The 54,573-nt window shown below is 72.4% G+C and carries 61 protein-coding genes, 2 pseudogenes and 1 riboswitch (2 of these 64 running past the window's edge); of the genes and pseudogenes, 40 read left to right on the top strand and 23 right to left on the bottom strand.

Translation table 11 applies throughout. The features are described 5' to 3' along the window. From ACFYOS_RS21240 to ACFYOS_RS21190, 11 genes are all read left to right on the top strand, one after another. Positions 1–647: the 3' portion of a DUF881 domain-containing protein gene (locus ACFYOS_RS21240; protein WP_387144137.1), read on the top strand. The gene continues 292 nt to the left of window position 1, outside the view; only the last 647 of its 939 coding nucleotides appear in the window; the start codon falls outside the window, past its left edge; the stop codon is at positions 645–647. Then, on the top strand, positions 644–976 hold the full coding sequence (locus ACFYOS_RS21235; protein ID WP_007071104.1) for a small basic family protein: 333 nt from the start codon (positions 644–646) through the stop codon (positions 974–976). Before ACFYOS_RS21240 ends, ACFYOS_RS21235 begins: the two co-directional genes overlap by 4 nt. Positions 977–986: 10 nt before the next feature. Next, positions 987–1,916, top strand: coding sequence for a DUF881 domain-containing protein (locus ACFYOS_RS21230; protein WP_387144134.1), 930 nt, complete (start codon positions 987–989; stop codon positions 1,914–1,916). 58 nt (positions 1,917–1,974) lie between these two features. Continuing rightward, a complete protein-coding gene (gcvH, locus tag ACFYOS_RS21225; RefSeq protein ID WP_387144131.1) occupies positions 1,975–2,355 on the top strand; it encodes a glycine cleavage system protein GcvH in 381 nt (126 codons plus the stop codon). Positions 2,356–2,571: 216 nt separating this feature from the next. Further along, entirely contained in the window at positions 2,572–3,024 is a 453-nt protein-coding gene (locus ACFYOS_RS21220; protein WP_007071101.1) for an FHA domain-containing protein, read from the top strand. Positions 3,025–3,074: 50 nt separating this feature from the next. Then, positions 3,075–3,776 (top strand): MerR family transcriptional regulator, encoded by a 702-nt coding sequence (locus ACFYOS_RS21215; protein WP_387144128.1) that lies wholly within the window; start codon positions 3,075–3,077, stop codon positions 3,774–3,776. A gap of 214 nt (positions 3,777–3,990) precedes the next feature. Further along, the gene (locus tag ACFYOS_RS21210) at positions 3,991–4,455 is read left to right on the top strand and encodes a bifunctional nuclease family protein (RefSeq protein WP_387144125.1); all 465 of its coding nucleotides are present in this window, start codon (positions 3,991–3,993) and stop codon (positions 4,453–4,455) included. 210 nt (positions 4,456–4,665) lie between these two features. Next, entirely contained in the window at positions 4,666–5,244 is a 579-nt protein-coding gene (locus ACFYOS_RS21205; RefSeq protein WP_387144123.1) for a MerR family transcriptional regulator, read from the top strand. A 483-nt stretch (positions 5,245–5,727) separates the two neighbouring features. After that, positions 5,728–6,117, top strand: a complete 390-nt coding sequence (locus tag ACFYOS_RS21200; RefSeq protein WP_387144120.1) for a group 1 truncated hemoglobin — start codon at positions 5,728–5,730, stop codon at positions 6,115–6,117. Between the two features lie 2 nt (positions 6,118–6,119). Then, positions 6,120–7,286: a globin domain-containing protein gene (locus ACFYOS_RS21195; protein ID WP_387144116.1), complete on the top strand. Its 1,167-nt coding sequence runs from the start codon at positions 6,120–6,122 to the stop codon at positions 7,284–7,286. Further along, positions 7,283–7,966 carry a DivIVA domain-containing protein gene (locus ACFYOS_RS21190; RefSeq protein WP_387144113.1) on the top strand — a complete coding sequence of 228 codons (684 nt, stop codon included), beginning with the start codon at positions 7,283–7,285 and terminating at the stop codon, positions 7,964–7,966. Before ACFYOS_RS21195 ends, ACFYOS_RS21190 begins: the two co-directional genes overlap by 4 nt. Positions 7,967–8,011: 45 nt before the next feature. Here ACFYOS_RS21190 and ACFYOS_RS21185 read toward each other — a convergent pair whose 3' ends face one another. Then, complete coding sequence (locus tag ACFYOS_RS21185) at positions 8,012–8,674, bottom strand: NAD(P)H-binding protein (protein ID WP_387144110.1); 663 nt, start codon at positions 8,672–8,674, stop codon at positions 8,012–8,014. 171 nt (positions 8,675–8,845) lie between these two features. Between ACFYOS_RS21185 and ACFYOS_RS21180 the strand changes: the two genes are divergently transcribed. Both ACFYOS_RS21180 and gcvP read left to right on the top strand, forming a co-directional pair. Next, positions 8,846–9,706, top strand: coding sequence for an NAD-dependent protein deacetylase (locus tag ACFYOS_RS21180; protein WP_387144205.1), 861 nt, complete (start codon positions 8,846–8,848; stop codon positions 9,704–9,706). A gap of 65 nt (positions 9,707–9,771) precedes the next feature. Beyond that, positions 9,772–9,871: riboswitch (glycine riboswitch) on the top strand. 73 nt (positions 9,872–9,944) lie between these two features. Then, positions 9,945–12,767: an aminomethyl-transferring glycine dehydrogenase gene (gene gcvP, locus ACFYOS_RS21175; protein ID WP_387144107.1), complete on the top strand. Its 2,823-nt coding sequence runs from the start codon at positions 9,945–9,947 to the stop codon at positions 12,765–12,767. Positions 12,768–12,887: 120 nt separating this feature from the next. Here gcvP and ACFYOS_RS21170 read toward each other — a convergent pair whose 3' ends face one another. Beyond that, entirely contained in the window at positions 12,888–13,088 is a 201-nt protein-coding gene (locus tag ACFYOS_RS21170) for a DUF5999 family protein (RefSeq protein ID WP_387144104.1), read from the bottom strand. A gap of 123 nt (positions 13,089–13,211) precedes the next feature. Here ACFYOS_RS21170 and ACFYOS_RS21165 point away from each other — a divergent pair, with 123 nt between their 5' ends. Beyond that, entirely contained in the window at positions 13,212–14,414 is a 1,203-nt protein-coding gene (locus ACFYOS_RS21165) for a chorismate-binding protein (protein WP_387144101.1), read from the top strand. A gap of 22 nt (positions 14,415–14,436) precedes the next feature. On the opposite strand, the gene pip is transcribed toward ACFYOS_RS21165, so the two are convergent. Then, positions 14,437–15,384 carry a prolyl aminopeptidase gene (pip, locus tag ACFYOS_RS21160; protein ID WP_387144098.1) on the bottom strand — a complete coding sequence of 316 codons (948 nt, stop codon included), beginning with the start codon at positions 15,382–15,384 and terminating at the stop codon, positions 14,437–14,439. A 51-nt stretch (positions 15,385–15,435) separates the two neighbouring features. Here pip and ACFYOS_RS21155 point away from each other — a divergent pair, with 51 nt between their 5' ends. Genes ACFYOS_RS21155 through def form a run of 3 tightly spaced genes read left to right on the top strand, consistent with a single transcriptional unit; the run spans position 15,436 to position 17,277 of the window. Further along, entirely contained in the window at positions 15,436–15,942 is a 507-nt protein-coding gene (locus ACFYOS_RS21155) for a MarR family winged helix-turn-helix transcriptional regulator (protein WP_387144095.1), read from the top strand. Between the two features lie 10 nt (positions 15,943–15,952). Further along, entirely contained in the window at positions 15,953–16,717 is a 765-nt protein-coding gene (locus ACFYOS_RS21150) for a TetR/AcrR family transcriptional regulator (RefSeq protein ID WP_387144092.1), read from the top strand. 50 nt (positions 16,718–16,767) lie between these two features. Further along, complete coding sequence (def, locus tag ACFYOS_RS21145; protein WP_387144089.1) at positions 16,768–17,277, top strand: peptide deformylase; 510 nt, start codon at positions 16,768–16,770, stop codon at positions 17,275–17,277. A gap of 81 nt (positions 17,278–17,358) precedes the next feature. On the opposite strand, the gene ACFYOS_RS21140 is transcribed toward def, so the two are convergent. Continuing rightward, positions 17,359–18,132 (bottom strand): GNAT family N-acetyltransferase, encoded by a 774-nt coding sequence (locus ACFYOS_RS21140; RefSeq protein ID WP_387144086.1) that lies wholly within the window; start codon positions 18,130–18,132, stop codon positions 17,359–17,361. A 24-nt stretch (positions 18,133–18,156) separates the two neighbouring features. Continuing rightward, on the bottom strand, positions 18,157–18,519 hold the full coding sequence (locus ACFYOS_RS21135; protein WP_387144083.1) for a winged helix-turn-helix transcriptional regulator: 363 nt from the start codon (positions 18,517–18,519) through the stop codon (positions 18,157–18,159). A gap of 93 nt (positions 18,520–18,612) precedes the next feature. On the opposite strand from ACFYOS_RS21135, the gene ACFYOS_RS21130 reads away from it, so the two are divergent. Further along, positions 18,613–19,212, top strand: a complete 600-nt coding sequence (locus tag ACFYOS_RS21130) for a malonic semialdehyde reductase (protein WP_387144080.1) — start codon at positions 18,613–18,615, stop codon at positions 19,210–19,212. A gap of 7 nt (positions 19,213–19,219) precedes the next feature. On the opposite strand, the gene ACFYOS_RS21125 is transcribed toward ACFYOS_RS21130, so the two are convergent. Continuing rightward, the gene (locus tag ACFYOS_RS21125; RefSeq protein WP_387144076.1) at positions 19,220–19,993 is read right to left on the bottom strand and encodes a sulfite exporter TauE/SafE family protein; all 774 of its coding nucleotides are present in this window, start codon (positions 19,991–19,993) and stop codon (positions 19,220–19,222) included. Positions 19,994–20,169: 176 nt separating this feature from the next. Between ACFYOS_RS21125 and ACFYOS_RS21120 the strand changes: the two genes are divergently transcribed. From ACFYOS_RS21120 to ACFYOS_RS21110, 3 genes are all read left to right on the top strand, one after another. Continuing rightward, positions 20,170–20,958, top strand: coding sequence for an endonuclease/exonuclease/phosphatase family protein (locus tag ACFYOS_RS21120; protein WP_387144073.1), 789 nt, complete (start codon positions 20,170–20,172; stop codon positions 20,956–20,958). An 89-nt stretch (positions 20,959–21,047) separates the two neighbouring features. Then, complete coding sequence (locus tag ACFYOS_RS21115) at positions 21,048–22,022, top strand: hypothetical protein (RefSeq protein ID WP_387144070.1); 975 nt, start codon at positions 21,048–21,050, stop codon at positions 22,020–22,022. Between the two features lie 3 nt (positions 22,023–22,025). Further along, positions 22,026–23,060, top strand: coding sequence for an alpha/beta hydrolase (locus ACFYOS_RS21110; protein ID WP_387144066.1), 1,035 nt, complete (start codon positions 22,026–22,028; stop codon positions 23,058–23,060). Between the two features lie 3 nt (positions 23,061–23,063). On the opposite strand, the gene ACFYOS_RS21105 is transcribed toward ACFYOS_RS21110, so the two are convergent. The 4 genes from ACFYOS_RS21105 to ACFYOS_RS21090 all read right to left on the bottom strand — a co-directional run bounded on the left by ACFYOS_RS21105 (position 23,064) and on the right by ACFYOS_RS21090 (position 26,873). Further along, positions 23,064–23,942 (bottom strand): bifunctional 5,10-methylenetetrahydrofolate dehydrogenase/5,10-methenyltetrahydrofolate cyclohydrolase, encoded by an 879-nt coding sequence (locus ACFYOS_RS21105; protein WP_387144063.1) that lies wholly within the window; start codon positions 23,940–23,942, stop codon positions 23,064–23,066. 94 nt (positions 23,943–24,036) lie between these two features. Beyond that, a complete protein-coding gene (locus tag ACFYOS_RS21100; protein WP_387144060.1) occupies positions 24,037–25,062 on the bottom strand; it encodes a hypothetical protein in 1,026 nt (341 codons plus the stop codon). Between the two features lie 72 nt (positions 25,063–25,134). Continuing rightward, entirely contained in the window at positions 25,135–25,701 is a 567-nt protein-coding gene (locus ACFYOS_RS21095) for a hypothetical protein (protein ID WP_387144057.1), read from the bottom strand. A 68-nt stretch (positions 25,702–25,769) separates the two neighbouring features. Further along, a complete protein-coding gene (locus tag ACFYOS_RS21090; protein ID WP_387144054.1) occupies positions 25,770–26,873 on the bottom strand; it encodes a sigma-70 family RNA polymerase sigma factor in 1,104 nt (367 codons plus the stop codon). 73 nt (positions 26,874–26,946) lie between these two features. On the opposite strand from ACFYOS_RS21090, the gene ACFYOS_RS21085 reads away from it, so the two are divergent. Continuing rightward, the gene (locus ACFYOS_RS21085) at positions 26,947–27,372 is read left to right on the top strand and encodes an SRPBCC family protein (RefSeq protein WP_387144051.1); all 426 of its coding nucleotides are present in this window, start codon (positions 26,947–26,949) and stop codon (positions 27,370–27,372) included. Between the two features lie 21 nt (positions 27,373–27,393). Here ACFYOS_RS21085 and ACFYOS_RS21080 read toward each other — a convergent pair whose 3' ends face one another. Beyond that, positions 27,394–28,407 (bottom strand): tyrosine-type recombinase/integrase, encoded by a 1,014-nt coding sequence (locus ACFYOS_RS21080; protein WP_387144048.1) that lies wholly within the window; start codon positions 28,405–28,407, stop codon positions 27,394–27,396. A 1,033-nt stretch (positions 28,408–29,440) separates the two neighbouring features. Next, positions 29,441–29,809: a hypothetical protein gene (locus ACFYOS_RS21075; RefSeq protein ID WP_387144045.1), complete on the bottom strand. Its 369-nt coding sequence runs from the start codon at positions 29,807–29,809 to the stop codon at positions 29,441–29,443. A gap of 744 nt (positions 29,810–30,553) precedes the next feature. Between ACFYOS_RS21075 and ACFYOS_RS21070 the strand changes: the two genes are divergently transcribed. After that, positions 30,554–31,381 carry a hypothetical protein gene (locus ACFYOS_RS21070; RefSeq protein WP_387144042.1) on the top strand — a complete coding sequence of 276 codons (828 nt, stop codon included), beginning with the start codon at positions 30,554–30,556 and terminating at the stop codon, positions 31,379–31,381. A 747-nt stretch (positions 31,382–32,128) separates the two neighbouring features. Here ACFYOS_RS21070 and ACFYOS_RS21065 read toward each other — a convergent pair. The 3 genes from ACFYOS_RS21065 to ACFYOS_RS21055 form a co-directional block, all read right to left on the bottom strand. Beyond that, positions 32,129–32,626, bottom strand: coding sequence for a hypothetical protein (locus ACFYOS_RS21065; protein WP_387144039.1), 498 nt, complete (start codon positions 32,624–32,626; stop codon positions 32,129–32,131). Positions 32,627–32,734: 108 nt separating this feature from the next. After that, positions 32,735–33,586: a pyridoxal kinase PdxY gene (pdxY, locus tag ACFYOS_RS21060; protein WP_387144036.1), complete on the bottom strand. Its 852-nt coding sequence runs from the start codon at positions 33,584–33,586 to the stop codon at positions 32,735–32,737. Positions 33,587–33,641: 55 nt separating this feature from the next. After that, positions 33,642–34,214, bottom strand: coding sequence for a GNAT family N-acetyltransferase (locus tag ACFYOS_RS21055; RefSeq protein WP_387144033.1), 573 nt, complete (start codon positions 34,212–34,214; stop codon positions 33,642–33,644). A 359-nt stretch (positions 34,215–34,573) separates the two neighbouring features. On the opposite strand from ACFYOS_RS21055, the gene ACFYOS_RS21050 reads away from it, so the two are divergent. From ACFYOS_RS21050 to ACFYOS_RS21025, 6 genes and pseudogenes are all read left to right on the top strand, one after another. Further along, complete coding sequence (locus ACFYOS_RS21050; protein WP_387144030.1) at positions 34,574–36,247, top strand: recombinase family protein; 1,674 nt, start codon at positions 34,574–34,576, stop codon at positions 36,245–36,247. A gap of 307 nt (positions 36,248–36,554) precedes the next feature. Further along, positions 36,555–36,719 carry a hypothetical protein gene (locus tag ACFYOS_RS21045; protein ID WP_387144027.1) on the top strand — a complete coding sequence of 55 codons (165 nt, stop codon included), beginning with the start codon at positions 36,555–36,557 and terminating at the stop codon, positions 36,717–36,719. Between the two features lie 32 nt (positions 36,720–36,751). Next, a complete protein-coding gene (locus ACFYOS_RS21040) occupies positions 36,752–37,051 on the top strand; it encodes a hypothetical protein (RefSeq protein WP_387144024.1) in 300 nt (99 codons plus the stop codon). Between the two features lie 13 nt (positions 37,052–37,064). Then, the gene (locus ACFYOS_RS21035; RefSeq protein WP_387144021.1) at positions 37,065–37,418 is read left to right on the top strand and encodes a hypothetical protein; all 354 of its coding nucleotides are present in this window, start codon (positions 37,065–37,067) and stop codon (positions 37,416–37,418) included. Further along, a pseudogene (locus tag ACFYOS_RS21030) lies at positions 37,415–38,248 on the top strand (MFS transporter); the annotation flags it as partial. The gene ACFYOS_RS21035 and the pseudogene ACFYOS_RS21030, both read left to right, overlap by 4 nt. Next, positions 38,245–38,367 carry a hypothetical protein gene (locus ACFYOS_RS21025; protein WP_387144018.1) on the top strand — a complete coding sequence of 41 codons (123 nt, stop codon included), beginning with the start codon at positions 38,245–38,247 and terminating at the stop codon, positions 38,365–38,367. The pseudogene ACFYOS_RS21030 and the gene ACFYOS_RS21025, both read left to right, overlap by 4 nt. 48 nt (positions 38,368–38,415) lie before the next feature. On the opposite strand, the gene ACFYOS_RS21020 is transcribed toward ACFYOS_RS21025, so the two are convergent. Beyond that, positions 38,416–39,144 (bottom strand): SDR family oxidoreductase, encoded by a 729-nt coding sequence (locus tag ACFYOS_RS21020; RefSeq protein WP_387144015.1) that lies wholly within the window; start codon positions 39,142–39,144, stop codon positions 38,416–38,418. Positions 39,145–39,331: 187 nt separating this feature from the next. Here ACFYOS_RS21020 and ACFYOS_RS21015 point away from each other — a divergent pair, with 187 nt between their 5' ends. The 3 genes from ACFYOS_RS21015 to ACFYOS_RS21005 all read left to right on the top strand — a co-directional run bounded on the left by ACFYOS_RS21015 (position 39,332) and on the right by ACFYOS_RS21005 (position 41,623). After that, on the top strand, positions 39,332–39,790 hold the full coding sequence (locus ACFYOS_RS21015) for a peroxiredoxin (protein WP_387144011.1): 459 nt from the start codon (positions 39,332–39,334) through the stop codon (positions 39,788–39,790). Positions 39,791–39,857: 67 nt separating this feature from the next. Continuing rightward, entirely contained in the window at positions 39,858–40,541 is a 684-nt protein-coding gene (locus ACFYOS_RS21010; RefSeq protein WP_387144008.1) for a hypothetical protein, read from the top strand. Between the two features lie 191 nt (positions 40,542–40,732). Next, entirely contained in the window at positions 40,733–41,623 is an 891-nt protein-coding gene (locus ACFYOS_RS21005) for a GNAT family N-acetyltransferase (RefSeq protein WP_387144005.1), read from the top strand. A gap of 75 nt (positions 41,624–41,698) precedes the next feature. Here the strand turns inward: ACFYOS_RS21005 and cydB are convergent, their stop codons facing one another. Together cydB and ACFYOS_RS20995 are read right to left on the bottom strand one after the other, a co-directional pair. Next, positions 41,699–42,697: a cytochrome d ubiquinol oxidase subunit II gene (gene cydB / locus ACFYOS_RS21000; RefSeq protein ID WP_387144003.1), complete on the bottom strand. Its 999-nt coding sequence runs from the start codon at positions 42,695–42,697 to the stop codon at positions 41,699–41,701. Positions 42,698–42,712: 15 nt separating this feature from the next. Beyond that, a complete protein-coding gene (locus tag ACFYOS_RS20995; RefSeq protein WP_387143999.1) occupies positions 42,713–44,125 on the bottom strand; it encodes a cytochrome ubiquinol oxidase subunit I in 1,413 nt (470 codons plus the stop codon). Positions 44,126–44,302: 177 nt separating this feature from the next. Between ACFYOS_RS20995 and ACFYOS_RS20990 the strand changes: the two genes are divergently transcribed. After that, entirely contained in the window at positions 44,303–45,079 is a 777-nt protein-coding gene (locus tag ACFYOS_RS20990; RefSeq protein WP_387143997.1) for a lysophospholipid acyltransferase family protein, read from the top strand. 142 nt (positions 45,080–45,221) lie between these two features. Continuing rightward, entirely contained in the window at positions 45,222–46,064 is an 843-nt protein-coding gene (locus tag ACFYOS_RS20985) for an SDR family NAD(P)-dependent oxidoreductase (RefSeq protein ID WP_387143994.1), read from the top strand. Between the two features lie 35 nt (positions 46,065–46,099). On the opposite strand, the gene ACFYOS_RS20980 is transcribed toward ACFYOS_RS20985, so the two are convergent. Both ACFYOS_RS20980 and ACFYOS_RS20975 read right to left on the bottom strand, forming a co-directional pair. After that, positions 46,100–46,462 (bottom strand): DUF4180 domain-containing protein, encoded by a 363-nt coding sequence (locus ACFYOS_RS20980; RefSeq protein WP_387143991.1) that lies wholly within the window; start codon positions 46,460–46,462, stop codon positions 46,100–46,102. Next, the gene (locus ACFYOS_RS20975) at positions 46,455–46,904 is read right to left on the bottom strand and encodes a helix-turn-helix domain-containing protein (protein ID WP_387143988.1); all 450 of its coding nucleotides are present in this window, start codon (positions 46,902–46,904) and stop codon (positions 46,455–46,457) included. The genes ACFYOS_RS20980 and ACFYOS_RS20975 overlap by 8 nt, the downstream gene beginning before the upstream one ends. Positions 46,905–47,003: 99 nt before the next feature. On the opposite strand from ACFYOS_RS20975, the pseudogene ACFYOS_RS20970 reads away from it, so the two are divergent. The 3 genes and pseudogenes from ACFYOS_RS20970 to ACFYOS_RS20960 all read left to right on the top strand — a co-directional run bounded on the left by ACFYOS_RS20970 (position 47,004) and on the right by ACFYOS_RS20960 (position 49,986). Continuing rightward, positions 47,004–47,770: pseudogene (locus tag ACFYOS_RS20970) on the top strand (glycerophosphodiester phosphodiesterase). Between the two features lie 15 nt (positions 47,771–47,785). After that, positions 47,786–49,183, top strand: coding sequence for an MFS transporter (locus ACFYOS_RS20965; protein ID WP_387143985.1), 1,398 nt, complete (start codon positions 47,786–47,788; stop codon positions 49,181–49,183). Positions 49,184–49,269: 86 nt separating this feature from the next. Then, positions 49,270–49,986 carry a thymidine kinase gene (locus ACFYOS_RS20960; protein ID WP_387143982.1) on the top strand — a complete coding sequence of 239 codons (717 nt, stop codon included), beginning with the start codon at positions 49,270–49,272 and terminating at the stop codon, positions 49,984–49,986. A gap of 101 nt (positions 49,987–50,087) precedes the next feature. Here the strand turns inward: ACFYOS_RS20960 and ACFYOS_RS20955 are convergent, their stop codons facing one another. Continuing rightward, the gene (locus tag ACFYOS_RS20955) at positions 50,088–50,546 is read right to left on the bottom strand and encodes a hypothetical protein (RefSeq protein WP_387143980.1); all 459 of its coding nucleotides are present in this window, start codon (positions 50,544–50,546) and stop codon (positions 50,088–50,090) included. A 144-nt stretch (positions 50,547–50,690) separates the two neighbouring features. Here ACFYOS_RS20955 and ACFYOS_RS20950 point away from each other — a divergent pair, with 144 nt between their 5' ends. Further along, a complete protein-coding gene (locus ACFYOS_RS20950; RefSeq protein WP_387143977.1) occupies positions 50,691–51,062 on the top strand; it encodes a VOC family protein in 372 nt (123 codons plus the stop codon). 201 nt (positions 51,063–51,263) lie between these two features. Here ACFYOS_RS20950 and ACFYOS_RS20945 read toward each other — a convergent pair whose 3' ends face one another. Then, on the bottom strand, positions 51,264–51,992 hold the full coding sequence (locus tag ACFYOS_RS20945) for a response regulator (RefSeq protein ID WP_387143975.1): 729 nt from the start codon (positions 51,990–51,992) through the stop codon (positions 51,264–51,266). Beyond that, the gene (locus ACFYOS_RS20940; RefSeq protein ID WP_387144203.1) at positions 51,989–52,810 is read right to left on the bottom strand and encodes a sensor histidine kinase; all 822 of its coding nucleotides are present in this window, start codon (positions 52,808–52,810) and stop codon (positions 51,989–51,991) included. Before ACFYOS_RS20940 ends, ACFYOS_RS20945 begins: the two co-directional genes overlap by 4 nt. A 153-nt stretch (positions 52,811–52,963) precedes the next feature. Between ACFYOS_RS20940 and ACFYOS_RS20935 the strand changes: the two genes are divergently transcribed. Continuing rightward, positions 52,964–53,656, top strand: coding sequence for an ABC transporter ATP-binding protein (locus ACFYOS_RS20935; RefSeq protein ID WP_387143972.1), 693 nt, complete (start codon positions 52,964–52,966; stop codon positions 53,654–53,656). Then, positions 53,653–54,573 carry the beginning of an FtsX-like permease family protein gene (locus tag ACFYOS_RS20930; protein ID WP_387143969.1) on the top strand. Its footprint extends 1,449 nt past the window's final position, so the window shows 921 of its 2,370 coding nt (coding positions 1–921); it begins with the start codon at positions 53,653–53,655; the stop codon falls past the right edge of the window. Before ACFYOS_RS20935 ends, ACFYOS_RS20930 begins: the two co-directional genes overlap by 4 nt.

Genomic DNA, 54,573 nt, shown 5'->3' with positions numbered 1-54,573 from the left:
CCGAGGCGGACCGGCTGACCGCCCGGGCGGACCAGTTGCGCGAGGAGGTGAGCCGGCAGCGTGACGCGGCGCTGGGCGGCTCGCAGGCGGCCCGGCTGCGGAACCTGGAGGCGGGCACCGGCCTGGGGCGGGTGCGCGGCGACGGTGTGGTGGTGCGGTTGGCCGACGCGGCGCAGGACAAGGACGCGGTGACGGGCGCGGACGCCGGCCCGTCCCGGGTGTTGTACTCCGACCTGCAGAAGGTGGCGAACGCGCTGTGGGCGGCGGGTGCGGAGGCGGTTGCGATCAACGGGCAGCGGTTGACGGCGACGTCGACGATCCGTTCGGCGGGCGAGGCGATCCTGGTGGACTACCGGCCGGTGACGAGCCCGTACGAGGTGACGGCGATCGGTCCGGGGTCGATGCGGGACCGGTTCGACGGCAGTCGGGCGGCGAGCCTGATGCGTGAGGTGGCGCGGACGACCGGGTTGTCGTTCGGGGTGAAGGACGCCGAGGGCGTCACGCTGCCGGCCGCGCCGCAGCCACGGCTACGCTACGCCGAGCCCTCGGTGAGTCCGAGCCCGTCGGGTTCGGGTGTCGCCGGTTCGACCAGTCCCGGGCCGTCCGGCTCGCGGACGTCTCCCAGCCCCTCCGGAGGTGGCCGATGATCGCGGTGCTGGCGTTGCTCGCCGGTGTGGTGCTAGGGGTGTATCTGGACCCCACCGTGCCCGCGGCGTTGCAGCCGTACCTGCCGATCGCCGTGGTGGCGGCGCTCGACGCGGTGTTCGGCGGCGTGCGGGCGAAGCTGGACCGGATCTTCGACGACAAGCAGTTCGTGGTGTCGTTCATCTCGAACGTGCTGGTGGCGGGTCTGATCGTGTACCTGGGTGACCAGTTGGGGGTGGGCGGTCAGCTGTCCACCGGTGTGGTGGTCGTGCTCGGGGTGCGCATCTTCGGAAACGTGGCGGCGATCCGCCGGCACCTGTTCCGGGCGTAGGTTTGTGGCGATGAGCGACGAGCACAGGGAAACGGGGACCGGGTGGCCGGAGCCGGCGGAGCCGGCGCGGCCGACGGGTCCGGCGGGTGAGCCGGATCCGCGCCCGGATGCGCCGGACCCGGACGAGTTGAGCCCGTTGGCGCCGGCGGAGCCGGCGGAGCGGGAGGCGGACGTGCCGCCGGCGGGCGAGCCGGAGGGTGACGGGCCGGACGCGGCGGCGGCGGCGAAGCGGTTGCCGGTGTCGCGCCGGTTGACGTCGGCGGGCGCGATGATCGCGGTGTTGTTGGCGTTGCTGGGGTTCACCCTGGTGGTGCAGTTGAAGACGACGTCGACGGATCCGACCCTGGCGGCGACGCGGGAGGAGGACCTGGTCCGGATCTCGTCGGATCTGGATTCGCGGGAGCGGCGGCTGCGGCAGGACATCGAGGGGCTGGAGGACAGCCAGCGTCAGTTGCGTTCGGGTGAGCAGGGTCGGCAGGCGGCGTTGGAGGAGGCGACGCGGCGGGCGGACGAGCTGGGCATCCTGGCGGGCACGTTGCCGGCGGTGGGGCCGGGCCTGTCGGTGCGGTTCGAGGGTTCGGACCAGGCGATCTCGTCGGCGCGGATCCTGGACGCGGTGCAGGAGTTGCGGGGCGCGGGTGCGGAGGCGATGCAGATCGCCGGGTCGGACGGGACGGCGGTGCGGATCATCGCGTCGACGTATTTCGTGGAGGCGGACGGTGGTGGGCTGGTGGTGGATGGGCGGCGGTTGCGTGGTCCGTTCACGATCACGGTGATCGGGGATCCGGCGACGATGCGTACGGCGTTGAACATTCCTGGCGGGGTGGTCGCATCGGTGCGGGATGCCGGCGGTAACGTGACGCCCGAGGAGCATGAGGCTGTGGAGGTTTCGCAGCTGCACGCGCCGATCAAGCTGGATCACGCCCGGCCGGTCTCCTGACCGTTCCGGGCCGCGCCGGTTTTCCCCCCGGTGCACGGATGGATGAAGGACGCAGCTGGTGATTCCTGAGGATCTGCGGTATACCGCCGAGCACGAGTGGGTGGTTGGTGGTGACGGCGGCGCCGTCCGGGTCGGTATCACGCACTTCGCGCAGGACGCCCTGGGTGACATCGTGTTCGTCCAGTTGCCGGACGAGGGTGCGGTGGTGGCGGCGGGTGAGCCGCTGGGTGAGATCGAGTCGACGAAGAGCGTGTCGGAGATCTACGCCCCGGTGAGCGGGACGGTGGCGGCGCGCAACGAGGTGTTGGCCGACACCCCTGAGGTGATCAACACGGATCCGTACGGTGCGGGGTGGTTGTTGGAGATCACCCCGGATGATCCGGCCGCGGTCGAGGGTTTGCTGACCGCTGGTGCGTACCGCGAGCTCACTGAGAGCTGAGTTGTCATCCCGGGCGGCGGGGGCTCGTCTCCGCGCGTCCGGTTGCCCTGCATTTCGGCGCTGGCTAGGCTCGCCCAGTCGACCGAGAACCCAATAGTTGAGCGTTGTGGAATGCGCCTTCCCGGGCACGGGGAGCCAGCCGCCGGGTGTGTGACTGCCCGGCGGCCAGACCCGCCATTCCCGACGCCGACCGAAACAGATCCGTGAGGTGGTCCCATGACGCGCCCAGACGACGAGTTCCCCCCGCTCGACGTCACTTCGACGCTCAATCTCGGTTCGCTAGACGAAGTGCTGGAGGGCCCGGACACCGATGTGGTGCCGAGCCGGATGTCCGGTTCGCTGCCCCCGGGAATGGCGCTGCTGGTGGTTCGCCGGGGTCCGAACGCGGGTGCCCGGTTCCTGTTGGACCACGATGTGACGACGAGTGGGCGGCACCCCGACAGTGACATTTTCCTGGACGACGTGACGGTGTCGCGGCGCCACGCCGAGTTCCACCGGGACGGCGGCACGTTCACGGTGCGGGACGTGGGCAGCTTGAACGGGACGTACGTGAACCGGGAGCGGGTCGAGGCGGCCACGTTGAGCAATGGTGACGAGGTGCAGATCGGTAAGTTCCGCGTGGTGTTCATCGCCGGTCCGCGTCCGGAGGAGGAGGCCGGCCGGGGGTGAACGGGCCTGCGGCTTCGACGCCGTCCGGTGCGGCGCGTTCCACCCCGCTGATGAGCATCGGTGAGGTGTTGGCGCAGTTGCGGGCGGAGTTCCCGGACGTCACCATCTCGAAGTTGCGGTTCCTGGAGGCCGAGGGCCTGGTGGAGCCGCAGCGGACGCCGGCGGGGTATCGGAAGTTCAGCTGGGACGACATGGCGCGGTTGCGGTTCGTGTTGACCGCGCAGCGGGACCAGTATCTGCCGTTGCGGGTGATCCGTGACCAGTTGGCGGAGTGGGACGCGTCGGGTTCGGCGCCGGGCCGGCCGCGGCCGACGTTGGTGGCGGTGGGTCCGGGCGGTGAGGTGCCGGGTCGGGAGGTGGAGGAGTCCGCCGAGTCGTCGGCGGTGCGGCTGGGGCGGGCGGATCTGGTTTCCCGGAGCGGGATCGACGAGTCGACGTTGGTGGAGTTGGAGCGGCTCGGTGTGCTGGTGTCGGATCCGCCGGGTTGGTACGACGCCGATGCGTTGATCATCGCGCGGGCGGTGGCGGGCCTGGCCGGGTACGGGTTGGAGCCGCGGCATCTGCGGGGGTACCGGACGGCGGCGGATCGGGAGGTCGGTCTGTTCGCGCAGTTGGTGGCTCCGTTGGCGCGGCAGAGTGATCCGGCGGCGCGGGCCCGGGCGGCGGAGACGGCGCGGGAGCTGTCGGCGTTGTCTCAGCAGTTGCATGCGGCTCTGGTGCGGGTGGGGCTGCGGTCGACGTTGGGTCGTTGAGGTGTGGTGGGGCCGGGTGTCGTGGGGGCGCCCGGCCTCTGCCGTCGGTGGGTTGGGAAAGATCTGTCTCGGGGAGCGTGTCGTAGGCTTGCTGGGGTAAGCCCCTCCGGCGAGGCGTGGTGCACGTAGCGCACAGGACTCTCGTGTCGCGGTCCGTGTACCGTGCAGGGAAGGACGCGGTGCGGGCATAGGTGACAACGACACGGAGGCGGCGGTGCGCGAGCTGAGCGTGGTCGGAGTTCGGGTGGAGCTGCCCAGCAACCAGCCGATCGTCCTGCTGCGGGAGGTCGAGGGGGACCGCTATCTGCCGATCTGGATCGGCGCGGTCGAGGCGACGGCGATCGCCTACGAGCAGCAGGGGGTCAAGCCGGCGCGGCCGTTGACGCATGATCTGCTGCGGGACGTGTTGGCGGCGTTGCAGGCGCCGTTGCGGGCGGTGGAGATCACCGAGCTCAAGGAGAACGTCTTCTACGCCGATCTGTTGATCGGTGATGGGCTGCGCGTGTCGGCGCGCCCGAGTGATGCCATCGCGTTGGCGTTGCGGGTCGGGGCTCCGATTCGTTGTGCCGAGCAGGTCCTCAGTGAGGCGGGGATCGTGATCCCCGATGAGCAGGAGGACGAGGTGGAGAAGTTCCGGGAGTTCCTGGATCAGGTGCGGCCGGAGGACTTCGCGGGCTGAGTGGTGGCCGGGTCGGGGCTCGGCGTGGACGCGAGCGGCCGTTACGGTGGGTGACGGTCGACTGCGGTTGGTGATCTTCCTGGTGGCTGCGCGGCGTGTCGCGGTCGTTCCTGCGTGGTAAGTCCTGAGGGCCGCTATAGGGTTGCGGTTGTCGAGGGGTGCACGTACGGGGAGACGACGTGGCACCGCACGGGCGGGGAGGTTGTCCGGATGCACGAGCCGCGAGATCCTGGTCCGGGTACGGAACAGCAGCAGCCGGGCGGTGACGGCGAGGTGGGCTACCGGGGTGTGACCGCCTGTCAGGCCGTGGGCATCAGCTACCGGCAGTTGGACTACTGGGCCCGCACGGGCCTGGTCGTGCCGAGTGTGCGCGATGCGTCGGGGTCGGGGACGTCGCGGCTGTACTCCTTCCGTGACCTGGTGGTGTTGAAGGTCGTGAAGCGGCTGCTGGACGCCGGGGTGTCGTTGCAGAACATCCGTAAGGCGATCGAGGCGTTGCGGTCGCGTGGGGTGGAGGACCTGGCCGGCATCACGTTGATCTCCGACGGGACGACGGTGTACGAGTGCCGGTCGCCGGAGGAGGTGGTCGACCTGTTGCAGGGCGGCCAGGGGGTGTTCGGCATCGCGATCGGTGGCGCGTTCAAGGAGATCCAGGGTTCGCTGTCGCATCTGCCGGCGGAGCCGGTGGGCGGTCAGGAGCCGGTGGTGCCACCGGAGGAGTCGCCGGAGCCGTCGGAGTCGGTGGGTGACGAGTTGGCCGCGCGGCGTGCGCGGCGTCGGGCGGGCTGACCGGGCGGTGGTAGCTTCCGCGGACCGCGCCACGCCCAAATGGGTAAGGTGCGGTCCTCTTTTTTGGTCACGGGGTGTGTCGGCCGCTCGTCCGGATGGTTGCGTCGGCGGTGGTCGGTCACCGCATCCGGGCCGCCGGCCCGGCGCTGCTGCCGCGACCTGCGGAAACGGCGAGCGTGGCGGTTGTCGACCGCGGGCGTCCGAAAGGGACCGTCGAGGGCGCGGCGGTGCCACGGTGTCCACGCAGCGTCGCGACGGGATCGCATGGGGCGAGCGAGCCGACGATCGTCGTTGACTGTCCGTAGTTGACCGTTGTCGCGAATCGGACCGGGCCGACGTGACCCTTTCCGGCGGGCACGCTATGGTCCGACACGGTCGCTTGCGCGTGGACGTTCGGTGGACCGCTGTGCGACGCGCGCCGGCTACCGGTTGCCCCTTCGCGGCGCTGCCCGCGTGACCCCCTTGCCGGAAGGAAACGACACCATGACGGTGACCGAAGAGACCACACCTGTCTCCCACTACGAGCGCATCGGCGGCGCCGCCGCGGTGAAGGCGGCGGTGGAGCTGTTCTACGACAAGGTGCTGGCCGATCCGGAACTCGCCGGCTACTTCTCCGACGTGAACATGTCCGAGCAGCGGCGACACCTGGCGCTGATGCTGGCCGTGGTGCTCGGCGGCCCGAACGAGTACGCCGGTCGTGGGCTGGCCGAGGCGCACCAGCCGTTGGGGATCCCGGCGGCGCACTACGCGAAGGTCGGTGAGCACCTGACCACGACGCTGACCGAACTGGGTGTGCCGGGCGACATCATCGCCGACGTGCAGGTCGTGCTGGGCCAGGTGCAGGACCAGGTCGTTTCGGCGGGGAACGCCTGAGCGTGGACGCGGCACGGCTCAAGCGGAGCTGGTCCCTGGTCGCCGCGCACGGCGACCAGGTACCGCTCTACTTCTACTCGACGCTGTTCCTGGCGTACCCGGAGACCCGGCAGATGTTCCCCACGAACATGGCCGGGCAGCGGGATCGCCTGGTGTCGGCGCTGGGGCACATCGTGTCCCACGTGGACCAGGTGGACCGCCTCGTCGGGTTCCTGCAGGAGCTGGGCGCGGATCACCGCAAGTTCGCGGTGCGCGCCGAACACTATCCGGCGGTCGGTGAGGCGCTGGTGGCCACGTTGCGGCACTTCCTCGGTGAGGTGTGGACCGACGACCTGGCCGAGGACTGGACGGCCGCGTACGGGCTGGTGTCGAAGGTGATGATCGAGGCGGCGGAGGCCGCCGAGACGGTGGCCCCGCCGTGGTGGGTGGCCGAGATCCTCGCCCACGAGCGGCGGTCGTTCGACGTGGCGGTGTTGACGGTGCGGCCGCAGTACCTGCTGCCGTTCATCCCCGGGCAGTCGATCGGGGTGTCGCATCCGGCGGTGCGGTCCTGGCGGTACTACTCGCCGGCGAACGCCCCCCGCCCGGACGGGACGTTGGAGCTGCACGTGCGGGCGGCGCCCGGCGGTGTGGTGTCGTCGCGGCTGGTGTACGGGTGCGCGGTGGGTGACCAGATCCACCTGGCCTCGCCGGTCGGTGACCGGTTGACGTTGTGGCAGGCCGGCACCGCCGACCTGCTGCTGCTGGCGGGCGGCACCGGCTGGGCGCCGGTGAAGGCCCTCGTCGAGCAGGTCGCGGCGGAGGGATCGGGCCGCCGGGTGGACCTGTACGTGGGCGCCCGCTCGCGGGCGGAGTTCTACGACACCGACGCGATGGACAAGCTGGCCGCGTCGTATCCGTGGTTGACGGTGAACTACGTGGTGGGCGCGGATCCGTTGCGCCCCGGCGAGATGGTGTACGTGGCGGACCGGGCGCTGGCCGACGGTGACTGGCGGTCCCGGCACGTGTACGTGTGTGGTTCCGATGAGATGGTGAGCCACTCGGTGACGGCGCTGACGCAGGCGGGCTACCACGCCAGTCAGTTGCACCACGAGGGGTTCGGCAAGCACTGGTACGGACCGATGTGGCGGAGTGCGACCGCCCCTGACGAATCCGGAGGTGTCCGGTGAGCGCGACCCCGATCAGCAGGTACGAGAGCGGACAGTTCTCCGGTGGTGTGCAGGTGCGTCTGACGGCGGACCGGGTGCGCCGGTGGGAGTTCGACTCGGCGTCGTTCGCCCGTCGTGGCTACGACCACGCCGATGTGGACCGCTTCCGGATGCAGGTGGCCGACGAGCTGGATGTGCTGTCCACGCAGATCGCGAACCTGCGGGCGGAGAACGAGCGGCTCAACGACCACCTGGAGCTGCACCGGCACGGGGTGATCCCGAGCACCGACCCGGCGGCGTCGCTGCCGGCGGCCAAGGAGGTCAACCTGCTGTCGGCGGCGCAGCGGGAGGCGGAGCAGATCATCGCGCAGGCGCACGACTACGCCCGCCGGGTCGCCGAGTACGCCCAGATGCAGTACGAGAGCTACATGCGGGCGGCGGCGGAGGAGGCGAAGCAGGAGGCCGAGCGGGCGGTGGCGCAGTACCGCAGCACGGCCGGGCCGAACTTCGACGACTCGGTGGCCACCCGGGAGGCGCTGCGGATCTTCGGCGACATGATGATCTCGCACATGCGGGCGGCGGCGCGGCACCTGGACGACGGCAGCGAGCAGCTGGCCCGCACGATGGAGCGGATCGCCCACGAGGCGACCCCGGTCGGGGGTGGGCAGCCGCAGGCGGCGTTGCCGCGCCACCAGCACTGACGCGGGTCGGCCCGCCCCGCCGGCGGGCCGACCCGGGATTGCGGGTCAGGAGGCGGCGACGGCGGCGCGGATGGCGTCGGCGATCGGGGTCTCCCCGCCGACCAGTTCCAGGGTCAGTCCGGCGGTGTCCGGGGCGTGGAGCAGGGCGAGCAGCACCCGGGCTACGTCGGTGCGGGTGACCGGGCCGGGCGGCACCTGCCGGGCGAGGGTGATCCGGCCGACGGGTTCGTCGTCGGTGAGCCGCCCCGGGCGCAGCACGGTCACGTCCAGGTCCCGGCTGGTCACGTCCTCCTCGGCGGCTTTCTTCGCCCGCAGGTACGCCGCCCACACCTCGTCGGTGCCCTCGGCGGGTGGGGAGTCGACGCCCATGGACGAGACCAGCAGGTAGCGGCGCACCCCGGCGCGCTGCGCGGCGTCGGCGAGCAGCACGGCGGCGGCCCGGTCGACGGTGTCCTTGCGGGCGGCGCCGCTGCCCGGCCCGGCGCCGGCGGCGAACACCACCGCGTCGGCGCTCGCCACGTGCCCGGCGACGGCGTCGACGTCGCTGCGTTCCAGGTCGCACACGACCGGCTCGGCGCCGGCGGCGCGCAGCGCCGCCGCGTGGTCGGGGTTGCGGACCAGCCCGACCGCGGTGTCGCCGCGCCCGGCGAGTTCCCGTTCCAGCAGCTTGGCGATCTTGCCGTGGCCTCCGGCGATGACGACGCGCATGTCCCCAACCTAGCCGCGCGGTGTGCCGCCCGGCGGGCGAGTGGACACCTGCCCGCCGACCTCGGTCGAGAGCGGCCGGTGGGTGAGGGCGGTCGCCGGCGGCCGGTCGCCGCCGCCGGTCCGGTGAGGCAGCATGGACGGGTGACGGAGACGTTCGACGCGTTGACCCGGATGGTGGCCGCCGGGGACGTCGTGGTGCTCAGCGGCGCCGGGCTGTCCACCGAGTCCGGCATCCCGGACTACCGGGGGCCCAGCGGCGCGGCCCGCCGGCACACCCCGATGACGTACCAGGCGTTCACCCGTGACCCGGACGCGCGGCGGCGCTACTGGACGCGCAGCCACCTGGGCTGGCGGATGATCGCCCGGGCCGCGCCGAATGCCGGGCACCGGGCGGTGGCCCGGCTGCAGCAGGCCGGCCTGGTCGACGGGATCATCACCCAGAACGTCGACGGCCTGCACAGCGCCGCCGGCAGCACCGGCGTGATCGAGCTGCACGGCCGCCTCGACGAGGTGACCTGCCTGGACTGCGGCAACCTCACCTCCCGGGAGGAGCTGGACCGGCGGCTGCGGGAGGCCAACCCCGGGTTCGACACGCACGTCGCCCACGTCAACCCCGACGGCGACGTCGACCTGCCCGACGAGGCGGTGACCCGGTTCCGGACGGTCGACTGCGGCATCTGCGGCACCGGCATGCTCAAACCCGACGTGGTGTTCTTCGGCGAAACGGTGCCCGCGCCCCGGGTCGCCGACTGTTTCGCCCGGGTCGAGCGGGCCCGGGCGCTGCTGGTGCTGGGTTCCTCGCTGACGGTCATGTCGGGGCGCCGGTTCGTGATCCGCGCGGCGAAGCTCGGCATCCCGGTGGCCATCGTCAACCAGGGGCCGACCCGCGGCGACGGGCACGCCACCCTCACCCTGGACGCGCCGCTGGGGGGCGTGCTGACCGCCCTGGCCGACCGGGTCGCCACCCCGACCCCGAACCCGGACACCGCGGGCGGCGCCGCGCCGGCGGCGGTGGCGGCCGCGGCCGGGTAGCGCAGGGCCGGCGGGGTACGACATGAGCCGGTGACCCGGTCGCTGGTAGCGTTGACCATGCCGGTACCACCCACGCGGGAGAGACCGCCCGGAAACACCCCGGACGGCGCCGAAGGGGCAGATTCCTCCCCGGAACCTCTCAGGCAAAAGGACCACGTGGGCAGGCACTGTGGAGCGCGTCAGCGCGACTCAGGGGGAGGCCGACCCGTCGACCTCGCCCCCGCAAGGAGCGCAGCGCATGACCGCAGAGCAGTTCGCCGACCGGCACATCGGTCCCGATCCGGGCGACGAGCGCCGGATGCTGGAGACCGTCGGCTACAGCTCCATCGACGAGCTGATGGACGCCGCGATCCCCGAGGTGATCCGCTGGCACGGCACCCTGGACCTGCCGGCCCCGGCCAGCGAGCGGGAGGCCATCGCCGAGCTGCGTGCCCTGGCCGCCCGCAACACCGTGGCCGTGTCGATGATCGGCCTGGGCTACCACGGCACCCACACCCCGGGCGTGATCCGCCGCAACGTGCTGGAGAACCCGGCCTGGTACACGGCGTACACGCCGTACCAGCCGGAGATCAGCCAGGGGCGCCTGGAGGCGCTGCTGAACTTCCAGACCATGGTCACCGACCTGACCGGGCTGGCCACCGCGAACGCCTCCATGCTCGACGAGGGCACCGCGGCGGCCGAGGCGATGACCCTCGCCCGCCGCGCGTCCAAGAGCAAGAGCCCCGTGTACGTGGTCGACGCGGACACCCTGCCGCAGACCATCGCGGTGATCATCGGCCGGGCCGAGCCGCTCGGCATCGACGTGCGCGTGGTCGACGTGGCGCGCGACGAGCTGCCCGGCGAGTTCTTCGGCCTGCACCTGCAGTACCCGGGGGCGTCCGGGGCGGTCCGTGACCACGCCGGGCTGGTCGAGGCCGCCCACGCGGTCGGCGCGCTGGTGACCGTCGCCGCGGACCTGCTGGCGTTGGCGCTGCTGCGCCCGCCGGGTGAGATCGGCGCCGACATCGCCGCCGGCACCACCCAGCGCTTCGGCGTACCGATGGGCTTCGGCGGGCCGCACGCCGGCTACCTGGCGGTACGGGCGGGCCTGGAGCGGATGCTGCCCGGCCGCCTGGTCGGGGTGTCGAAGGACGCGGACGGCAACCCGGCGTACCGGCTGGCGTTGCAGACCCGCGAGCAGCACATCCGGCGGGAGAAGGCGACCAGCAACATCTGCACCGCGCAGGTGCTGCTGGCGGTGATGGCCGGCATGTACGCGGTCTACCACGGCCCGGAGGGGCTTCGGAAGATCGCGGAGCGCACCCACTGGGCCGCGGCCCGGCTTGCCGGCGCGTTGCGCGTCGGTGGCGTCGAGGTCGACGACGTGCCGTTCTTCGACACCGTCACCGCGGTGGTGCCCGCTCGGGCGGCGGAGGTGGTCGCCGCGGCGGCGGAGCGTGGAGTGAACCTGCGGCTGGTCGACGCCGACCGGGTGGGGATCTCCTGCGACGAGACCACCACCCACGCCCACCTGGACGCGGTGTGCGCCGCGTTCGGGGTGCCCGCCGCGCACGGTGAGACCGACACCCGGCTGCCGGAGGCGTTGCTGCGCACCAGTGACTTCCTGACCCACCCGGTGTTCCGCAGCCACCACTCGGAGACGGCGATGCTGCGGTACCTGCGGCGGCTGGCCGACTTCGACTACGCCCTGGACCGGGGCATGATCCCGCTGGGGTCGTGCACGATGAAGCTGAACGCCACCACCGAGATGGAGGCGGTCACCTGGCCGGAGTTCGCCCACCTGCACCCGTTCGCCCCCGAGTCCCAGACCGCCGGGTACCGGGAGCTGATCGGCCAGCTGGAGGACTGGCTGGCGGAGGTCACCGGCTACGACGCGGTCAGCGTGCAGCCCAACGCCGGGTCGCAGGGCGAGCTGGCCGGGCTGCTGGCCATCCGGGCGTATCACCGGTCGCGCGGTGAAGGGCACCGGGACGTGTGCCTGATCCCGTCGTCGGCGCACGGCACCAACGCGGCGTCGGCGGTGATGGCCGGCATGCGGGTGGTCGTGGTGGCCTGCGACGTGGACGGCAACGTCGACCTGGTCGACCTGGACGCGAAGATCGACAAGCATCGGGACGCGCTCGCCGCGATCATGGTGACGTACCCGTCGACGCACGGCGTGTACGAGACGGGCATCGCGCAGCTGTGCGCGAAGGTGCACGACGCCGGCGGTCAGGTGTACGTCGACGGGGCGAACCTCAACGCCCTGGTCGGGTTCGCCAAGCCGGGCCGGTTCGGGGCGGACGTGTCGCACCTGAACCTGCACAAGACATTCTGCATCCCGCACGGTGGCGGCGGCCCGGGCGTGGGTCCGGTGGCGGTGCGGGCGCATCTGGCGCCGTTCCTGCCGGGCGACCCGGCCGGGGCGCGCGAGGACGGCCGGCCGGCGATCGCGGCCGCCCGGTACGGGTCGGCGGGGATCCTGCCGATCCCGTGGGCGTACCTGCGGATGATGGGCGCGGAGGGGCTGACCCGGGCGACCGGGGTGGCGGTGCTCGCGGCGAACTACGTGGCGGCGCGGCTGCGCCACCACTTCCCGGTGCTGTACGCCGGCAACAAGGGCCTGGTGGCCCACGAGTGCATCCTGGACCTGCGGCCGCTGACGAAGGCGACCGGGGTGAGCGTCGACGACGTGGCCAAGCGGCTGATCGACTACGGCTTCCACGCGCCGACGATGTCGTTCCCGGTGGCGGGGACCCTGATGGTGGAGCCGACCGAGAGCGAGGACCTGGCCGAGCTGGACCGGTTCTGCGACGCGATGATCGCGATCCGGGCGGAGATCGACAAGGTGGGGTCGGGGGAGTGGCCGGCGGGGAACAACCCGCTGTCCAACGCCCCGCACACCGCGGCGATGGTCTCGGGCGACGAGTGGCCGCATCCGTACCCGCGGTCGGTGGGGGCGTACCCGGCCGGGGTGGACCGGGCGGGGAAGTACTGGCCGCCGGTGCGGCGGATCGACGGGGCGTACGGCGACCGGAACCTGATCTGCTCGTGCCCCGCGCCGGAGGCGTTCGAGAGCTGAGACGGGCGAGCCGGGGCGGTCTTCGGGCCGCCCCGGCGGGGCGTCGACCTGGGGAGGGCGGCCCGGCGGCGGGCTAGCCTGGGTCGACGGTGCACGCTGCGGTCACGCAGCGTGGTGAAATCAGGCGACGAGGGCGTGTCGGGCGGGGCCGCGGTGCGGGGCGATGCTGCTGCCGTCGGGGAGCAGCTCACCGGTGTCCTCGAAGACGATCACTCCGTTGCAGAGCAGGCTCCAGCCCTGCTCAGGGAAGCAGGCGATGACCCGGGCAGCTTCTCGGTCGGTCGCGTCAGCAGAGGGGCAGGTGGGTTGGTGCTGGCACATCGGGTTCTCCGGACTGTGGGGGCACTGTGTCATGGTTCACATGACCAGTGACGCACAGTACCAAGCGGAAGTGCGCGCTATCGAGCAAGGTTCCGGGTTGTTCACCCAGAATCGGCTGAACGGATGAGCGGAAACGGTCCGGACGGTGTGGGAACGCTCCCGGCGGGTGCGGTAGATGTCCCCGGCGCCCCCCGCAGCTGCCGGGGTCGCCTCGTCGAACGGGCCCGCCTGGAGTGGCGGCTCACCGACGGCGGCGACCCGGCCGCCCTCGCGCAGGAATTCCTCGCCGCCCACGGCCTCGTCCTGGACGACCTGGGCCGCCCGGCCGCCCACGACCCGGACGGCGTGTGCGGCGCGGCGCTCTACGTCTCCGCCGCCGCCGGGGCGCACGCCGCCGGCGGCCCGACCGGCCCGCCCACCCCGGTGCCGGCCCTGCCGGACCTGGTCGTGGTCGTCCACGCCCACGCCGGCGGGTCGGTCGCCCGGCCGGCCGGCGACCGACCCACCGCCGGCGGCTGGTGGTTGGGGGACTGGCGGGACAGCTGGACCGCCAGGGAGCACGCCGACGCCGTCGAGGCGGTCCGCGCCGCGATCGGCCGCGGCGACGTCTACCAGGTCAACCTCGTCGGCCACGCCGACGCCCCGTACACCGGGGATCCGCTGCCCGCCCTGGCCCGGTTGGCCGCCCTGCCCGGCGCCCGCTACGGCGGCACCCTGGCCGGCCTCGGCTGGGCGGTCGGCTGCGCCTCCCCGGAGACGCTGATCGCCCTTGAGGGCGGGCGCCTGGTCACCCGACCCATCAAGGGCACCCGGCCGGCCACCGACGTCGGCCGCCGCGAGTTGCTCGCCTCCAGCAAGGAACGCGCCGAGCACGTGATGATCGTCGACCTGGAACGCAACGACCTGGCCCGGGTGGCCCGCACCGGCTCGGTCCGCGTCGACGAGTTGTTCGCCGTACGCCGGTGGTGTGACCTGTGGCAGGCGGAGTCGACCGTCTCCGCGGCGCCCGCCGACGGGCTGGGCCTGGCGGCGCTGCTGCGCGCCGTCTGCCCCGGCGGGTCGGTGACCGGCGCGCCGAAGCTCGCCGCGCTGGCGGAGATCGCGGCCCTGGAACCGGTCGGCCGGGGCGCCGGCATGGGCGCGCTGGGCTGGGTCGCGCCCGGCCGGATCGACCTGGGCCTGACCATCCGCACCGCGGCAGCCGACGCCCAGCGGCTGCACCTGTGGGCCGGCGGCGGCATCACCTGGGGCAGCGACCCGGGCGCCGAGGTCGCCGAGGCGGCGGCGAAGGCCGCCCCGATCCGCGCCCTGCTGGCGGCCGGCTGACCCGCCCCGCCGCCGGATCGGGTCAGGCGCGGGCGAAGTCGTCCAGTGCGGCGACCACCCGCTCGCCCACGCCGTGGCCGCTGCCGTGGCCGCCGGACTCGACGATCTCCAGCCGGGCGTCCGGCCAGTCCCGGGTGAGTTGCCAGGCGATGTCCGGCGGGCCGCTGACGTCCAGGCGCCCCTGCACCAGCACGCCGGGGATGCCGGCGAGCTTGCCGGCGTCGCGCAGCAGTTGCCCGTCGGGCAGGAACCCGAGGTTGCTGAAGTAGTGGGTGACGATCCGGACGAAGGCCGTGCGGAACACCGGGTCGGCGTAGCGGGGGCTGGGCTTGAACCCGCCGGCGAGGGAGACGTGCACGTCCTCCCAGGCGCACCAGTCCCGGGCGGCCCGGTCGCGGACCTGCGGGTCCGGGTCGTTGACCAGCCGGGCGTACGCGGCGGACAGGTCGCCGTCGCGGTCGGCCTCGGGCACACCGTCGCGGAACCGGGTCCACTGCTCGGGGAAGACCCGGCCCATGTCGCGGGTCACCCAGTCGATCTCCCGGCGGGTGTTGGCGACCACGCTGAACAGCACCAGCGCGGTGACCCGCTCCGGGTGGCGCTGGGCGTACGCCAGGGACAGCGACGACCCCCACGAGGCGCCGCAGAGCAGCCACCGGTCGACCCCCACGTGTTCGCGCAGCCGTTCCATGTCGGCGAGCAGGTGGGCGGTGGTGTTGACCGACAGGTCCACGGCCGGGTCGCTGGCGTGCGGGGTGCTGCGGCCGCAGCCACGCTGGTCGAACAGGACGATCCGGTAGGCGGCCGGGTCGAACAGCTGCCGCCAGGAGGGGGTGGCGCCGGAGCCGGGTCCGCCGTGCACCACCAGCGCGGGCCGCCCGTCCGGGTTGCCGCAGGTCTCCCAGTGGATCCGCTGGCCGTCGCCGACGTCGAGCAGGCCCTGCGCGTACGGCTCGATCGGTGGATACATCCGGTTCCCCTCCCACAGGCCAGATACAACAGTGCTGTTACATTAGCGGACGTGACCGCCACCCCCGACCGCGAGGCGCTGGGCACCCTGCTGCGCCACGTCCTGGAGCTCCTCGACGGTGACGTCGCCACCGTCTACACCGAGCTGGACCTGGCCGACTACCGGCCCCGCTACTCGCCCCTGGTCCGGGTGCTGCTCGCCGACGGGCCGCTGCCCATCCGCGACCTCGCCGACCGGGTCGGCGTCACCCACTCCGCGGCCAGCCAGACCGTCGCCCAGATGAGCCGCGCCGGCCTGGTCACCCTCGCCCCCGGCACTGACGCCCGACAGCGCATCGTCACCCTCACCGACCGCGCCCACGCGCTGCGACCCGTCATCGAGGCCGAGTGGGCGGCCACCACCAGCGCCATGCGGCAGCTCGACGTCGAGCTGCCCGTACCCCTGGCCGACGAGCTGTACGCGGTCCTCGCCGCGCTGCGCCGCCGCCCGCTGCGCGACCGGATCGTCGACACCGGCCTGGCGCCCGGACCGCGCGGAGCGGACCCCGACCGGCGGTAGGGTCCCGGACGTGACCACCGAGTACAGCGGCACCGGCGACCCCGTCCGCAGCCTCGCCCTGCTCTGGCGCACCCGGGACAAGCCCAGCCGCAAGGGCGGCGACCTCACCGTGGCCCGGATCGTGCGGGCGGCCATCGAGGTCGCCGACGCCGAGGGCCTGGCCGTGCTGTCCATGCGCCGCGTCGCCGAGCGGCTCGGGGTGGGCACCATGAGCCTCTACACGCACGTGCCCGGCAAGGGTGAGCTGCTCGACGTCATGCTCGACACCGTCTACGGCGAGACCGCTCGCCCCGACGACGTGGCCGGCGGCTGGCGGGGCCGCCTCGAGCTGGTCGCCCGGGAGAACCGGGCGCTGTACCTGCGCCACCCGTGGCTGCTCCAGGTCGCCACCACCCGCCCGCCGCTGGGCCCCAACGTGATCGCCAAGTACGAGTACGAGCTGCGCGCCGTCGACGGCATCGGCCTGACCGACCTCGAGATGGACGCCGTGGTCACCCTCGTGGACAACTACGTGCACGGCGCGGTACGCGGGGCCGTGGAGGTGGCCCAGGCCGCCCAGCGCACCGGCATGACCGAGCAGCAGTGGTGGCACGCGCACGCCCCGTACCTGGAGCGGGTGCTCGACCCGCGGCGGTTCCCCCTGGCCGCCCGGGTGGGCACCGCCGCGGGTGAGGAGTACCAGGCCGCCGCCGACCCGGCCCGCGCCTTCGAGTTCGGGCTGGCCCGCCTCCTCGACGGCGTCGAGGCCCTGGTCCGGGACCGGACCGCCGGGTGACCGGCGGGTGCGCACACCGGCCGGGGTAACGGACGGATAGCCTTCCGGGCATGACTATGCGCCCGATCCGGATCATCGGCGACCCCGTGCTGCGTACCCCCTCCGAGCCGGTGACCAGCTTCGACGCCGAACTGCGCGCGCTCGTGCAGGATCTGATGGACACGCTGCTCGGCGCGCCCGGCCGGGCCGGGGTGGCCGCCCCGCAGATCGGGGTGAACGCGCAGGTGTTCGTCTACGACGCCGACGGCCACCGGGGCCACCTGATCAACCCGACGTTGGAGCTGTCCGAGGAGCTCCAGGACGACGACGAGGGCTGCCTGTCCATCCCCGGGCTGTACTTCCCGACGCAGCGGGCGATGCAGGCCACCGCGCACGGCTTCGACCAGCACGGCGAGCCGCTGACCATCTCCGGCCGGGGTTTCCTGGCCCGGGCCCTGCAGCACGAGACCGACCACCTGCACGGCCGCCTGTACGTCGACACGCTGCGCGGCGAGACCCGCCGCCGAGCGCTGCGGGAGATCCGCGCCGGCCGGTTCCACTCGCCCAGCCGGGGCCTGTAGCCCGCGGTCCGGGGGTGGCCGGCGGGTCCGGCCACCCCGGCGTCACGCCGCGGGCGTCACGTCAACGGGGTGGCCGGCCGGTCATGGCCGGCGACTGAGCCCGCACTCGGTGAACCTGGCGACGCGGGTGAAGCCGAGCCGCTCGTAGAGGCGTACGGCGGCGCTGTTGTCGGCGCGGACGTTGAGCGTGACGTGGTCGACGGTGTCGCGCAGTCGGGCGCAGAGCGCGGCCACGGCGGCGCCGGCCAGCCCGCGGCCGCGGGCCCGCGGATGGGTGGTGACGTTGCCCAGGGCGGCCACCCGCCAGGTGGGCGACCAGACGTGCACCCCGGCGACGGCGACCAGGTCGCCGTCCTCGCGGATCCCCACGTACTGGCCGGTGTCGAGCATCCGCGGGTCGAACCAGTTGCCCGGGTAGGCGGCGGCGTAGAGGTCGCGCAGCGCCGGCAGGTCGGCCCGGTCGAGGAGCTCCCCGTCGGGGGCGGTCCGGGCCAGTCGGGCCGGGTCGGTCAGCGCCATCCGATGGTGCGCGGCGGCGTCGGACAGCTCGTACCAGCGGGCGAGGGTGGCGTCCAGGCCGGGGGACAGGTGTGCCCACAGCCGGGTCGGCAGCACCGGCGCGAGCTCGGTCAGCAGCGCCGCCAGGTCGCCGGTGCGCTCGGGCGGGGCGAACGCCAGCAGCGTCGGCAGCTCGAGCCCGTGGTAGAGCAGGGCCACCTGGTCGTCGCGGCGGAACCACGAGGTGTACGGCCAGAAGAAGTCGTCCAGGTCGCCGAGCTGGTAGGCGTGCAGCACCGGGTCCCGGCCCAGCAGCTCGGCCAGGACGGCCCGGTCGTGTTCGGCGCGTAGCGGCACCGGGTGATGATCACATGGCGGCGGTCAGCAGCCGCCACCGCGTCCCGGCTCGGCCGGCAGGTTCTCGTCCGCCCAGCTGGCGAGCGCCTCCAGCGCGGGTGCCAGAGCGGCGCCGCGGTCGGTGAGCTGATAGCTGACCCCGACCGGCGGGCCCTCCCGGACCGTGCGGGAGACCAGGCCGACCCGGCACAGCTCGCCGAGCCGGTCGGACAGCACGGACTCGCTGATCCCGGGCAGCGCCCGGACCAGCTCGGCGAAGCCGGCGGGGCCGTTCGCGAGGGTGCCCAGCAGGACGCCGTTCCACCGTTTGCCGAGGAACGCGAAGGCCCGAGCCAGGCCGGCGGCACACGCGCGGGGAGCGGCGCCCACCTGGGGCCTCGTCGTCATGCCCCCAGGGTACGCGCTACCCTCGCCGGGCAAGGCACTACTAAAAAGCTAGCTGCTCGCTTCTGCGTAGCGGCCCGCTGGAGCGAGGACCACATGAGCGACCTGATCACCCTGCACCCCGACGCGCAGGCCCAACTGTTCACCGACGCCCGCACCGCCAACACCTTCACCGACGAACCGGTCAGCGACGAACAGCTGCGCGCCATCTTCGAGCTGGCCAAGTACCCGCCCACCGCCGCCAACACCCAGCCGTTGCGGGTGCTGTTCGTCCGCGACGAGCAGCCGCGCGAGCGGCTGCTCGCCCACATGAACGAGGGCAACCGCGCCAAGACCGCCGCCGCGCCGGTCGTCGCCGTCCTCGCCGCAGACACCGACTTCCACGAATTCATCCCGCGGGTCTTCCCGATCCGCCCGCAGATGCGCGACGGCCTCGCCGCCGACGCGGTCGCCCGCGAGCGGATGGCCCGCTTCAACGCCACCCTGCAGATCGGCTACTGGCTGCTCGCCGTCCGCGCCGCCGGCCTGGCCGCCGGCCCGATGGCCGGCTTCGACGCCGACGGAATGGACAAGGAGTTCTTCGCCGACAGCAGCTGGCGGTCCCTGCTCGTGGTCAACATCGGCAAGCCCGGCCCGAACGCCTGGTTCCCCCGGCTGCCCCGCCTCGACTACGACGAGGTGGTCCGGCACGCCTGAGCCGGCGTCAGCCCGCCAGCCACTGGTCGTAGCCGAGCTTGGCCACCAGGGCCGCCACCACGACCAGCAGCACCACCCGGACGAAGCCGGAGCCGCGCCGCAGCGCCATCCGCGCGCCCAGCGCGGCTCCGGCGACGTTGCACACCGCCATCGCCGCGCCCAGCAGCCACCACACGTGCCCGGTCGCCGCGAACACCACCAGCGCCCCCAGATTCGTGCCGGCGTTGACCACCTTCGCCATCGCCGAGGCGTGCACGAAGTCCGCCCCGACCAACGCGGTGAACGCCAACACCAGGAACGTGCCGGTGCCCGGGCCGATCAAACCGTCGTACAGGGCGATGCCCAGCCCGGCCGCCGCCACCGCCGCGGCCACCCGCGCCCGCGTACGCCGCTCCGGACGCGACACCACCCCCAGCCGCGGCCGGGTCAACACGAACAGCGCCACCGACAGCAACACCACCAGCACCACCGGCCGGTACGCCCCCGCCGGCACCGCCCCGGCCAGAACCGCGCCCAACCCCGCGGTCAGCACCGCCAACCCCGCCGCCGGCCCGGCCACCGCCCAGTCCAGCTTCGTCCGCCGGGCATACGTCACCGCCGCGGTCGACGTACCGAAGATCGCCGCCAGCTTGTTCGTCCCCAACGCCGTCGCCACCGGCATCCCCGGGGCGGCCACCAGCAACGCCGGCAACAGCAACAGGCCGCCACCACCGACCACGGCGTCCACCCAGCCCGCCATCGCGGCCGCGGTCAACAGGGTGGTCAGCGACAGAGGATCCACGGGCGGCCATTCTTCCCACCACCACCGGCCCCACGAGACGTCCTGTGGCCAGGCTCACCGCCCCCGACGGCGCCGCAACCACAGGCCCACCGACGCCACCGCCACGAACACCAGCACCGAACAGACCAACGCCTTGAGCACCCGGCAAGCCTGCCACGCGGACGTAGGGTGTGCTGGTGCGCCTGGCCACCTTCAACGTGCTGCACGGCCGGTCCCTCACCGACGGGCTCGTCGACCCCGACCGGCTCGCCGCCGCGGTCGCCGCGCTCGACGCCGACGTCCTCGCCCTGCAGGAGGTCGACCGGGACCAGTCCCGCAGCGGCAACCTCGACCTCACCACCATCGCCGCGCGCGCCCTCGACGCCCCCGAACACCACTTCGCCGCCGCCGTCGTCGGTACCCCCGGCGAACAGTTCCGCCCCCTCACCCACGACGACGACGGACACGGCGAACCCCTCTACGGCGTCGGCCTGGTCAGCCGACACCCGGTCCGCTCCTGGCAGGTCATCCGCCTGCGCCCCGCCCCGGTACGCTCCCCGATCTACGTGCCCGGACCCGGTGGGGGACTCGTCCTGCTGCGCGACGAACCCCGCGTCGTCCTCGCCGCCGTCCTCGACGCCCCGTACGGGCCGGTCACCGTCGCCGCCACCCACCTTTCCTTCGTCCCCGGCTGGAACATCCTGCAGCTGCGCCGCGTCGTGCGGGCCCTGCGCACCCTGCCTGCCCCGCGGATCCTCCTCGGCGACCTCAACCTTCCCGCCGGCCCGGTCCGCCTGCTGTCCGGCTGGCTGCCCCTGGGCCGGCGCCCCACCTACCCGGCCGGGCAACCCCGCGTCCAACTCGACCACATCCTCGCCGACCGGCGCGGACTCGACCGGCTTCCACCCGTCACCGCCGTCGACACCCCGCTGTCCACCATCTCCGACCACCGGCCCCTCGTCGTCGACCTCAGCGCTCGCAGCTAACCCTCAGCTGCACCACCTACGGTCGGCGGCGACCACCACGGCGGGACCGGCCGCGAAACGCCGCCGCCGGCCGGTCGAGCGTGGTAGCGATGGTGAGACGAGGGGAGGGGCAGCCGATGTCGCTGACCGGCCTACCGCTGCTGACCCTCGTCGGCGTCGCCGCCGTCGCCGCCGCTACCCTCACCGCCCGCACCTGGCGCCGCGCCGGCCGCCGGCGAACCCTCACCCGAGTCGCCGCCCTCCTGCTCACCGAGGCCCTCGCCCTGCTCACCGTCGGCGTCGCCGTCAACCGGGCGGAACAGTTCTATCCCACCTGGTCCGACCTGCTGCCCGCCGACGCCACCCGGCACCACACCGCCGCCGCCCGACCAGGGCACCTCGACCGGTGGCTCACCACCCGGGCCGCCCGCGCCGGCACCGACCCGGTCAGCTTCGCCTGGCACCCGCCCCGCTGGACCAGCTGGCCGCTCACCGCCGCCCCCACCGTCGTCGTCCCCGCCGACTACCCGCGCCACCCCACCTGGCGCTACCCGGTGGTCGTCCTCACCGACCAGGCCGACCCCGCCCGGGAAGCCGCCGCCGCCCACGCCGCCGAGGACCACGCCGGGCCCACCGTCCTCGTCTTCACCCACCTACGGCCCACCGCGACCCCGGACACCCTCACCGACGCCCTGCCCACCAGCCTCACCCGCGACCTGCGGGTCACCACCCACAGCTGGGCCCTGGTCGCCCCCGCCGGCCTCACCCCGCTCGCCCGGGCCGTCGTCCGGGCCGCACCCACCCGCTATCCCACCCTCGCCCTGCTCGACGACGCCCCGGCCCACAACCGGCAACCGGCCCCCACCGACCTGCCCACCACCGAGACCCTCGCCGTTCTCGGCCCACCCGGCCGCCCCGGCAACCCGGCCACCCGGCTCGACGCCCGCCCCGCCGACGGGCTCCCGGCCGCGCTGACCTGGGCCTGCCAGCAGACCCCGGCGCCGCTCGGCGCACCCGCCCCGCTCATCCCGCCGCCCCCACAACCGCACGACCACCCGTCCCGCACCCCGCACCGCGGAGGCTGAACCATGGCGCCCGACAGCCTCGCCGCCGCCCTCACCGCGACCACCGCCGCCGTCCTGGCCGCCGTGCTGCTCGCCATCACCTGGGACCGCGGCAGCGGCGTACGCCGCGCCGCCCAGCGCAGCGCCACCGGCGTCCTCTGCCTCGCCACCGCCCTCGCCGCCACCGGCATCTGCATCAACCGGCAGGTCGACACCGTCACCACCTGGTCCGCCCTCGCCGGTCAGGACACCACCACCCCCGGCGACGCCACGGCGGCCGCCGACACCGGCGGCCACAGCGGCGGACACATGTTCACCTTCACCGTCACCGGCGCCGCCAGCGGCCTCACCCTCCCGGTCCGCGCCTACCTGCCCGCCGCCTACCACCAGCAGCCCACCGCACGCTTCCCGGTCATCGAGGCGCTGCACGGCTTCCCCGGCTCACCCGCCTCCTGGGTCAACCGGCTCGCCGCCGCCCACCACCTCGACCAGGAGATCGCCGCCGGCCGGATGGCCCCCACCGTCGTGCTGTTCCCCCCGCAGACCCCCGACGCCCTGCTCGACACCGAGTGCACCGACCTCACCCACGGCCCCAAGGCCGAAACGTTCCTCACCGTCGACGTGCCCGCCGCCGCCGAGGCCCGCCTGCGGGTACGCACCGACCGCGCCGGCTGGGGCCTCATCGGCTACTCCGCCGGCGGCTACTGCGCCACCAACCTCGCCCTGCGCCACCCCGACCGGTACACCACCGCCGCCAGCCTCTCCGGCTACGCCGATCCCGGCATCACCATCGGCGACGGCACCGAACACACCCTCAACGACGACGCCTGGCGGCTACACCACCTGCCCCAACCCGCCGTCGCCCTCTACCTGTCCAGCGGCCTCGCCGACCGCAGGGCCCACCACGACGCGGAAACCCTGCGCCGCCTCGCCCACGCCCCACTCGACGTCACCACCTCGTACGTGGACGGAGGCGGCCACAGCATGGCCGTCTGGGAAGCCGCCGAAGGCCCCGCCTTCGACTGGCTCTCCAGCTGGCTCGGCCGCCCCGTCACCTGAGGATCAGTCCAGCCCGGCCGACCGCTGCGCCGCCCGCACCGCGTTGCGGAACAACATCGCCACCGTCGTCGGACCCACCCCACCGACCCGCGGCGTGATCGCCCCCGCCACCTCGGCACACGACTCATCCACGTCCGGCAGCAGCCGCCGCCCCTCGTACCGCACCCCACCGCCGACCACCACCGCGCCCGGGCGGACATGCTCCGGCCGCACGATCCCCGGCACCCCCGCCGCCGCCACCAGGATCTCCGCCCGCCGGCTGTACCGCGGCCAGTCCGCCACCCCGGTGTGCACCACCGTCACCGCCGCATTCGCCGTCGGCCGCTTCTGCGCCAACAGCATCGCCAACGGCCGACCCAACGTGGCGCCGCGGCCCAGGATCACCACCTCCCGGCCCGCCACCGGCACCCCGTGGAACGCCAGCAACGCCTCGATGCCCGCCGGCGTACACGGCAACGGACCCGGCAACCCCAACGCCAGCCGGCCCATGTTCACCGGGTGCATCCCGTCCACGTCCTTGTCCGGATCCAGCACCGCCAACGCCCGGTCGTAGTCCAGATGCCCCGGAATCGGATGCTGCACCAGCACCCCGTGCACACCCTTGTCCGAGTTGAAGTCCTCCAGCACCGCGTGCAGATCCGCCTGCGACGCCGACGCCGGCAGATGCACGTGCGGCGACGCGAACCCCAACTCCGCCGCCTGCCGCTGCTTGATCCGGATGTACCCCGCGCTCGCGTCGTCGTCGCCCGCCAGCACGGTCGCCAACGCCGGCGTCACCCCCGCCGCGCGCAGCGCCGTCACACCCTCGGCGACCTCCGCCAGCACCCGCTCCGCCACCGGCCCACCCGGCAGCAGTCGAGCCGTCGTACCTGAAGAAGACATGCCACACCTCGCCCGCGGAGGCCCAGGCGGTCGACCCCCGCGACGAGCTCCCCGATGGTTGCTGCCATCCCCGTGCCGCCAGTCGCGTCCACCCTCAGCCTGCCACAGCGCGCGCCGCGACCGCATCCACCACCGCCTGCCACCGCGGCAGGGACCACACCAGGGCGTCCGCCCGCCGGCGGCGGTCCGCGGCCGAGCTCACCCCCAGGTCCGCCACCGCCGCCTCGAACGCCGGCCGCAACACCCGCGCCCGGTCCGGGGCGTCCGCCGCCAGGATCGCGTGACACCGCGCGTACGTGACCACGATCCAGAACATCGCCTCCCGGTGCGCGCCCGCCCCGATCAGCTCCGCGCTGCCGTCCACCACCACCGGCCGCCCCGCCACGCTGACATCCGCCCGGAACGGCAACGGGGTACGCGCCACCCGCGCCGCCTCATCGAACGTCACCGCCAACCCGGCCAGGTGCTCCCGCACCCGCCCCGGACCCACCCCGCCGCCGTCCAGCGACGCCAACAGCTCCGGATACCGGTCCCCGAACCCGTAACCGGTGAGGACCTCCCGCGCCCGCACGTACCGCCGCCGCACCGTCGGATCCCACAACCCCGCCACCAGCGGCAGCACCGCCAACACCGACGTCGGGAACAACCACGCCAGCACCTGGTCGTGCAGCGGCGCGTCGGCGTCCAGCCGCCGCAACCCGTCCTCGATCCGCCGGCGCACCCCGGCCACGCGGCGCCGCACCCACACCGGGTCCGCCCACTCCGCCGACACCCGCTCCCGGACCGCCGCAAGCCGGCCCGTCGGATCCACGATCACCGTGTCCGTACGGAAGAACGGGGCGAACACCCACGACCCCAGCACGTCCCGCGGCCCACCCAACTCCGCCCAGGACACGCCGCTGACCTCCAACAGCACCCCCCGATGCCGGAACTTGCCCAGCTTCACGCCCGGCCCGTCCCGTACCAGCAGCACGTCCACGTCCGACGACGCCGGCAGCACCGCATGGTCCGGCAACCCCACCGTCGACCCGCTGAAGAACGCGCCCTCGATCCCAGGGTCCCGCCGGGCCTGCTCCCACACCCAGTCGACCGCCGCCGCCCGCGCATCACCCACCCGCACCCCAGCGATCCTGCCAGCACCCCGCACATCGTTCGCGCGACTCGCGCCGCCCAGGTACGGGGCAGCCGGGTGCTAGGCCGCCTGAGGGCGCAGGCGCGGCTGGCGCAACGCCCCGACGAGCGCGAGCGCGCCGAACACCGACAGGGCCAGCCCCGCGCCGACCCCGGTGATCGTGCCCGGCGTCACGTCGGTGGTGAGGCCGACGATCAGCGCCACGACCGCCGCCGCCGTAACCAGGATGCCCAGCGCAATGAGGTTCCGGTCGCGCAGCACCGACACCAGCGGCAGGAAATGAACGCCCACCACCGCGCAGATCCACACCGGGACGTAGCCGGGCTGTCCGAGCCCACCCAGAAGGGCGGCGCCCAGCGCGGCCAGTCCGAACTCGACACCCACGATGATCCCGTACCGCCGGCCCGCCGCCCGGTTGTTGATCGCGGCGGTCGACGCCGGGCTGGAGAAACCGACCACCGCGCCGACGACCGCGACGAGCAGGGCGGTCACGCTGCCGACCGTCAACCACGGGTCCAGCCAGGCGGGCGGGGCCGCATGCCCCCAACCGAACCAGGCCGCCCCGAAGAACCCCTCCACCAGAGCCGTGATGCCGCCGTCGCGGCGCGACTGCCGTGCCTTCTCCACGGGTCGCCACTCTACCCACCACGATCACCAGGCTCGGTCGGAGGCGGCCTGCCGTTGCTCTCGTACGGTCAACGGGTCGCCACCTGCCAGTGGTAGGTCCAGGGCGGCCCGGCGCCAACGACGGGCTCCCGCACGTACAGGCCGTCGCCGTCGACGTCGATCTCGCCCGGGTGCAGCTCGGCCGGCGGCTGCCCATGGTCGTCGAGTTCGACAGTGGCGGTGCGTCCGTCGGCCGGTCCGCCCACAACCGGGACATCAGCTACGTCTCGCATAGGTCCAGCATCACGGTCACGCGTCGGATCCCATCCCGGAACGCCGGAGATTGGTCCCGCCGGCTCAAGCCCCCCAACGGTGAGCCGACGCAGGCGCTGCGGATCGGCGATCACGTCGATCGCGGTGATCCGGTCATCGAAGATCGTGAAGGCCAACACCGTGACGAGACGACCATGCGGTCTCACCAGAATCGCCGGGACGCCATCGACGAGCCCAGTCCGGGCATGCTCGGCCCGGTGCGAGAACAGCAGTGCCTGGCCGGCGACGGCACGAGCACCACGCAGGCGTACCGGACCCCGGGAAGGAGCGGCCACCGCGTCCGCGCAGACCGTGACATCAGGGTGGAGCACCTTGAGCAGCGCCGCGAAATCGCCGTCCCGCGACGCAGCGAGAAACGCATCGACGACCTCCTGCTGCCGGCCCGGATCGAGGTCAGGCGCCTGGGCGGCCCGCACCCGGCGCCGTGCGCGACTGGCGAGCATCTTCGTCGCATCGCTCGAACGCCCGATGATGGGGGCGATCTCCCGGTAGGGCACGGCGAACATGTCATGCAGGACGAACGCCAGCCGCTCCGCCGGCGCCAGCGTGTCCAGCACGACCAACAGCGCCAGCCCGACCGAGTCCGCCAGCACCGCCTCCTGCTCCGGGTCCGGCCCCGCCAACGGCAGCGGCGCGGCAAGGGACACCTCCCGCCGCGCGGTACGCGACCGCAGCATGTCCAGACACACCCGCGCCACCACGGTGGTGAGCCACGCCCGGATGTTCTGTACCCCGCTGATATCGGCACGCGCCACCCGCATCCATGCCTCTTGGACAGCATCGTCAGCGTCGCTCCGCGACCCGAGCATGCGATAGGCCACCGCGAGCAGCTGGCCTCGGTGCGCCTCAAAATCGTCCACCCGTTACCCTCCCGCCGCACCGACCGTCATACCACTGACGGACAGCAGCGCACACTGGTAACAGGGAGGAACGATGGCACCACTGATTTCCACCATCGAGATCGCGCGTCCACCGGAGGAGGTCTTCGCCTACGCCACCGATCCGTCGCGATTCGCCGAATGGCAGCACGACGTCGTGCGGGTGCGGCTCCTCGACAACGGACAGTTCACCACCAGCCGCCGGATCAGGGGCGCCGAGCGCACCATGAGCCAGCAGATCACCGTCAACGACCCGCCCCACCGGTGGGCCGCCCAGGGCATCGACGGCCCCATCCGCCCACACGCCACGATCGCCGTCGAGCCGATCGAAAACGGAACCCGATCTCGCGTCACGTTCACCCTCGACTTCGAGGGCCACGGACTCGGCGTGCCCCTGGTGCCATTGGTACGCAGGCAGGCGCGGCACGAAGCACCGACCAGCTACCAGAACCTCAAGCAACTCCTCGAAAGCAACCGGTAGCCGGCCGCCAACAGTGGCCAGCTAACCCTCGCCGCCGGAACCGCGCTCACCCACCATCGCCGACAACGCTCGATTCGTACGGTTCGACCGCACCGCCGCCCGCTGCTGACCCGCGGTCACCTCGATGTACGCCTGCGACGACGCCAACGACGCATGCCCCAGCAACCGCATGATCTCCGCCGCGCTCGCCCCGTCCTCCGCCAGCCGGGTCGCGAACGTGTGCCGCAACGCGTGCAGCCGCGCCCCCTTCGGCACCCGGTCGCCGATGCCCGCCCGCCGGTAGCACGACTCCACCAGGTACTGCAGGCCACCACGGCGCAGCGGCTCACCCCGACGGTCCACCAGCAGCGGCGCGTCGGGCCGCACGCTGCGCGCGCCGAAGCGGCGCCGGCAACTGTCCAGGTAGTCCGCCAGCACCCCGTCCAGACCAGCCTCGATCGGTACCGCACGCGGGCGCCCACCCTTGCCGGCGACGTCCACCCGCCGCTCACCGTCCCGGCCGGCCACCGACGCCACCCGCAGCGCCAGCAGCTCGGACAGGCGCAGCCCGGCGCAGAGCGCCAGCGCCAGCACGGCCAGGTCCCGCTCCGGCCACGGGTCACGCTGCCGGCCGTCCGCACCGGCAGCCGCGGCCAGCAACTCCTCCGGGGTGTCCTCGCCGCGCAGCGGCTTGGGCCGGGGGAGCGGGGCGCGTGGCCGCCCCACCGCCGGCATCGGATTTCCGGGTACGACACCCTCGGCGACGAGGAAGCTGAAGAAGCTGTTCCAGGTGGACCAGGCGCGGTGGACGGAGGCGGCGGCGCGGGGAGCGGCGAACCGGGCGAACGCCGCCCGCATCACCCGGGGGGAGAGGACGGTGATCGACACCTGGTCGAGGGGGAGGGGGGTGGTCTCGTCGGCACCGGTCAGGGCCGCGACAGTGGTCAGGTCCCGCCGGTACGCCGCGAGGGTGTGCGGGGAGGGCTTGCGGGTGGCCCGGTCGGTCAGGAACTCCTCAATCAGCCGCTCTACCGATTCGCCCCTTTTATCCTGCATAAGGGATATTATGCAGGATTTTCGTGTTCCTGCCATCCCTGGTTACGGGGGAGACCTGGGCAATATTCGGTGCCCAGCCAGGCCTTCGGCTCAAGGGCGCATCTCCGGAGCGGCTCGGTGGCCGCGGTGCGCGGGGGCTGCTCCAATCCGCCGTCGCGTTAGCCGACGGACGAGCGGTTCGCCCGGCAGAGCCGGGCGTCGGCCACGGCACGCCGGGGATTGGCAGGTGCAGACGCCGGCACGTGCCAGGCCGCAGCTGGCGTGAGGACCTGCGTGGCGTGAATCGTCGTCAAGCTCCGGACTGGGGGCGCTCCGGCATCCAGGCGGCCACCGCCACGGACAGAACGAGTTCGGCCCACCGGGCCGGGCCGCTTCCCCGGGGAGAGCCTCACCAGTTTTACTTTACATAATGTAGATTATCGAATCAGGCGCGGCAGGCTGTTGGCACGACAGCGACAGCCCACGCTGTTGATGTTCTTTCTCATCCATCCTGGGCCATTCTCAATATGTTGAGCCATCTCCTGAGCTCTCTCACCAGGTTGAACCACCGTGACCGCCGGTGCAGCTGGGATCTTGTCCCCCACTACGTTCCGTATGGGCGTGGCATTTCAGCCCCGGTTTTGCGCTTGACGGGGTGCGCTCGATCGTCGAGGGTGACGACCCGGGAGCCCGAGGTGAGACTGTGACCGCCGCCGCCCGGCTGGCGGGCAGCTTGGCTCGCGGATGTGCCTCTCGAATCGCGCAACCTCTCGCAACACCCTGAGGTCATGGGTCTTGCGCCACAGGTAGAGCGCGAACTTTCACCACAGAGGCCGTAAGCGAGGCGAGCAACATCGCACGAACTTCGCGTTGCTCCAGCGGCGGATCACCACCGTGGTCTGCTCAGCTTCGTTCGCGAATGCCCGGCCCACTACGTGCTCGATCTCCTGGCCGACGCCGGCGGCGAGGTGATCCTAGATCTGCCGCTGTCGGAGCGGCGGGCACGGCTCGAGCGGCTGCTCGTGGCGAGGAGTGCGGCCGGGACGCCCGGAGCCTACCGGGCCTCGTCACTACCTTCGTTCGTGCGCCCCACGAGCCTCTCGCCCAGCACCTCGCGGGCCCGAGCGATGGCGGTGTCGGGAGTGCACGGTCCGGTCCGGGGTCGCTGGGTGTCGTAGCACTTGGTGACGAAGTAGAGAGTGGACGCCCCCGAACTTAAGCTCAGCTCCCACTGCCGCCACGAGTACAAGTTGTTGTACTCGCATCCGCGGTAGTTCGTATAAACGTAGTGGTAGTCGTAGGTGAAATACGAGAAGTCGTAGCACCATTTGGTCACGGTGCGGGTCTTGCGGCAGGGGTAGGGGACGAATCCCCACCAGCACACCGACCAGTACGTCTCGGTGATCTGGCGCTGAGTTGGCATGGCTACCTCACTCGCACGAGCGGGATTGCCCCCGATCGTCCGGGTGCCGCGCAACGACGGCAACGCCGGGGCGCCGCTCGTTGCGCCTTACGTCAAAAGGCCTACGAGAACCGTGTTGGAAGCCCGCCACCTCCGCGGCTGCCAGCTTGACCGTTTCCCGCGCCTCGTTCGCCGCGATGATCAGTGCCAGGTCCTCAGCGTGGTTGCGGACGACCGGGGCGCGGCCGGAGCGCAGGTCGGCGGCAATGCCGCAGAGGGGCGGCCGACCCCGCATCCGGCCAGACCGGGTCCTGGCCGACAAGGCCTACGAGTCGGATTTGCTCGCCATCTACGAGGACGTGGCGGGGCACGGGCACGCCGATCCACTCGGAGTGCCCGCCGCGGCGGCCGGCAGGTCGCGGGAGTCCCTCGACCGCCTGCTGGACGCGGCGCGGCAACGGAAAGATCAGAATGCGAGCTCCGGCGCGGGCTCCACTGCCACCGGTTGGGCCGAAGGACATCGTCAAAGCCACGCCGCGCCTTGGTCGGAGGTCTTCCGCTGCAGCCCACAGACCATACAACCTGCAAACAAGTCCGGTTTGGTCGCGTTGACGACGACCCCCTCGTCAACGCGGCCGTCCCACGACGACACTTGTCCGAATGAACCCGGGACTTGAGCTTCCCCCTTCGGACCGGACACCCTGATTCGTGGCAGGAACGCGGGGAGCGAGGGATACCCCTTCCAACGCGGTTGGAGGATTGGTGATGAGCAACGATTTCCTCGTGCCATTGCTGGTGGCGGTCGTCTCGGGCATCGTTTCGTTCCTCACGGGCCTCCTTCTCGCGCGTCACCGCGCGCATGTCGATGCTCAGCAGCAGTATCAGTTGGAGGCACGTCAGCGTCTTTACCGAGCTGTGGGACCTCTGCGTTTCCAGCTTGTCATCGCCTGTCGCGAACTCGCCTCGCGCGCTGAGGCTCTTCACAAGGATCGCTACGACACGGCGATGGGTGGTTACTTCGGCCAGAACACCCTCTACCGGCTGCTTCGCCCGTTGGCGATTGCTGAACTGATCGAGCGACAAACGAACTACGTGGACTTCAGCGTCGACCCTGCCGCTCTCGTCCTGTTGCGGTTCCAGAAGGCATCCTACGTGGCCCTCACCGGTGGCGGATCCGTGTTCGAAGGGTTGCCGCTGGACTGGACCAGGGAGGCCCAGCACGTGTTCAAGGGACGCCTCCAGCACGCGGCGACCCTGCTGGTTGTTGACGAAAACACGCCCCGTTGCGCGAGATTTGACGAGTTCCCGTCGATCCTGCGTCGCGCGAAGCAGGACGACCCAGGCGGAGGCATGGCCAGATTGTCATCCCTGGTTGACAACACTTCACCCCGCCGAGATCCGGTCTTCTGGTGCAGGCTGGTCGCCTACGGCTATGTGGCGAACTGGCTCCTGCAGGCCGAAGGCCGTGCCGCCGCCTACACCCCGGTCCCCTACCCGGTTACCGACATGGTCAGGGCGGCCAAGCATCCTCAACTCGACGCCGTCGCCGAGGACATGCCGGGCCGCCTTGAATCGATGGTCGCGTCACCCTAACGCCCCTCCGACGGCGCTTTCGTGCACCACGATCCCCTGGTGACAGTGCCCGGAAGAGATGGCCGTAGCATCAGGCGGGTGCGGATGGCCGCGCCGGTCGGGTTGACGACCGGCGCGGCCACTCTTTCCGCGTCGCACAGTGGACGGCCGGCCCGTAGCAGGCCGGTCGTCGCCGGACTAATTCAGCGTGATGGTCATCGTGTGCGCTCCGCTGCGGGTGTCTACGACTACCTCGGTGCCGCGCTCGGTCCGCACGGTGTGGTGGGTGGCCTTGTGCCCGTGGAGCTGGACATTGGCCACGGTCGCGCCGGGCGGCAGCACCGCGCCGAGGGTTTGTCCACGTGCCCCGTACCGACCCCGATGTTGCTGCCGGAGATGCGGTTCTGGCCCGACGCCACCTGCGGCACCGCCGCGTCCGCGTACAGCGGCCACTCCCTGCGCCGAGGTTTGCCACCGAGGCCCGCCGCGCCGGTCACGACCAGATCCGCATCGGCCGCCACGGCGGCTGGACGGACGGCTCCCCCACCCTCGCCGGCTACATGGAAGACGTCGACCGGGTCACCTCCAATGCGCTGACCGGCTCGCCAGCCCGGAGGGCCCGCTCTCTCGGGTCGATGGCGGCCACCGCCTCCCGCTCACCTGCGCGAGACACCACACCGGGATCGATGGCATGGTTCGCCGCCAATCTTTCCCCTCCCGGGCGGCCTCTCCCCTAACGATGACCTTGGGACGCGTACCGGCTGAAGCTCAGTCTGCGGACAGCGGCAGCTCGACGGGTTCGGCCGGCGCGCCGGCCGGTGCGGAGTGCTGCGGCGCGGAGCGGGCCGGCAGTCGCGAATGCCGGTGGTGGCGCACGGCGACCTCGCAGGAGACGAGGCGGATCGGCGCGGGCGGGGTGGCGAACGGTCCCGGCCCCCAGCGCACCCAGAGCGCGACCCGGCCGGCGTCGGCCTCGGCGAGCAGCTTCTCCACGGTACGCCGGCGGTCGGTGCGATCCACCTCGATCACAACGGGACGACCGGCGGGACGAGCACATGCGACGTCCACGACCGAGTGCCGGTCCTGGTACGGGGCGGGCAGCGGGACGACGCTCGTGGCGCGCCGGTACACCCGGAAGCCGTGGGCCTCACCCCACGCGGCGACCGCGTCGACGAGCAGCGCGGTGACCTCGTCGGTTGACCGGTCCACGAACGTGAGCCGGTCGAGATGCGCCGCCAGCGACGCGGCGAGTGCGTCGTCGTTCACGGCTCGCCCCGGTTGCCGTCCGGGACGACCAGCCCGGTCTCGTAGGCCACGACGACCGCCCGCGTGCGGTAGTGAATCACATCGTCCCCGCTCACCCAGCCGGTCGCGTCACCGCAGGCGCCGGGCGGCGAACCTGGCCGGCGGTTCAGCGATCGCGTCCTGAGCGGCGACCAGCTGGAGCTCCCGGGTCCCCGCCGCGAGAGTCGCCTCCAGGACGGCGAAGATCGAGTTGGTGGTCCGCTCCAGCGCCGTCGCGGGCGAGTTGGTCGTCAACAGGTGGGCGAGGTACAGCGCGGCGGTGACATCGCCGCCGCCGTTCGGGCTGATCGGCAGCAGCGGCGTGGTGACCGCCCAGGCGCCCTCGTCCGACACGGCCACGACCTCCAGCGACCCCTCGGGTACGTCGCCGTGCAGGACGCTGGTGACCAGCACGTGCCGTGGCCCCATCGCGCGTACGACGTCGACCGCCGCCAGCAGTTCCTCCGGCGAGTTCGTCGCGCGGCCCGCCAGGAACTCCAGTTCGAACTGGTTCGGGGTGACGATGTCCGCGCGCGGGACCACGGTGTCCCGCATGTACTCGGGGATGCCCGGCCGGACGAACATGCCGCGGCCGACGTCGCCCATCACCGGGTCGCAGCAGTACACGGCGTGCGGGTTTGCCGCCTTCACCCGGTCGACGGCGTCGAGGATCACCGCGCCCATCGCCGGGTCGCCCTGGTAGCCGGAGAGCACCGCGTTGGCGCTGCCGAGGACTTCCCGGTCCTCGATGCCCGCGATCACGTCGGCGACGTCGGCCGGTGCCAGCAGCGGCCCGCGCCAGGCGCCGTACCCGGTGTGGTTGGAGAAGTGCACGGTGAGCACCGGCCAGATCTCGTGCCCCAGTCGCTGGAGCGGGAAGGCGGCAGCGGAGTTGCCGACGTGGCCGTAGGCGACCGAGGACTGGATGGAGAGGATCTGCACCCGCCCATGCTCGCATCCCCGGTCGCAGGGGTGGCGTCGACCGGTCCGGTCCTGGTCAGGCGTCGGTGCGCAGCCGGGCGTGCTGGTGCATGTCGTGCCAGCCGTCGGCGTGCCGGGCGGCGTGGCGGCTGGTGCCCTCGGCGGTGAGGCCGGCCCGCTCGGCCACCCGGCAGGAGGCGGGGTTGGCCGTGGAGTGGCGCAACCACACCCGGTGCAGTCCCAGGTCGTCGAAGCTCCAGCGGGCGAGGGCGGCCAGCGCGCGGGGGGCGACGCGGCGGCCGCGGGCGGCGGGTAGCACCCAGTAGGAAACCTCGGCCTGTGCCTCGTACAGGTCGATGGTGCGGAGGCTGATCTGGCCGAGCACGCCGGTGGTGTCGGTGACGGCCCAGCCGGCGCCGGTCTCCTGGCGCCAGCGGGTCGGCCAGGCGTCGATCCAGTCGCGGGCTTCGTCGTCGGTCATCCGGCGGCAGTGCCAGCGTTGGACGGCCGGGTCGGCGTAGGCGGCGACCACGGCCGGGTGGTCGTTCGGCCGCCAGGGGCGCAGCCGTAGGTCACCGGCGTCGATGTCGGGTTGCGGCGAGCGGGCGAGGGCGCCGGCGCCCAGCGCCGGGGTGGTGAGCAGGGGCATGCGGGGATCTTCTCGGATGCGCGGCGGCCGGGGACGGCGGGTCGGGCGGTGGTGACGGTCGGTGTGGGCGGTGGGTGCGGGTTTGACCGTTCGGCTCAGGGTTTCGACCGTCCAGCGCGCGGCGGGTTTGACCCGGAGCACTGTCAGGTGTGGGCATGTGGCGGGAAGTTGCCGCCATCTTTTTTCGGAGAGGAAGCAAGCATGCTTTCCGCACTCGATCGTCGGCACACCGTCGCGCCGCCCGGGTACAGCCGTTGGCTGATTCCGCCGGCTGCGTTGGCGATCCATCTCTGTATCGGCCAGGTCTATGCGACCAGCGTCTACAAACGAGTCTTATCGAGGGGGCTACAGTCCTCGGCGTGTCCCCCTTTCAGATACGCGCCGCCGGCTACGTCCGGCAGAGCGTGGCCCGCCAGAACAAGTCCGAAGCATCCCCCGCGACCCAGCGGGACGCGAACCGCGCCCGCGCCGACCACCTCGGGGCTACCTGGGTCGGTAGCTACGAAGACATCGGCATTTCCGCGTTCAGCGGGGCCGAGCGCCCCGGGTTTGAGCGCCTGATCGCCGACTGCCGCGCCGGGCACATCAATACGGTGATCGTCTACTACGTGTCCCGGCTCTCCCGACTGGAACCCACGGACGCGATCCCCGTCCTGAGCGAAATTCTGAACCTCGGCGTGACGATCATCTCGGTGACCGAGGGTGAGTTCCGTAAGGGCAACCTTATGGACCTGATCCACCTCCTGATGCGCCTGGACGCCGCGCACAACGAATCGAAGAACAAGTCCGCCGCCGTGAAGGGCGCGAAGGACGCCGCGCGCGCCCTCGGCGGGTACGTGTCCGGGAAGCCGCCCTATGGTTTCGCCCTGGCGTCCGAGACCCGGCCGAACGCCGACGGCCGACCGATCGCAATCAAGACCCTGACCGTCCGCGAGGACGAAGCCGCCGTGATCCGGCGCATGGTCGCCCGGGTCCTGGATCCAACCGACCCGCCGACCCTGGCCCGCGTCGCCGCCGAGCTGAACCGGGACCAGGTCCCGACCCGGGGCGGGACGACCGGGAAGGACACCGCCGACAGCGCCTGGTGGGGTCACACCCTGACCCGCATCCTGCGGGACCCCCGCCTCGCCGGTTTCGCCGCCGAGATCATCTACGCGACGCGTCCGGACGGCCGGAAGTCCACGAACGTCGCCGGGTACCGGATGATCCGCGACGACGACGGGAAGCCCGTCACGGCGCACCCCGAGATCATCGACCCGGCGACCTGGTATGCCCTCCAGACCGCCCTTGACGGCCGCGCGGGGGTCGCCCCGGTGCCTACCGGCGTCCAGTCCCTCCTTTCCTCCCTCGGCATCCTGAAGTGCGAGTGCGGCGCGATCATGAAATCCCACCGCATCGCGGCGCGCGCGGCCCGGTCCGCGTACCGGTGCGCTCGCCCCCGAGGGCTGCACCGACCGGGTCAGCACGCGAACGACTGCACGATTTCGATGGACGCCCTAGACGACTACGTCGCCCGCCGGATCTTCGCCCTGGTCGCCACGGCCGAGGACGACCCGGAAACCCTGGACGTCCTCGCCGAAGCCGCCCGACTGTTCGGCCTCGCGTCGGCGGACCCCGCGACCGCCGCGCAGCGCGGCGCGATCGCGGGCGAGCTGGACGACACCGAGCGGGCCCTAGACACCCTCTACGACGACCGCGAGAAAGGCGGCTACTCGGGGAAGGTCGGCCAGCGCCGATTCCTGGACGCCGAGCGGAACCATTCCGCCCGGATCGAGGCCCTGACCGCGCAACTGGCCGCGCTGGACGCCGCCGCGACGCCCCTCCTCCCGATCGGCGAATGGTTGGGCGAGCCCGGCCAGGACCCGCTAGGTCCCGGGTCGTGGTGGCACGGGGCCCCGGTCGCCGAGCGCCGGGCGTTCGTGGCCCTGTTCGTCGCCGAGATCACCGTCCGGAAGTCCCCCGACGGCATGACCCGTCCGCCGATTGAGTCCCGCGTGTCCCTGGCGTGGGTCCGCCCCGCCGAGGAGGACTGACCCCGTCCCCTGACCGCCCCGACAACCAAATAAGCAGGCCCCGGGCTAGCGACGGCAACGCTGCCCGAGGCCGTTCGGCGTCTACGCCGATCACATCCCCGAGCCTGACCGAACGCGGAAGGGCCTCCGCTGGCGACTGTCTGTCCAACCGACCGAAGGGCCCTGACCCGTGCCATGCACGCCCCCAGACCCGGCCGTTACCCGCGCGATCGCCGAGGAGGTCCTGAGCCGAGGCGGCGAGTTCCGCGCGAATACCGGCCACCTTCACGGCCTGTTCCGTCGGCTGATCCCGGATAGCCCCGCCGCCGTGTCTCCCGCCGCCGCCGGGAAGTTCGTTGCGTGGGCCCGGTCCGACCTCGGCGCGCACGGGATCGCCGTCCGCCGCGACGGGCCGTCCCAGGGTCCCCGCCGTCGCGAATGGCATTTCCGCCTGATCGCGATCCCCGTCGAGACCGGCACCGACGCCGCCTAATCCCCGCCCTACTCGCACCCCGAGGAGCCCCGATGACCACAGACCCCACTTTCGACCCGACCGCCGCCGCCCAGTTCGCCCGCTCGGGTCACGGCGTCCGGCTGACCCGCGCCCAGGCGATCGCTCGCCTCGCCGAGGCCGAAGCCGCCGCCGAGGTCGACATGGCCCGCAGGGTCGAAGAGGCCCGCGTCAAGCACGCCGCCCTTGCCCAGGAGGCCGCCGACGCCCGGGACGCCGAGGTCGCTCGCACCCTGGCGACGCCGCCGGCCGAGCTGGCCGCCGAGGTCGTCGCGCGCCTGCGTCGCCGCTACCACCCGCCCCGCCCTACCTGAAAGGACCTACCCAATGTCTTTCTTCACCGCCCCGCCGCAGTTCCTCGCCGATAACCCCGACTGGAGGGCCCGTTACAAGGCCGAAGCCGACGCCCTGACCGACGCCGAGGCCCGCGCCGCCGTCGCGGGGGAGGCCGTCCGTAAGGCCCGTCAGGCTGCTATCGACGCCCGCGCCGACCGCCTCGCCGGTAGGAAGGCCGACTCCGAAGAGACCCATCAGGAGCGAATCGCAGCGGCCGAGGCCCGCGCGGGCCTGGCGGCGAAGTCGTTGGACGCCGCCGCCGAGGGCTATTACAAGGCTTGGATGTCCGACTCGGCGACGCTGGCTGAGTTTTCCCGCGCCGAGTTGGCGAAGAGTGTCGAGTGACGTTGGGCGTCGGCTACTTCGTGATCATGATGTTCGGGGTGTTCAACGTGCGGGTGCCGGCGGCGGACTGGCGGCCGGCGGGGTTCGACCCGGCGCGGGTGGCGGCGAAGCCGCTGGTGACCACGGCGAATGTGTCGGCGGCGAACGCGGTGAAGACCCGCTCGTTCTGGCTGCTGTGGGTGGTGCTGTTCTGCAACGTGACGGCGGGCATCGGGATCCTGGAGCAGGCGAGCCCGATGATCCAGGACTTCTTCCGGGACAACGGGACGTCGTCGGTGTCGGTGGCGGCGGCCGGCGGGTTCGTGGGCCTGTTGTCGCTGTTCAACATGGCGGGCCGGTTCGTGTGGTCGTCGACGTCGGACGTGATCGGCCGTAAGCCGATCTACCTGATGTATCTGGGCGTCGGGATGGTGCTGTACGTGCTGCTGGCCCTGTTCGGGCAGGTGGCGACGGCGTTGTTCGTGCTGTTGGCGTGCGTGATCCTGTCGTTCTACGGTGGTGGGTTCGCGACGGTGCCGGCGTACCTGCGGGATCTGTTCGGCACGTTCGAGGTGGGTGCGATCCACGGCCGGTTGTTGACGGCGTGGTCGGCGGCGGGGGTGGCCGGTCCGCTGATCGTGAACGCGTTCCTGGACGCGCAGGGCAAGCCGGGCACGTTGACGGCGGCGGCGTACCGGCCGGCGTTGTTCACGATGGTCGGGGTGTTGGCGGTGGGGTTCGTCGCCAATCTGTTGATCCGGCCGGTGCCGGAGCGGTTCCATGAGCCGGCGTCGGGCCGGGACGGGGCGGAGGGTACGGAGCCGGTGGTGGCGGAGAGGAGCGCATCGTGAACGAGGTCGGTGGCGGGCAGCGGGTCCGCCTGGTCGTGTCGTGGCTGGTGGTGTCGGCGCTGCTGGGTTACGGGGTGGTGCAGACGCTGATCACGGCGATGAAGCTGTTCACCCACTAGGGGTGGAGTGCTGGAGCGGCCCGGGGGTACTCCCCCGGGCCGCTTCTGTCAGAGGCCGCCGGCGATGCGCAGGACGGCGCCGGTGGTGTAGGAGGCGTCGGGGCCGAGGAGGAAGGCGATGGCGCCGGCGATCTCGTCGGGTTCGCCGGCGCGGCCCAGCGGGATGCGTCCGCCGGCGCTGTCGGCCCGGTCGGGTACGCCGGAGAGGGCGTGGATGTCGGTGCGGATGATGCCGGGGGCGACGGCGTTGACCCGGATGCCGCGGGGGGCGAGTTCCTTGGCGAGGCCGACGGTGAGGGTGTCGCTGGCGGCCTTGACGGCGGCGTAGTGGATGTATTCGCCGGGGCTGCCGAGGGTGGCGGCGGCGGAGGAGACGTTGACGATGGCGCCACCGCGGGTCATCCGGCGGGCGGCGTGTTGGGCGCAGAGGACGTACCCGATGAGGTTGACGTCGACGACCCGGCGCAGGTCGTCGGCGCGCAGGTCGGTGAAGGGGCCGATCGGGCTGGTGATGCCGGCGTTGTTGACCAGGCCGGTGAGGGGGCCGAGGTCGGTGGCGGCGTCGAAGAGGCGCTGGACCTGGTCGGGGTCGGTGGTGTCGGCGGGGACGGCGACGCCGCGGCGGCCGGCGGCGTGGATGTCGGCGAGGACGGCCTCGGCGGCGGCGTGGTCGCGGCGGTAGCCGATGGCGACGTCGTGGCCGGCGGTGGCGAGCCGTCGGGCGGTGGCGGCGCCGATGCCGCGGCTGCCGCCGGTGATGATGGTGACGGAGGTCAATGCCCTCTCCCCTGCCTGGTGGTGCGGGTGACGTTACCGTGGCCGGGTCGGGGTCCGGGTGGAGAGGACGATCACACCGCGGGCGTTGGTGCTGGCCTGGGAGTTGCTGGCGGGCCGGTTGCGGGTGGGTGTGCTGCTGGGCTGATCGCCTACGCTCACCGCGTTGGTACGAGGGTGGAGGTGTGTGGTGGGAGTGGGTGTCGGAGATCTGGTCGAGGACTTCGCGCTGCCGGACGAGACGGGGACCGTGCGACGGTTGTCGGAGTTCCTGGCGGCGGGCCCGGTGGTGTTGTTCTTCTACCCGGCGGCGATGACCCGGGGGTGCACGGCGGAGAGCTGCCACTTCCGGGACCTGGCGGCGGAGTTCGCGGCGGTCGGCGCGCGGCGGGTGGGGATCAGCCGGGATCCGGTGGAGCGGCAGGCGGAGTTCTCCCGACGGCACGGTTTCGACTATCCGCTGCTGTCGGACGTCGACGGGACGGTGGCGGAGGCGTTCGGGGTGCGGCGGCGGCTGCCGTTGGGGGCGTTGAGCACCCGGCGGATGACGTTCGTGATCGGCCCGGACCGGCGGGTCCTGGCCGTGGTGCACAGCGAGCTGAGCATGAACGAGCACGCCGACGCGGCGTTGCGCGCCCTGGGGGGTTGATCTTCCGGATGTCGCAGCCGGCTGGTATCAAGGCTGCTAATCAAACGTGTGTACGGAAGAGGGCGTGATGGCGGGCGAGGGTTTGTCCACTGACGAGGTGCAGGGGATCCGGGAGGCGTTGGCGGCGGGCCGCAAGCCGAAGGTGGTGTTCACGTCGGCGGCCGGTCAGGTGGCCGGTCAGGTCGGCCAGGTGGTGGAGCTGACCGATCCGGAGCTGTCCGAGGAGTTCGTGGTGGTGCGGTTCGGCCGCGACGAGCTGCCCTTCTCCCCCGCCGACGTGGCGATCGCGCCCAAGGGCGCCGGCCGGAAGGTGGCCGAGCCGAAGCCGGAGGTCGACGAGCCGCCGGCGCCGGTGGAGCCGGAGTTCGTGTTGGACACGCCGCGGGTGCCGGCGCCGCGTCGGGAGGAGCCGAAGGTGGAGCAGCAGCAGGCGGAGGCCCGGCCGGCGAGGCGGCCGGTGAAGGCGGCGAAGCCGAAGAGCCCGCCCGGGCTGACCGTGACGCTGGCCTACGCGGAGGGTGAGTGGACGGTGGCGGCGCAGCAGGGCAGCAAGGCCCTCGCCAAGCCGTACGTGGTGAAGCCGGCGGAGGCGCTGCGGATGGTGGCGCTGGTGGACGTGCCGGGCGTGCAGGAGGCGGTGGAGCAGATCCTCGCCGCGGAGCGGGCCGAGGCGGAGCAGCAGGCCGAGAAGCTGCGCGCGGAGCTGGCCGAGATCGAGGCGCGCCTGGCGGAGCTGCGCGAGGCCCACTGAGCGACCCCGGTGGCCCCGGCCGGAAAATCACCTCGGCCGGGGCCACGCCGACTGCTACAGTTCCGCCGCGTCCTCGATCAGCAGAAGGGAGGTGAGCGCGATGGCCCGTACCACCGCCGTGCGCTCCCACCCGACCGCGAGGACGCCGGGTTCCTGACCGGGGAGCGCACCGCTTCTCCGGAAGGACCACCATGACCGACCTGGTCATCCGCCCGCTCGTCGCGGGCGAGGAACACCTCTTCGACTCCCTCGCCGACCCCGGGCTCGTCGGCCGTGCCCTGCTCGGCCAGACGTACACCGACGGCGGCTACCGCCCGGAATGGACCTGGGTGGCCCTGCGCGACGGCGAGGTCGTCGCCCGGGCCGCCTGGTGGGCCGGGCCCGATGATCCGGCGCCGCTGGCGCTGGACTGGTTCGACTTCACCGACGCGCAGGCCGCCGTGGAACTGCTGCGTACCGCGCCGCTGCGCGCCGAGTACTCGATCCTGCTGCCGGCCGGCTGGCGGGAGAATCCCGTGGTCCGCGCCCAGGCGCAGGCCCGGACCGACGCCGCGATCGCCGCCGGCATGCGGGTGCTGGTCGAGCGGTACCGCTACCACTGGACCCCCGAGCACGGCCTGCCCGCCCGACCCGGCCGGCTGGAGTTCCGGCCCGAACCCGACGACACGGTGATCCTGGGCGTGCTGCGCCGCATCGGCGAGGGCAGCCTGGACGCCCACTTCCGGCACACGGCCGCCGAACACGGCCCGGACGCCGCGGCGCAGGAGGACCTGGACCTGCTGCGGTGGATGACGAGCCCGCGGGACTGGTGGCAGCTGGCCTACACCCTGGGCGGGGACCTCGTCGGGATCACGGTGCCGGCCCGCAACCAGACCCACCACATCGTCGGGTTCGTTGGCGTGCTGCCCGAACAGCGCGGCCACGGGTACGCCTACGACCTGCTGGTCGAGGCCACCCACCTGCTGGTCCAGGCGGGCGCGGACGGCATCGTGGCGGCCACCGACCAGGGCAACACGCCGATGGCGGCCACCTTCGCCCGGGCCGGCTACCCGATCGAGTACGAGCGCGTCGACCTGGTGTAGCGGGGCCACCGCGGCTGACGCGGGGCCGGTGCGATCCCCTCGCACCGGCCCCGCGTTCCCACACCCGCAGGTTGATCAGTGTTGCGGGATGTTCTGTACCCCGATCCGCTTGCGGAACACCCAGTAGGTCCAGCCCTGGTAGGCCAGCACGATCGGGGTGAACACCACCGCCACCCAGCTCATGATCTTGAGGGTGTAGGGGGTGGAGGCGGCGTTGCCGGCGGTCAGCGTGCCGGCGGCGTCGAGGGTGGACGGCAGCACGTTCGGGAACAGCGCGGCGAACAGGGTCGCCACGGCGAGGGCGATGGCCACGGCGGTGCCGGTGAACGCCCAGCCCTCCCGGCGTACCTTGGCGGCGGCGAGACCACCGACCAGGGCGAGGGCGGCGCCGACGGCGAGCACGACGGCGGCCGCGCTGGAGCGGATGGTCAGCGTCCAGGCGAGGAAGGCCACCGCGACCACGGCGGTGCCGGCGCCGACCTTGACGGCGAGGGCGCCGGCGCGCTCCCGGATGTCGCCGGTGGTCTTGAGGGCGAGGAACACCGCGCCGTGGGTGAGGAACAGCCCCAGGGTGGTCAGGCCGCCGAGCAGGGCGTACGGGTTGAGCAGGTCGAGCAGGCCGCCGACGTACTCGTGGTCGGCGTCGAGCGGCACGCCCCGCAGGATGTTGGCGAACGCGACGCCCCACAGGATCGCCGGCAGCAGCGAGCCGACGAAGATGGCCTGGTCCCAGCGGCGCTTCCAGGACGCCTCGGGGCGCTTGTGCCGGTACTCGAAGGCGACGCCGCGGGCGATCAGGGCCAGCAGGATCAGCAGCAGCGGCAGGTAGAAGCCGGAGAACAGGGTGGCGTACCACTCGGGGAAGGCGGCGAACATGGCGCCGCCGGCGGTGATCAGCCAGACCTCGTTGCCGTCCCAGACCGGGCCGATGGTGTTGATCAGGACCCGGCGTTCGCGGTCGTCGCGGCCGAGCACGGGCAGCAGCATGCCGACGCCGAAGTCGAAGCCTTCGAGGATGAAGTAGCCGGTGAAGAGGACGGCGACGAGGAGAAACCAGACGGTGGTCAGTTCCACGATGGGCTCCGGGGATCAGTAGGCGAACGCCAGCGGGCGCTCGGCGTCGTCGGTGTCGTCGTCAACGGGCGCCGGGGTGACGTCGGGGACGCCGGCCTTGGCGTAGCGGAACAGCAGCTTGAACTCGACCACGGCGAGGGTGGCGTAGATCAGGGTGAACGCGGTGAACGAGGTGAGCACCTCGGTCAGCGACACGCTGCGGGACACGCCGTTGCGGGTGAGCATCTCGCCGAAGACGATCCACGGCTGGCGGCCCATCTCGGTGAAGATCCAGCCGAAGGAGTTGGCCAGCAGCGGCAGCAGCGGCATGACCAGCCCGGCGCGCAGCAGCCACCGGCTGGTCGGGGTGCGGCCCTTGCGGTGGGTCCAGAGCACCAGCAGGGCGATCGCGGCAGCCGTCAGCCCGAAGCCGATCATGAAGCGGAAGCTCCAGTAGGTGACCGGGATGATCGGGGCGTAGTTGCCGGCGCCGTACTGGCTGGCGTACTGGGCCTGCAGGTCGTTGATGCCCTGCACGGTGCCGTTCGGGTCGCCGGTGCCGAGGAACGACAGCAGGTACGGGATCTTGAGGGCGAAGACCTCGCGGCTGCCGTCGAGGCTGCCGACGGTGAGCACGGAGAACGAGGCGGGGCTCTCGGTGGTGTAGAGACCTTCGGCGGCGGCCATCTTCATCGGCTGCACCTCGGTCATGATCTTGCCTTGGATGTCGCCGGTGAACACCACCAGTGCCGAGGCGATCATGACCACCCAGGCGCCGAACTTGGTCGCGAACCGGTAGGCGTCGGTGTCGGCGCTGTCGCGGTTGCGGATGACGTGCCAGAGGCCGACCGCGACGATCAGCGACCCGGCCACCAGGAAGGCGCCGGCCAGGGTGTGTGGGAAGGTGACCAGGGCGACCTTGTTGGTGAGCACGGCGACGAAGTCGGTCAGCTCGGCCCGGCCGGTGGTGGGGTTGACCCGGTAGCCGACGGGGTTCTGCATGAACGAGTTCGCGGCCAGGATGAAGTACGCGGACAGGTTGGTGCCGATGGCGGCGACCCAGATGGCGGCCAGGTGCAGCCGCTTGGGCAGCCGGTCCCAGCCGAAGATCCACAGCCCGATGAAGGTCGACTCGAGGAAGAACGCGACCAGGGCCTCGATGGCCAGCGGCGCGCCGAAGATGTCCCCCACGAAGCGGGAGTAGTCGCTCCAGTTCATCCCGAACTGGAACTCCTGCACGATGCCGGTGACCACGCCCATCGCGAAGTTGATCAGGAAGAGCTTGCCGTAGAACTTGGTGAGCTTGAGGTAGCGCTCCTTGCCGGTGCGGTGCCACAGGGTCTGGAGGATGGCCACCAGGATTGACAGGCCGATGGTCAAGGGCACGAAGAGAAAGTGGTAGACGGTGGTGACACCGAACTGCCAGCGGGCGACGTCCAACGCGTCCACCTGGAACCCCCAGCCTTTCGTACTACGAGACGTAGTAAATACTACTCGACGTCGTAGACGGGCCGGCAGGGCCGGGGGTCCCGACCCGACCCGGGACCAATGACCCTGATCACCTCTGCCGCCCGGCCCGGGATCGGGTCCCCCGCTCACCTCCCCGCGTGCGACCATCCAGCACTGATGAACACCCCGACCACCCCTTGGCGGGCGCCGCTGCTGTGGCGCGCCGCGCAGCTGCTAGCCCGTGCCATCGTCGGCCTGCTCGGTCGCCTCGAGGTCACCGGCGACGTGCCGGAAGAGCTGCGCCACGGGCCACTGATCCTGGCCGCCAACCACATCAGCCCCTTCGACCCCGTGGTCCTCGCCGCCGCCTGCCAGGCCCGCGGCGTCGCCCCCCGGATCATGGCCACCGGCGGGCTGTTCCGCGCCCCCGTCGTCGGGCCGCTGATGCGTCGCGCCGGGCACATCCGCGTCGACCGGGGCACCAGCTCCGTGCACCAGGCCCTGGACAACGCGGCCACGGCCGTGGCCGGCGGCTCGGTGGTGCTGGTCTACCCCGAGGGACGCATCGGCCTGGACCCCGGGATGTGGCCCGAACGGGGCAAGACCGGCGCCGCCCGGCTCGCCTTCGCCAGCGGCGCCCCCGTGCTCCCGGTCGCGCAGTGGGGCTCCCACGAGGTGCTGCCCTACCGGACCCCCAAGGGCATGCTGCGCGGCCTCGCCCGGGCGGTCGTGCGCCGGCCGGTGATCCGGGTGCACTTCGGCGCCCCGCTGACCCTGCGCGACCTGCACCCCGGCACTCCCGGGGCGGCCCGGCGAGCCACCGAGCGGATCATCGACGCGATCACCGAGGACCTGGCGCCGCTGCGCCCCGACGAGCCCGACCTGCCCCGCCACGTCGACCCCGGCCGCCCGGCCGACACCAGCCGCGCCCACCGCCGCCGGCTCGCCGGATGATGATGTTGACCCGCATCCGGGTGCTGCTGGACCTGCTGCGCCACTACGGCCACCAGACCGGCTGGAGCTGATGCCGCGATTCGCCGCGACGCCCACCGCGACGGTGAGACCCTTCGGGCCGGGGCACCCTCAGGAGGCAGCCGTGAGCGCACCCACCGTGCTGGTCACCGGCACGTCCACCGGCATCGGCCTGGAGATCGCGGTGGGCGCGGCCCGCGCCGGCTGGCGGACCGTCGCCACCATGCGCGACCCCGGCCGCGCCGACCGGCTGCGCGCCGCGGCCGACGCCGCCGGGGTCGCCGACCTGATCGAGGTACGCCGGCTCGACGTCGTCGACCAGGCCACGGTCGCCGCCTGCGTGGCCGACGTGGTGGCCACCCACGGCCGGCTCGACGCGGTGGTCAACAACGCCGGCGTCGGCCACGTCGGCACCCTCGAACAGGAGACCGTCGGGGAGGTCCGGGCCGTCATGGAGGTCAACTTCTTCGGCGTCCTACACGTCACCCGGGCCGCCCTGCCGCACCTGCGGGCCGCGCAGGGACGCCTGATCACCGTCACCAGCGTCGGCGGGCTGATCGGGCAGCCGTTCAACGAGGCGTACTGCGCGGCCAAGTTCGCCGTCGAGGGCTTCATGGAGTCCCTCGCCCCGGTCGCCGCCACCGTCGGGATCAGCGTCACCGTGGTCGAACCGGGCGCGGTGGCCAGCGAGTTCGTCGCCAACGTGGGCGTCGACCCGGAGGCCGCCGTCAGCGCCGCCGGGGCGTACGGGCCGGCGCTGCGGGCGTACCTGCAACGGACCGCCGGCGCGTTCGCGGCCGCGCAGTCCCCGGCGGACGCGGCCGCCGTGGTGGTCGGGACGCTGACCGACCCGGAGCCGGCGCCCCGGGTGCAGACCTCCCCCGCCGCCCGGCGGTTCGTCGGCGTCAAGCTGGCCGACCTGGACGGGCTCGGCGTGACCGCGCTGACCGCCGGCTGGCTGCGCTGAGCCGGCCCGGCGCGGCGCCTTCGGCGGCCGGTCGGTCAGGCGCGCAGCCGTTCGTCGAGGGCGGCCAGGTCGGGCACGAACCAGACATGGTCGTGGCGGTTGGACTCGGCCACCAGGGCCCGCAGCGCCGCGCTGGCGGCCAGGTGCCGGGAGATGTCGCCGACCACGACCAGCCGCAGCCGGTAGTTGACGAACTTCTGCATGATCTCGCCGGCGAAGCGGGTGCCGAGGGAGAAGAAGCTCGGGTCGAGCCGGTCGGCGGGCACGGCGACGGCCGTGGCGCCGAGGAAGGCCGCGCCGATCAGGTCCAGCGCGTCCCGCTCGGTGGCGATCGGCGGGCCGGCCGGGTCGCACACCAGCACCGGCACCCCGGCGCGCCGCTGGAGCAGGTCAGGCATCCCGCACCTCCCCCGCGAGCAGGCCGTCGTGCAGGACGGCGTCGACCAGGCGGAGCAGGTCGGCGGTGGCGGCGGCGGCGCCCAGGACCACGATCTTCATGCGGTGGCGCTCCTCGTCGTGGACAGTCTGCACGCGCAGCGGGCGCGCGGGGTCGTGGCCGGTGTTCGCGGCGGCGAGCACCAGGGTGGTGAGCCGGTCGGCGGTGGCCCGGTCGACCCCGTCGACCTGCGCGATGCTCGACACCTCCAGCGCCGGTCGGCCGGCCCGCGGGGGCGGGGTCGGACGGCCGGTGAGTGCGTCGAGGTCGGCCCGGGCGATCCGGTACTGCTTGCCGATGCGCACCGCGCGCAGCCGGCCGGCGCGGATGTAGCCGCGCACGGTGCGCACGTGCAGCCCGAGCAGCTCGGCGACCTGCTCGACCGAGTACATGTCATCACTCATCGTTCCGCATCCTATGCACGATAGGGAGCGATAGGGAAGTTGGTTATGGCGACTCCGGCCCGTCACCCGGACGCCACCGACAACCGGCATACTTCCGGCGTGCAGCCCCGCTACGGCTACCTCGACGCCCCCGCGCCGCTGGCGTTCGCCCATCGCGGCGGCGCGGCCGACGGCGACGAGAACACCGCCGCCGCGTTCGCCCGGGCCATCGCCCTCGGCTACCGGTACGTGGAGACCGACGTGCACGCCACCGCCGACGGCGTGGCCGTCATCTTCCACGACGCCACCTTGCGCCGGGTCACCGGTGAGAACGGGCGGATCGCCGACCTGCGCTGGCCGACCTCGCCTCGGTACGCGTCGGCGGCGCCGCGGTCGTGCCCCGCCTCGACGAGGTCCTCGCCGCCTGGCCCGAGGTGCGGTTCAACGTCGACGTCAAGGCCGACCGCGGCGTCGCGCCGACCGTCGACACGGTCACCCGCGCCGGCGCCGGCGACCGGGTGCTGCTCGCCTCGTTCAGCGACGCCCGGCTGACCCGGCTGCGCGCCCTGGCCGGTCCGAAGGTCGCCACCAGCCTCGGCATGCGCGGGGTGGCCCGGCTGCGGATGGCCTCCCTGCACGGGCGGTCGCTGCGGCTGCCGCCGTCCGTGGTCGCCGCCCAGGTCCCCGTCCGGTACGGGCGCATCCCGGTGGTCGACCGGCGCTTCATCGCGTACTGCCACCGCATCGGGTTGCAGGTGCACGTCTGGACGATCGACGAACCCGCCGAAATGCACGACTTACTTGATCTTGGTGTGGATGGCATCATGACCGATCACGTCGGCGTGCTGCGCGACGTCTACCGCAGCCGCGGCCACTGGGCCGCCTGAGCCCCGAGGACCCTGATGGCCGAAACGGTCGCCCCCACCGTCGACGAGCCCGCCCAGCCGGGCAGCACCCGTCGCGAACGCACCGGCTGGTACTTCTACGACTGGGCGAACTCCGCCTTCCAGACCACGGTGATCACGGTCTTCCTCGGACCCTTCCTCACCACCGTCACCGAACTGGCCGCCGGCTGCGAACTGGGCGCCGACAGCTGCCACGGGTACGTCCACCCGCTGGGCATCCGGGTCGCCGCCGGCTCCTACTACCCGTACCTGATCTCACTGTCGGTGCTGCTGACCGTCTTCGTGCTGCCGGTGATGGGCGCCATCGCCGACCGGTCGGCGCACAAGAAGCGGCTGCTGGCCCTCATGGCGTTCACCGGAGCCGCGGCGACGATCGGGTTCGCCTTCGTCACCGGCGAGCGGTACCTGCTCGGCGGGGCGCTGTTCCTGATCGCCAACATCTCCTTCGGCGCAGCCGTCGTCGTCTACAACTCGTTCCTGCCACAACTCGGCGGCCCGGACGAGCGGGACGCCATCTCCAGCCGCGGCTGGGCCATCGGCTACCTCGGCGGCGGGCTGCTGCTGGCGCTGAACCTGGTCGCGGTCACCGCGCTCAGCGAGGAGGGCAACCCGCAGCGCACCCTGGACCTGGCCCGCTGGTCCATCGTCTCGGCCGGCGTGTGGTGGGCGGCGTTCACCCTGCTGCCGCTGCGCCGGCTGCGCGAACATCCCGCCGCGGCCGCCGCGGCCCGGGCCGGCCGCGGCAACGTGCTCGCCGACGGGTTCCGACAGCTCGGCCACACCCTGCGCAACATCAAGGCATACCCGCTGACGCTGTTCTTCCTGCTCGCCTTCCTGGTCTACAACGACGGCATCCAGACCGTCATCACCCTGGCCAGCCAGTACGGCACCGAGGAGCTGAAGCTGGAGCAGAGCACCCTGATCGTGACGATCCTGCTGGTGCAGTTCCTCGCCTTCGGCGGGGCGCTGGCGCTCGGCGCGCTCGCCGGGCGCATCGGCGCCTGGAAGACCGTACTGCTCAGCCTGGTGCTCTGGACCGCTGTGATCATCGCCGCGTTCCGGCTGCCCGCCAGGGAGCCGCTGCCGTTCATGATCCTCGGCGGCTGCATCGGCCTGGTGCTCGGCGGCAGCCAGGCGTTGAGCCGGTCGCTGTTCAGCCAGCTCATCCCCACCGGCAAGGAGGGCGAGTACTACGGCTTCTACGAGATCAGCGACAAGGGCACCAGCTGGCTCGGCCCGCTCGCCTTCGGCCTGGTGTTCCAGCTCACCGCCTCGTACCGGGTGGGCCTGGTCTCCCTGCTGATCTTCTTCGTGGTCGGGTTCGCGCTGCTGGCCGCCGTGCCGATCCGCCGCGCCATCGTCGCCGCCGGCAACACGCCACCCCGGGTGCTGTAGGCCGGGCCCGTGCGCGGGCCGGCCACCACGGCACGGCCCGCGCACGGGCAAGATCCTCGCCCGTCGATGGGCTAGGCTGCCCCGACGTGACCGACGACGCCGCTGCCCCGATCTGCCTGGCCCGGCCCCTCCCCGGCCCCGGCGACGACCCTGCCGGTGGCTGCGCCGCCGCCCGTGCCGTGGACGGACGCCCGCTGCACGCCGCCGCGTTGAAGTTCTTCTGGGGCCCGATGGACTGCGGCAAGTCCACGATGGCCCTGCAGATGAACTACAACCACGCCCGGCAGGGCCGCCGTGGCCTGGTCACCACCCGTATCGACCGCTCGCTCGGCCCGCAGGTCACCACCCGGATCGGCCTGGCCCACTCGGCCATCGAGGTCACCGACGACCTGGACCTGCGCGACCTGGTCCGCGACGCCTGGGCCGAGGGGGTACGCGTCGACTACCTGATCTGCGACGAGGCGTCCTTCTACAACCTGGAACACGTCGAGCAGATGGCCGACCTGGTCGACAACTTCGACGTCGACGTGTACGCGTTCGGCCTGGCCACCGACTTTCGCTCCTGCCTGTTCCCGGCCGCGCAGCGGCTGTTCGAACTCGCCGACGAGGTGGCCCGCATCCAGGTCGAGGTGCTCTGCTGGTGCGGCCGGGAAGGCCTGCTCAACGCCCGGGTCGTCGAGGGGCGGGTGGTCCGCGAGGGCGAGCAGGTCGTCATCGGCGACACCGTGGACACCGCCGACGTGCGCTACCAGGTGCTCTGCCGCCGGCACTACCGCTCCGGCGACCTCGGCCCGCGGGGCTGATCACTCCTGCGGCACGTCCCCCCGACCCGGCGTCGACCAGGGACCGCCCAGGTCGACCACGGTCGCCGGCGCCGGCCGCGCCGCTCCGGAAGTCGTCGAGGTCAGAACGGGTCCCCGCAGATTCGCCACTTCCCGTCCTCCTGCACCACCGGCAGGGTGCGCTCCTCGCTGGCGCCGCCGTCGCGGGTCAACCGCACCTTCACCGTCCCGCGCGGGAGGCCACTCCGGGTGGCCACCGACACGTCGGTGATCTCGTAGCCACTGACCTGCGGTGGGGTGCGTACCCAGCTGCCGAAGCCGACCTGGCTCCACTTGCCGCGGGCCTCCCGGCACAGCTTCTCGTACGCGTGGTCGGTGTCGCCGGACGCGACCTCCCGGAAGAACGCGTCGGTGGTGTCGCGCACCGGGCCGTTGGCCTGCAGCACCACCTGCAGGTTCCAGACGCCGAGGCCGGCCACTCCGACCAGGCACAGGCCGATCCCGAGGCCGCCGAAGAGCACGCCCGCGCGTACCGGCCGGCGCCGCCGGGCCGGCCTGGTCCACCCCTGCTCCCTGCCCATCAGCTTCGACCGTAGAGACCGGGACGGGCGCGCGCAGGAACTTGCGTCCCCTGTCGCCCGCCCCCGGCACCTGGAGCCGCTCGGCGGAAAAACGGCCGAGGTACCTGCCAGAAGATGTCAGGTTCGGTCGACAGGATGGGCGGCATGACAGTGCACGCCGACCTCGCGATGGTCAACCTCGACAGCTCCGACCCGGTCGCCCACGCCGGGTTCTACTCCCGCGTCCTCGGCTGGGAGGTCACCCACAGCCAGGCCGAGTACGCGATGATCAGCAAGGACGGGGTCTCGATCGGCTTCGGCCTGGTGCCCGGGTACGCGCCGCCGGCCTGGCCGGACGAGACCGCCGGCAAGCGTTACCACCTCGACCTGTACGTCGACGACGTGACCGTCGCCGAGAAGGAGTTCCTGGCTGCCGGCGCGTCGAAGCCGGAGTTCCAGCCCGGCGGCGAGCGGTGGACGGTGCTGATCGACCCGATCGGCCAGCCGTTCTGCCTCTGCCCGCGTCAGCAGAGCTGACGACGTCGTCGGCTCGCCAGGCGTGATCCGCCGGCGAGCCGACGTCGCCATTGCTTCAGCAGCGCGGCGAGCCTCCGCTCCAGGCGGGCCGCTGCGCCGCGCAGGCGGCGCGGCGCAGCACCGCCTTCCGGGGTACGACCGTCGCGCTGGACTCATCACCTCGTAGCGGCTGCCGGAGTCGTCGCCGGCCCTCGTCGCACCTCATGCGTCGCCAGGGCTCACCAGGCCGCTCTCGTACGCGAGCACCACCGCTTGGGCTCGGTCGCGTAGCGCCAACTTGGCGAAGATCCGCGCCACGTGCGTCTTCACGGTCGCTTCGCTGAGGGTCAACTGCCGGGCCAGTTCAGTATTGGACAGACCGCGGCCCAGGAGCGTGAGCACCTCCAGCTCCCGGGGCGTCAGCACAGCGAGATCGCGGTGAACGGCGGGTGTCGGCGGGCGATCGCCGATGCGCTGGTCGCCTGCGGCGAAGCGCTGAACGAGCCGCCGGGTGATCGAGGGCGCCAGAAGCGCGTCACCGGTGTCGACAAGCCGTACCGCCGCCGCGAGATGGTCCGCGGTGACGTCCTTGAGCAGGAAGCCGCTCGCGCCGATGGCCAGGGCGGCGTAGATGTACTGGTCGAGGTCGAACGTGGTGAGCATGAGCACCCGGCAGCGCGGGCTGTGTTCGAGGATGCGCCGGGTCGCCTCAAGCCCGTCCATCGTCGGCATGCGGATGTCCATGAGTATGACGTCTGGCCGGAACCGTCGCTCGGCCACCACCGCCTCGGCCCCGTCGGCGGCCTCGCCGACCACGTCGATGCCCCGGGCGGTCAGGATGAGTCGGAAACCGGTCCGGATCAGCTCTTGGTCGTCGGCGATGAGGACCCTCGGCGCCGGCCGCGGCTCGGGTGCCGCGAACCCGCGGTACGACCCGGCGACCGGCATCATTGCGGGTCCACCGGGATGCGGGCGCGGACGCGGTACCCGCCGCCGAGCCGGCGCCTCGCGTCGAGGTCGCCGCCGTAGACGGTGACCCGCTGCTGTAGCCCGACCAGGCCACGGCCGGCGCCGCGATCGCCGCCGGTCGCCCGCGTGCCGGTGCCGTCCCCGGTCAGCACGCTGGGTCCGGTGTTGAGGACCTCGATCCGCAGGTATCGCTCCGCGTAGCGGATCGTCACCTCGGCCTTCCCCCCGACGCTGTGCTTCAGTGCGTTGGTCAGGGCCTCCTGGACGATGCGGTACGCGGTGACGTCGATCCCGCTCGGAAGCGGGCGCGGCTCGCCCGAGATACGCACGTCCACCGGCAGGCCGGCGAACGAGATGCGGTCGACGAGCGGGCTGAGCCGGCTCAGGCTGGGCTGCGGTGCAAGGCCGGTGCGGTCGCTGCGGTCCTCGCCGTCGCCGTCTGCCGGTGGTGCCAGCAGTCCGAGGAGGTGCCGCAGCTCGGTCATGGTGTCCCTGCCGGCACGCTCGACGGCCGACAGCGCCGTCGCTGCCTCCTCCGGCATGGTCGCGAGGATCTCGCGCGCCGCCGCCGCTTGGACGATCATGAGAGTGACGTTGTGGCTGACGATGTCGTGCAGCTCACGGGCGATCCGGGCCCGCTCGGCGTCGACGGCTGTCCGGGCCGCGCTCTCCCGCTCACGTTCGAGGAGCCAGCCCCGCTGCTCCAGCGCGCGGTGGTGGCGGCGGCGTGCGCGCAGGAATGCCACGCCGAGCCACGCTGCAACCGCGCAGGCCACCGCGAGGGCGCCGCCGAGCCACACCGTCGCGGATTGCACAACCACCACCTTCGCAGACTCGCCCCGGCACGGCATCATCCCCGGTGTTCAGCCGCGTACATCTCCGGGATGACGCCGCCGGCGAGTTGCATCCACGGGCCGATGCCGTGCCGGTACCGGCGCCCATAGCGTGCCCCCATGACCACTGACACCTGCGTCGTACGGCTGGACGGCGTACGCAAGGAGTACGGCGACACGATCGCACTGGACGGCGTGTCGCTGGAGATCCGCACCGGCGAGGCGGTCGCCGTGATGGGGCCGTCCGGCTGCGGCAAGTCCACGCTGTTGAACATGATCGCCGGGCTGGATCGGCCGACGTCCGGGTCGGTGCAGGTCCACGGGGAGGACCTGGGGCGGCTCAACGAGACCAGGCTGGCCCTGTTCCGCCGGCACCGCATCGGCATGATCTTCCAGTTCTTCAACCTGCTCGACGACCTGCCTTCGCTGGACAACGTGGCGCTCGCGGCGCAACTGACCGGCACCGCCATCGGCCCGGCCCGCAAGCGGGCGCTGGAGCTCCTCGACGAGTTGGGCATCGCGGACCGACGCAACGTGTACCCGGCAGCGTTGAGCGGTGGCGAGCGGCAGCGGGTCGCCGTGGCGCGGGCGCTGATGAACCGTCCGGCGCTGCTGCTGGCGGACGAGCCGACCGGCGCACTGGACAGCCGCGCCGGCGAGCAGGTGATGGACCTGCTGCTGGATCTCAACCAGATCGGTCAGACGCTGCTGATCGTCACGCACGACGAGCGGTTGGCCACCCGGTGCGCGAGCCGGCTGGTCGAGCTCGCCGACGGCCGGATCGCCCGCGAGCGCACCCTGGACCGGGTGTGAGCGCGGTCTGGCGGACGGCCCGCGCCGCAGTACGGCGGCGAAAGCTGCAGACGTTCGTCATCGGCCTGGTCGTACTGCTGTCGACCGCCACGATCGTGGTCGCGCTGGTGTTGCTGGACGCGTCGTCGGCGCCCTTCGACCGGGCCTTCGCCGCGCAGCGCGGTGCGCATGCGGTCGCGGTGTTCGACCCGGCGAAGGTCTCCGACGCGGAGCTCGCCGGTCGGCGCACCGGCGTGGCGGCGGCAGCGGGCCCGTTCGGGCAGGTGACGCTCGATCTCGGCGAGGGTGGCGGGCCCGGTCCGCGCGGGCCGCTCACCGTCGTGGGGCGCGCCGACCCGGGTGGCCCGGTCGACCGGCTCAACCTCTGGCAGGGGCGTTGGCCGACCGGCTCCGGCGAAGTGGTGCTCAACCAGCCGCCGATGGACGGCGCCGGCCCGCCGGGCGGGCTGCCCACCGAGGTCACGCTCGGCGGCAAGACGTTCGCGGTGGTGGGGCGGGCGTACAGCCTCGGCCAGACCGCGGACGCCTGGGTGACGCCGGAGCAGATGACGGCGCTGAAGCCGACGGCGGTGCAGATGCTCTACCGGTTCGCCGGGGACGTGTCGACGACGGCCGCGGTCGAGGCGGACCTCGCCGCCATCACGCGCGGGCTGGCCCCCGACGCGTTGCTCGCCGCCCAGCCGTACCTGGTCGTCAAGGACAAGGTGGCGTCGGACATCGGCGTGTACGTGCCGCTGCTCGCCACATTCGGCGTGCTCGGTCTCGTCGTCGCGATCGTCATCGTGGGCAACGTCGTCAGCGGCGCGGTGATCTCCGGGTTCCGGCACATCGGGGTGCTCAAGGCGCTCGGGTTCACGCCGCAGCAGGTCGTGGCGGTGTACCTCGTGATGGTGTCGGTCCCCGCAATCGTGGGTTGC

Origin of the sequence: Micromonospora sp. NPDC005806 (assembly GCF_042871425.1) — a bacterium.
Classification (GTDB): domain Bacteria; phylum Actinomycetota; class Actinomycetes; order Mycobacteriales; family Micromonosporaceae; genus Micromonospora.
The sequence above is the reverse complement of the archived record's forward strand: the minus strand, read 5'-3'. Positions and strand labels throughout refer to the sequence as shown.

Bases quoted from the DNA above. Each gene is read 5' to 3' on its own strand.
- ACFYOS_RS21235 (WP_007071104.1), top strand. From the start codon at position 644: ATGATCGCGGTGCTGGCGTTGCTCGCCGGTGTGGTGCTAGGGGTGTAT.
- ACFYOS_RS21230 (WP_387144134.1), top strand. From the start codon at position 987: ATGAGCGACGAGCACAGGGAAACGGGGACCGGGTGGCCGGAGCCGGCG.
- ACFYOS_RS21220 (WP_007071101.1), top strand. From the start codon at position 2,572: ATGACGCGCCCAGACGACGAGTTCCCCCCGCTCGACGTCACTTCGACG.
- ACFYOS_RS21215 (WP_387144128.1), top strand. From the start codon at position 3,075: ATGAGCATCGGTGAGGTGTTGGCGCAGTTGCGGGCGGAGTTCCCGGAC.
- ACFYOS_RS21205 (WP_387144123.1), top strand. From the start codon at position 4,666: ATGCACGAGCCGCGAGATCCTGGTCCGGGTACGGAACAGCAGCAGCCG.
- ACFYOS_RS21200 (WP_387144120.1), top strand. From the start codon at position 5,728: ATGACGGTGACCGAAGAGACCACACCTGTCTCCCACTACGAGCGCATC.
- ACFYOS_RS21185 (WP_387144110.1), bottom strand. From the start codon at position 8,674: ATGCGCGTCGTCATCGCCGGAGGCCACGGCAAGATCGCCAAGCTGCTG.
- ACFYOS_RS21180 (WP_387144205.1), top strand. From the start codon at position 8,846: ATGGTGGCCGCCGGGGACGTCGTGGTGCTCAGCGGCGCCGGGCTGTCC.
- gcvP (WP_387144107.1), top strand. From the start codon at position 9,945: ATGACCGCAGAGCAGTTCGCCGACCGGCACATCGGTCCCGATCCGGGC.
- ACFYOS_RS21170 (WP_387144104.1), bottom strand. From the start codon at position 13,088: ATGTGCCAGCACCAACCCACCTGCCCCTCTGCTGACGCGACCGACCGA.
- ACFYOS_RS21165 (WP_387144101.1), top strand. From the start codon at position 13,212: ATGAGCGGAAACGGTCCGGACGGTGTGGGAACGCTCCCGGCGGGTGCG.
- pip (WP_387144098.1), bottom strand. From the start codon at position 15,384: ATGTATCCACCGATCGAGCCGTACGCGCAGGGCCTGCTCGACGTCGGC.
- def (WP_387144089.1), top strand. From the start codon at position 16,768: ATGACTATGCGCCCGATCCGGATCATCGGCGACCCCGTGCTGCGTACC.
- ACFYOS_RS21135 (WP_387144083.1), bottom strand. From the start codon at position 18,519: ATGACGACGAGGCCCCAGGTGGGCGCCGCTCCCCGCGCGTGTGCCGCC.
- ACFYOS_RS21130 (WP_387144080.1), top strand. From the start codon at position 18,613: ATGAGCGACCTGATCACCCTGCACCCCGACGCGCAGGCCCAACTGTTC.
- ACFYOS_RS21115 (WP_387144070.1), top strand. From the start codon at position 21,048: ATGGTGAGACGAGGGGAGGGGCAGCCGATGTCGCTGACCGGCCTACCG.
- ACFYOS_RS21110 (WP_387144066.1), top strand. From the start codon at position 22,026: ATGGCGCCCGACAGCCTCGCCGCCGCCCTCACCGCGACCACCGCCGCC.
- ACFYOS_RS21105 (WP_387144063.1), bottom strand. From the start codon at position 23,942: ATGTCTTCTTCAGGTACGACGGCTCGACTGCTGCCGGGTGGGCCGGTG.
- ACFYOS_RS21085 (WP_387144051.1), top strand. From the start codon at position 26,947: ATGGCACCACTGATTTCCACCATCGAGATCGCGCGTCCACCGGAGGAG.
- ACFYOS_RS21080 (WP_387144048.1), bottom strand. From the start codon at position 28,407: ATGCAGGATAAAAGGGGCGAATCGGTAGAGCGGCTGATTGAGGAGTTC.
- ACFYOS_RS21075 (WP_387144045.1), bottom strand. From the start codon at position 29,809: ATGCCAACTCAGCGCCAGATCACCGAGACGTACTGGTCGGTGTGCTGG.
- ACFYOS_RS21070 (WP_387144042.1), top strand. From the start codon at position 30,554: ATGAGCAACGATTTCCTCGTGCCATTGCTGGTGGCGGTCGTCTCGGGC.
- ACFYOS_RS21055 (WP_387144033.1), bottom strand. From the start codon at position 34,214: ATGCCCCTGCTCACCACCCCGGCGCTGGGCGCCGGCGCCCTCGCCCGC.
- ACFYOS_RS21040 (WP_387144024.1), top strand. From the start codon at position 36,752: ATGACCACAGACCCCACTTTCGACCCGACCGCCGCCGCCCAGTTCGCC.
- ACFYOS_RS21035 (WP_387144021.1), top strand. From the start codon at position 37,065: ATGTCTTTCTTCACCGCCCCGCCGCAGTTCCTCGCCGATAACCCCGAC.
- ACFYOS_RS21010 (WP_387144008.1), top strand. From the start codon at position 39,858: ATGGCGGGCGAGGGTTTGTCCACTGACGAGGTGCAGGGGATCCGGGAG.
- ACFYOS_RS21005 (WP_387144005.1), top strand. From the start codon at position 40,733: ATGACCGACCTGGTCATCCGCCCGCTCGTCGCGGGCGAGGAACACCTC.
- ACFYOS_RS20990 (WP_387143997.1), top strand. From the start codon at position 44,303: ATGAACACCCCGACCACCCCTTGGCGGGCGCCGCTGCTGTGGCGCGCC.
- ACFYOS_RS20980 (WP_387143991.1), bottom strand. From the start codon at position 46,462: ATGCCTGACCTGCTCCAGCGGCGCGCCGGGGTGCCGGTGCTGGTGTGC.
- ACFYOS_RS20975 (WP_387143988.1), bottom strand. From the start codon at position 46,904: ATGAGTGATGACATGTACTCGGTCGAGCAGGTCGCCGAGCTGCTCGGG.
- ACFYOS_RS20965 (WP_387143985.1), top strand. From the start codon at position 47,786: ATGGCCGAAACGGTCGCCCCCACCGTCGACGAGCCCGCCCAGCCGGGC.
- ACFYOS_RS20955 (WP_387143980.1), bottom strand. From the start codon at position 50,546: ATGGGCAGGGAGCAGGGGTGGACCAGGCCGGCCCGGCGGCGCCGGCCG.
- ACFYOS_RS20950 (WP_387143977.1), top strand. From the start codon at position 50,691: ATGACAGTGCACGCCGACCTCGCGATGGTCAACCTCGACAGCTCCGAC.
- ACFYOS_RS20945 (WP_387143975.1), bottom strand. From the start codon at position 51,992: ATGATGCCGGTCGCCGGGTCGTACCGCGGGTTCGCGGCACCCGAGCCG.
- ACFYOS_RS20935 (WP_387143972.1), top strand. From the start codon at position 52,964: ATGACCACTGACACCTGCGTCGTACGGCTGGACGGCGTACGCAAGGAG.